Genomic DNA, 57426 nt, shown 5'->3' with positions numbered 1-57426 from the left:
TTGGTCAGGTCGACGGTGTATTTGTCCAGGGCCTGGCGCGACTCTTCGACATTCGGGTCGTTGACCGCATCGCCGCCACGCAGGTTGTTCACCGCGTTTTCCAGGGCCTTTTTGCTGACGCCCTGGCCGAGCAACAATTTGCCCAACTTGGTGGTGTCATCCAGCGCCGCCAGCAGCACCAGCTCGCTGGAAATAAATTGGTCGCCCTTTTGCTGCGACAGGCGATCAGCCTGGTTGAGCAGGCGCGCCAGGTCCTGGGAGAGGTTCACATCCCCCGTGGGGTTCTGGATCTTGCCCAGTTGGTCGAGCTCTTTGGTCAGCGCCTGACGCAGGCTGTTGACGTCGAAACCGGTCTGCATCAGCAGCGACTTGATCGAGCCGCCCTGCTGCTCGAGCAGGGCCTGCATCAGGTGAAGGGGCTCGATGGCCGCGTGGTCCATGCCCACGGCCAGGGATTGGGCGTCGGATAACGCCAATTGCAATTTGCTGGTTAAACGATCGATACGCATAGGTTTACCTTCCTTTAGAGGGCAGCCGGCGCAATGAACGCACCTAATGAAAAATGTCTGCCGAGATGCTCAAGTAAGTGAGGCCGATTGTTCGGGATTCAAGGTGTGCGGGTGCTGATCAATGTCAAACGGCCCGATACCCGGCGCGTTAGTTCACTGTAGTTGGCGGCGGGAAAAGCATCGCGGCTAAAGCCGCTCCTACGGGACCGGGATTCCTTGCCTCTTCGTAGGAGCGGCTTCAGCCGCGATGCCTTTGACTTCGTCCTTTCAGGGCGCGAGCCACACCAGAGAGGCGAAACGCCCGGTGCGGGCGGCGCGGCGATAGGAGAAAAAACGCGGGTCGGTGACGGTACACAAACCACCGCCATACACCGCCGTTACCCCACGAGCCGCCAGGCGCAGACGCGCAAGCTGGTAGATATCGGCCAGGTACTTACCCTGATTGGCACTCGGAACAAAGGCCTGAGCGGCCTCAGGTTGTACCGCCATAAAGGCCTCGCGTACTTCCGGCCCGACCTCGAACGCTTGCGGGCCGATGGCCGGCCCGAGCCAGACCAGCACATCCTCGGCCGGGACCGCCATGGCATCCAGGGTGCTTTCCAGCACGCCATTGACCAGCCCACGCCAGCCCGCATGCGCCGCCGCCACACGGGTTCCGGCGCGGTCGCAAAACAACGCGGGCAGGCAATCGGCGGTCATCACCGTGCAGGCGATACCGGCGGTTGCGGTCCAGCTGGCGTCAGCTTCGGCGACCACGCGTGGCTCGGCAGCGGCCACGGCTATGCCATGAACTTGCTGCAACCAGGCCGGTTGGCAGTTCAAGCGAGAGATCAGCGAATGGCGATTGGCGGCGACCGCTTGCGGGTCGTCGCCGACATGGTCACCGAGGTTGAAGCTATCGAAAGGGGCTTGGCTGACACCACCGGCACGGGTGGTCACGCAGGCCTTGACCCGCGCCGGGGCGGGCCAGTCTGGCGTCAGCCAGGCGTGCAGGTCATCAGCCGACAAAAGCTTCGCGGTCCTGACGCAGCAGCGACAGCAGCCAGGTGAAATCGTCCGGCAACGGCGATTCCCACTTCATGCGCTGGCCAGTGACCGGATGGGTCAACTCGAGGAAACGCGCGTGCAGGGCCTGACGCGGAAACTCTTTCAGCGCCTGCAACATGGTCGGATTGGCAGCCGGCGGAATGCGGAAGCGACCGCCGTAAGCCGGGTCGCCCACCAACGGGAAGTTGATGTGCGCCATGTGGACGCGAATCTGGTGGGTGCGGCCGGTTTCCAGCTTGACCCGTGTATGGGTGTGCGAGCGGAAGCGCTCCAGCACGCGGTAATGGCTGATGGCTTGTTTGCCACCTTCCATTACTGCCATCCGTTGCCGCTGCTGACCGTGGCGGCCAATCGGCGCGTCGATCTTGCCACCGGCGGTGATAACGCCAATCACAATGCATTCATAAATACGGCTGACCGAACGCTTTTGCAGTTGATCGACCAGTTGCGTCTGCGCCTGAATATTCTTCGCCACCACCATCAGACCGGTGGTGTCTTTGTCCAGGCGGTGAACGATGCCCGCGCGCGGCACATTGATGATGTCCGGCACATGGTGCAGCAAGGCATTGAGCAAGGTACCGCTCTGATGGCCGACCGCTGGGTGGACCACCAGACCCGCAGGTTTGTTGATCACCAGGATGTCGTCGTCTTCATAGACAATATCCAGTTCGATGTCTTCGGCCACCCATTCGCCCTGGGCTTCCTGCTCGGCATCGAGCTCCAGCACGCTGCCGCCATGGACGATATCGCGGGGACGCACCACCTCGCCGTCCACCGTCAAAAGGCCCTCTTTGATCCAGGCGGTAAGGCGCGAACGCGAGTGTTCACTGAAGAGTTGGGCGGCGACTTGGTCGAGGCGCTGGCCGCCCATTTCGGACGGAACCTCGGCGCGCATCTGGATGGCTAACTTATTAATTGGAGGAATGCTCGGAAACGGCGCGGCGTAGGCTTTGGTTTCGGCTACGTGCTTGTGGTTAAATACGGCGTCTTTGTCCCGGGGTAACCGGGGCGCTCATCATAACAGGACGGCTCTGCTCAAGACAGCCAGCCGTCACAGGGACGCAAGCCGCCATGCAAGTGAAACACCTGCTGCTGATCGCCATCCTCGCTCTCAACGTTGCTTGTTCTTCTAATGAAGTTGTAGACGAAAATCTGAGTGAGTCCGAGCTGTACCAGCAGGCACAGACCGATCTGGACAATAAAAGCTACACCAGTGCCGTTACCAAGCTGAAGGCCCTGGAGTCCCGCTATCCGTTTGGCCGCTATGCCGAACAGGCGCAGTTGGAGCTGATCTACGCCAACTACAAAAACGCCGAACCGGAAGCTGCCAAGTCTGCCGCCGAACGTTTTATCCGCCTGCACCCGCAACACGCCAACGTCGACTACGCCTACTACCTCAAAGGTCTGGCCTCGTTCGACCAGGACGTCGGTCTGCTGGCGCGCTTCCTGCCACTGGATATGACCAAGCGTGACCCGGGTGCCGCCCGCGACTCGTTCAACGAGTTCGCCCAGCTCACCAGCCGCTTCCCCAATAGCCGCTACTCCCCGGATGCCAAGCAGCGCATGATTTACCTGCGCAACCTGCTGGCGGCCTACGAAGTACACGTTGGTCACTACTACCTCAAACGCCAAGCGTATGTAGCCGCCGCCAACCGCGGTCGCTACGTGGTGGAAAACTTCCAGGAAACCCCGGCCGTCGGCGATGGCCTGGCGATCATGACCGAGGCCTACCAACGCCTGGCCCTGAACGACCTGGCTGACACCAGCCTGCAAACCCTGAAGCTCAACTACCCTGACCACCCAAGCCTGGTGGACGGCAAATTCGTGCCGCAGGAAGACGAAGCCGACAACCGCAGCTGGCTGAGCAAGGCCACCCTGGGCCTGATCGAAAGCGACGCGCCGCTGCCACCGGGCGAAACCCGCGCCAGCCAGGACGTGATCAAGCAGTACCAGGACGCTGAGCAAGAGATTCCGGAAGAGCTGCTGCCAGCTGACCAAAGCAGCGATGCCGAAGAAGAACACGAAGCGGAAGGCAACAGCGATGACCGCTCGTGGTTCAGCTACATGACCTTTGGCGTATTCGACTGAGTACGTGGCAGTTCATAGAAAGGAGGCTTCGGCCTCCTTTTTTATTGCCCGCGAACAGCGCCTGAGGACCCAACGCACAGCTTGCCATTTCCCGGCTGTGCTGGAGGCACCAGCTTGGCTAAACTGCCAGCCTTACGAAAAGAAGAGCCAATTATGGGACGCCTGTTGATTTGGATCGCTTTGATCTGTGCCGTGTACTGGCTGTGGCGCCGCGCTACCCGCCCAGCCCAGGCCAAACCCGGCATCGAGGAAGCCGCACCGATGGTGCGTTGCGCCCACTGCGGCGTGCACACCCCGCGCACCAATGCCCTCAGCCAAGGCCCAGAGTGGTTTTGCAGCCAGGCCCACCTTGAGCAGGGTGCCACCCGCAGTGACCGGTGAAGCCCTTACCCTGAGCAGCCTGCAAGGGCAGCGCATTCTCAAGATCTACCACCTCTACCGCCTGGCCATTGGCGTGATGCTGGTGGTGCTGATTTCCAGCGATCTGGACAGTCAGCTACTGGAGCTGGCCAACGATAGCCTGTTCAAATACGGCAGTTGGCTGTACCTGATCCTCAACGCCGTGATCACCCTGGTGGTGCGCCGACCGCAACACCTGGCGCAGGTTTTCAGCCTGAGCATGGTCGATGTGATCCTGCTCTCTGGCCTGTTCTACGCCGCCGGCGGTACGCCGAGCGGCATCGGCAACCTGCTGATCGTCGCCGTGGCGATTGCCAATATCTTGCTGCGCGGGCGCATCGGCCTGCTGATTGCTGCGGTCGCCGCCATCGGCCTGATTTATCTGACCTTCTACCTGAGCCTGGACCACCCTGCCGCTTCCGGTCAGTACGTACAGGCCGGAGCCCTTGGCGCGCTGTGCTTCACCGCCGCGCTGTTCGTTCAGGGCGTGACCCGGCGCCTGCAAGTCAGCGAAACCCTGGCAGAAAAACGCGCCGCCGACGTCGCCAACCTGGAAGCTCTCAACGCCCTGATTCTGCAGCGCATGCGCACTGGCATCCTGGTGCTCGACGGCCAGAACCGCGTACTGCTGGCGAACCAGGGCGCCCTCAGCCTGCTGGGCCGCGAAGAACTGGCCGGGAAGATTCTCGACCCGCACAGCCCGGAATTGGTCAAACGCCTGCAGCACTGGCAACGCAACCCGACCCTGCGCCCTTTGAGCATGCAGGCCATTGCCGACGGCCCGGTGCTACAACCAAGCTTCGTCACCCTGCAACGCGGCGAACAGCAAGACACCCTGGTGTTTCTCGACGACATCTCGCAGATCGCACAACAGGCGCAGCAGCTCAAGCTCGCCTCGCTGGGCCGCCTGACCGCCGGCATCGCCCATGAAATCCGCAACCCGCTTGGCGCCATCAGCCATGCCGCGCAATTGCTGCAGGAATCGGAAGACCTCGAGGGCCCCGACTTGCGCCTGGCGCAGATCATTCAGGACCATTCGCGACGGATGAATCTGGTGATCGAGAACGTCCTGCAGCTGTCCCGCCGGCGTCAGGCCGAGCCACAACTGCTCGACCTCAAGTACTGGATTCACCGCTTCGCCAGCGAATTTCGCACCACCACCAGCGACAACCAGTTGCTGCACCTGGACACCACCGGCAGCACCATCCAGACCCGCATGGACCCCAACCAGCTGACCCAGGTGCTGACCAATCTGGTGGAAAACGGCCTGCGCCACAGCGCTCTGCAACACAAGCAGGGCCAGGTGTGGCTGAAGCTGTTCCGCGACGCCGACAGCGACCTGCCGGTGCTTGAGGTGCTGGACAACGGTGCCGGGGTTCCGGCCGAGCACCTGCAGAATATTTTCGAGCCCTTCTACACTACCGAAAACAAAGGCACGGGCCTCGGCCTGTACATTTCCCGCGAACTCTGCGAAAGCAACCAGGCCCGTCTGGACTACAAAACCCGTGATGTCGGCGGTGGCTGCTTCCGTATTACCTTCGCCCACCCGCGCAAACTGAGCTGACCATGACCGCCCGGCAAAAAGCCCTGATCGTCGACGACGAGCCCGATATCCGCGAACTCCTGGAAATCACCCTCGGCCGCATGAAACTGGACACCCGCAGCGCGCGCAACGTCAAAGAGGCCCGCGAGTGGCTGGCGCGCGAGCCCTTCGACCTGTGCCTGACCGACATGCGCCTGCCCGACGGCACCGGCCTGGAACTGGTGCAGCACATTCTGCAGCGCCACCCCCAGGTGCCCGTGGCGATGATCACCGCCTACGGCAGCCTCGACACCGCCATCAACGCCTTGAAAGCCGGCGCCTTCGACTTCCTCACCAAACCGGTCGACCTCGGCCGCCTGCGTGAACTGGTGGCCACCGCTCTGCGTATTCGCAGCACCGATGGCGAAGAAGTCACGGTAGACAACCGCCTGCTCGGCGATTCCCCGCCCATGCGCGCACTGCGTAAACAGATCTTCAAACTTGCCCGCAGCCAGGCGCCGGTGTACATCAGCGGCGAGTCAGGCAGCGGTAAAGAGCTGGTGGCGCGGCTGATCCACGAACAAGGCCCGCGCACCGACCTGCCGTTCGTGCCGGTTAACTGCGGCGCGATTCCGTCCGAGCTGATGGAAAGCGAATTCTTCGGCCATAAAAAAGGCAGCTTCACCGGTGCCATCGAAGACAAACAGGGCCTGTTCCAGGCCGCCAATGGCGGCACCCTGTTTCTCGATGAAGTGGCCGACCTGCCGCTGGCCATGCAGGTGAAACTGCTGCGGGCGATCCAGGAAAAAGCCGTACGCACCGTGGGAGGCCAACAGGAAGTGGTGGTGGACGTGCGCATCCTCAGCGCCACCCACAAAGACCTGGCCGCTGAAGTCGCCGCCGGACGCTTCCGCCAGGACCTCTATTACCGCCTGAACGTGATCGAACTGCGTGTGCCGGCACTGCGCGAGCGCCGCGAAGACATCGCCCAACTCAGCGACGTGATGCTCAAGCGCCTGGCCGAAGGCACCGGCCTGGCCGCCGCCAGCCTCGACCCGGATGCCCTGGAAAAGCTCAAGAACTACCGCTTCCCCGGCAACGTGCGCGAACTGGAAAACATGCTTGAGCGCGCCTACACCCTGTGCGAAGACGACCGCATCCAAGCCAGCGACCTGCGCCTGGCCGACGCCGGCACCCCAGGCGAAAACGGCGAAGCCAGCCTGGCGCAGATCGACAACCTCGAGGACTACCTGGAAAACATCGAGCGCAATCTGATCATGCAAGCCCTGGAAGAAACCCGCTGGAACCGCACCGCTGCGGCCCAGCGCCTGGGCCTGACTTTCCGGTCCCTGCGCTACCGCCTGAAAAAGCTCGGTATCGACTGATCAGCGCGAACCCAATCGACCCTGCGGCGCGTAAGGCGCGGGGTCGATGATGGGCGCCTGGCCAAGCATCAGATTGCCCAGCAACTGGCAGGACGCCGGCGCCAACACCAGCCCATTGCGGTAGTGACCGCAGTTCAACCACAACCCCTCGTGCCCCGGCACCGGCCCGATAAAAGGCACACCATCCGGCGAGCCCGGCCGCAACCCGGCCCAGTGCCCAACCACCTCGGCATCGGCCAACGCGGGTAGCAACTCGATAGCGGAAGCTTTGAGACTGGCGAGTGCCTCGTCAGTTGGCGTCTTATCGAAGCCGCAATGCTCAAGCGTGCTGCCCACCAGGATATGGCCGTCCTTGCGCGGAATCGCGTAACGGCCCTTGGCCAGAACCATGCTCGGCAGAAAGTCCGCCGCGCACTTGAACAGAATCATCTGGCCTTTTACCGGCTCAACCGGCAGTTCAAGGCCCAGCGTCGCCAGCAACTCCCCGCTCCAGGCGCCAGCAGTCAGCACCACCCGCTCAGCGCGAACTTCGCCCTGCGCCGTCTGCACGCCGACCACCCGCTCACCATCACGGACGAACCCACTGACCGCCGCTTGCTCATGCACTGTCACGTTGGGCATTTGTACCAGCGCAGCGCGCAACGCTTTGACCAGACGCGGGTTGCGCACATTGGCCACACCACTCATATGCACGGCATGTTCATAACCCGAGCCCAGCACAGGAACAGCGTCATACACCGCGCTCATCGAGACCGACGCCAATGGCCGACCCTGCTGACTCGCCCAGGCCAATGCCTCAGCCTCATCATCCAGATCCAGCCAATACAGCCCGGTTACAAACACTTCGGGATCCAACCCGGTCAACGCCAGCAACCGCTCACCCAACCCCGGGTAGAAATCCTGCGACCAATGCGCCAACGCCGTAACGGCGGAGCTATAACGCCAGGGATAGAGCGGCGAAACGATACCGCCGCCAGCCCAGGAGGACTCGCCGCCAACCTGAGCTTTATCGAGCAAGGTTACCGATAGCCCCTGCTGCGCCAGCATCAAGCCAGTCAGCATGCCGATAGCGCCTGCGCCCACCACTACCACATCAGTCAAAGCATCCCCTTAGCGCACGCAGCGGTATCGAAGTGGAAAAACAGCGGCGAAGAATACGTCAACTGGCGCACAGTTTTGTAGGCAGTTTCCAAGCGATTAACCAATCATCGCCTACAAATTTCCACTCATCTTGGTATGTACGACAAATCCTACAATCGCGTGGGAATCTATACCCTCGGTATAGGAGCCAGTTATGCGCGTTAGAAAAGGATCCAGGGGTTTCACCATGATCGAGATGATGGTCGTCGTCGTCCTTCTCGCTATTTTTTCGTCCATGGCGATCCCCAGTTTTATCAACTTCATCAATAACGCCAAAGTGCAGAGCACGAGCAACGAACTGGCCAGTTTGCTGCAGTTCGCCCGAGCCACGGCGGTGACGAATAACACCACCTATACCGTTTGCCGGAGCGACACCACCTGGTCGGTGAAAAAGGGCGCGGACTGTACGACTACAGAACTGCGCACCCTTACGCCAGCATCTGATGTGGTGGTAGCTACCAGCGGCAGCGCTACGCCCATGGTGTTCGCGCCTAACGGCACCACCAGCAATAACCCCAGCATCATTCTGTGCCGCGGCGACGTCCCGACTGAGGGTTACAAAATCAAAGTTCGCAACAGCGGCAACATCCGTGTCGCTAACCGGGGCCTGGATGAAGCCGGTGCCGCCCTCACTTCTTGCACGCCATGAGCAGCTCTATGAAAAGTAACCGTGGTTTCAGCATGATCGAGGCGCTTATCACCTTGATCCTCGTCAGCATCGGTGTGCTCGGCATGGTTGCCTTGCAGACTCGCACCCTGCAAAACACTCAAGACTCCGTGCAGCGCAACGCCGCCGCGTCGCTCGCCAACGACCTGGTAGAGTCAATGCGTGCTCAACCGACCGGTTTGCCCGCCACCTCCGGCTTCTATAAAGATCCTGGCGATGAATTCCCGGATGAGCCCGCCGCAGGCTGCACCAGTACGCCGGTAGACGCCTCGCAGCAATTGGCCTGCTGGGCGAAGAAAGTCAAAGCGATTTTGCCTGGCGTAACCGACGAACTCTTATCAGAAGACTTCTACGTGTGCCGCACCACCAACCCTGGCACCTGCACGTCTGGAGCAGGTTCAGCAGTCGAAATCCAAATTGCCTGGACGGTTAAAAAGGGCGAGTGCATGGACAGTACCCAAGAAGACGACGCAGAAAGCACCACCTGTCGTTATCGGATACGCGCAGAGCTCTAGGACAAACATATGAAACTTAAACAACTCCAAACGGGCTTGTCGCTCATTGAACTGCTGGTTGGCATGGCCATCAGTTGCTTCCTTATTCTTGGCGTCACGCAGATTTATATCGACAACAAAAAGACCTATGCCTTCCAGCAGAACCTTTCGGAAAACCAGGAAGGTACCCGGTTTGCCTTGTTGTTTTTACAAAACGAACTGGGCAAGACCGGCTATCGCCGTCGCCCGGATGAACCGGTTGAAACTGCCTTCCCAGTGGCGACCGCATCAGGTTGCACATTTGCAGCGGGGCAAACCGTCAAGTACGTCAGCGCCAACTCAATCTGCATTCGCTATCAGCCCAAAGATGAAAATGATCGAGATTGCGTCGGCAACAAAGTAGCAACTGCCTCGGACTTCACAACGCCGTATACCAAGGCGACCGAAATTTTCACGGAGAAACTCTCCGTAAATGCCAGCCATGAACTGGTCTGCACACGCGGCACCAACGACGCGGTATTGATAAGTGGCGTTATGGACTTACGCTTTGAGTTTGGCGTAGGCAGCGCCACCTCACCCCAGGTAATCAGCGCCTATATCAAAACCGCGCCGAGTACCAGCCAACCAGTATTGTCGGTTCGTTACTCAACCCTATTGCGCAGCACCGGCAGCAAGTTGCGCGAATCGGTCGATGCCGACGCCGCCCTGGCCAACTGGAAAGAGCTGCTGGGTGCCTCCGACGCGGAGGTCACTGCCGTTAAAACCCTCGACAAAGGTCAGATCTATCAGGTGTCCCAGAACACTGTGATGCTGAGGAACCGAATGCCATGAAAACTTTTACACCTCATCACATCAAGCTTCCTGCCGGGCAAAAAGGTGCATCGCTTTTTATTGCCTTAATCGTGTTGCTGGTTATTACCTTGTTGGCGCTGTCGAGCACGCGCGAGGTAACCCTGGAATCGCGCATTACCGGTAACTACACCGAACAGCAGAAACTGTTCAACAGCGCTGAGACCGGCTTGAGAGACGGCGAGACCAGCATCATTGCCGGCACATTGCCGCTCGACCCAACCACCGACTGCGAAGCGGCAGCCTCCGGAGATCGCCCTGCGCCTTGCCTGCTGGCGCTCACCGATGGCGAATACACCTATGAGTTGATGTTTGGTACCGAGGGCAAATCCCGCCCTTACCACCCGGCGAACGACACGACCACCAACCCGAATACCTCGATCAACTGGTATGCCAAACCTGCGCCGTCAGGCGGCCAAGATGGCGAAGCCGAAAACCCAGAGTACGGCAGCATGCTCGGTGGCACCGCCACCTTCCGCTACGAAGTTAATAGCCAAGCGGTAAACGACAACAGCAACAACGCAACCTACCTGCGTTCGACTACTGCAAAACTATTTGATAACGGGAACTGACCATGAAAACGGCTCGTTTTTACGGTAAAACCACCGCCAGCCTATTGGCCTCATTGTTCTTTATGAGTGGAGTGCAACAGGCACAGGCCACTTTGCTGGATCCGGCGCAGAAGCCGTTGATTCTTTCGGAAAGTGTTGCCCCCAACTTGATTTTTACGCTGGATGACTCCGGCAGTATGCGATGGGCGTTTACACCAGATAGTTATAGTGCTAACAGCGCTACTCGGAGAGCTAAGTCTTCTACATCGAACCCGATGTATTACAACCCAGCAGTCACCTACCTTCTACCAGTGAAATACAACGCTGACGGGGCTCGCGCCGCCAGCCAGTACACCACTAGTTTTACTGCTGCCTATAGCAACGGAATCGATACTTCCAAAGGTTCTTTAAACCTAAGTAATGACTACAGGGTTAGTTGGACTTATGACCCTAAATCCTCCTTACCTACAGTCACCAACGCCAACTACGGCTTTAATAGCACCAACCAACGCTATGCTGAGAACCCGACCGCCGACTTCCTGGCGGTGTCAAACTCAACGACTACTGCAGGCCCTACCACGACTACCAACCTTTCGGGTCCCGGCAACTCTAACAAAACAGGCACCTTTGATCTAACGGTTAGCGGGCTTGCATATCGCGTAACGCGAACCAGTGGCGGATGCTCAGCAACTATGACGACGACAAGTTCGTCTACGTCGAATACCGTTATCCAAACTAACACTCCGACACCGACCCTCACGACTACAGCCGTAACAACCACAACGACAGCCTACTCAGGTTTTACATGCGCTCGTAGTAGCAACGACTACACCGTTGGTTCGACTAAAACAGTTACAACGAGCACGACTACTACAGTTGCTCGCGCTGACTTAACGAAAAAAGCAGTCCCAGCTTACTATTACGTATACGACACCAGCCTGAGTAGCTGTACTGCGCCTGCCACTACCAACGACAACTGCTATCGCTTGGTGTTTGTCAGCAGCAGCTCGGGTATTGCCCGTTCCGACGATGCAGCCGCAGGAACCGACGAGCGAGCGAACTTTGCTCGTTGGTATTCGTTCTACCGCAACCGTGCTCTCACAACGCTGACTGCTGCCAACATCGCATTTACAGGACTACCTCGCTCCATCCGGGTAACCTGGCAAACTCTTGGTGGTTGCAAAACGTTCGACTCGACCGACGCACTATGCGGCACTAACTACCTGAGAAAGTTCACCAGCAACCATGTTGGTAACTTCTTCAACTGGCTACCGAACGTTACCTTTACCTCCTCCACGTTCTTGCTCGAGGCAATGATTCGAGCCGGCAGCATGCTTTCCGCCACCGACAGTCCTGCTTGGGCCGCCAACCCCAACCCGCTCACCAACACCGGAGGAGTCGGCGCTACGGTACAAACCCCCAAATACTCATGCCGAGCCAACTATCAAATCATGATGACGGATGGCATGTGGAACAGTACCCCCGAAGCATTCCCTGACAGCCTCAAGACAGATGGGGCGGCATCCACATTACCGGACGGCACTGCGTACGCTCTCCAACATCCATTTTTTGATCTGACGAAGAGCGGGACGAAGGAATTAACAACACTTGCAGACCTAGCGTTTCACTACTGGGCTACCGATGCGAGCACTCTTGATGACGATGTAAAACCTGTAATCCTGGCTCCTAACGCCAGTAATGCGGCGGCGCAGTATTGGAACCCGAAAAACGATCCGGCCACTTGGCAGCATCTGACCACCTATACAATCGGCCTGGGATTGAGCTCCTCGTTGACTGTTGCAGGCATTCCGTGGACCGGTGATACCCACGGCGGAGCAGGATATGAAGCCTTGGTTTCTGGTACTAAATGGCCAGAGGCAGGGGAAAATAAGTCCAACAACGTCTACGACTTGTGGCACACCGCAATCAACTCCCGTGGTGAGTTCTTCAGTGCCGACAGCCCGGACACTGTCGTGTCTGCGTTCAACCAGATCATCAGCCGAATCAGTAACCGCACGACTTCGGCGGGCGCACCCGGTGTAACCGCTTCGGTGGTTGAAGACACCCTCACCCGCGAAGTGTACGAAACCCAACTGAATAGTGAGGACTGGAGCGGCAACCTGACCAAGTTCGGTATCGACACCAACGGCACTCGTACTGAAACCTGGAACGCGAAAACCGCTCTGCGCAGCAAAACGGCCTCCACCCGCAACATCCAGATGGTCGGCAGCACGGGTTCGCTTGCCGAATTCACCTGGGACAACCTCAGCGACGCACAGAAAGCGCTGCTGAACAAAGATAACGATCTGACCAATACGCCCACCGACACCAAAGGCGCGGCGCGCCTGGCTTACATTCGCGGCGATCAAAGTGCCGAGGGCAGCACCTCCGGTAGCTTCAGAATTCGTAGCACGGTTCTGGGCGACATCATCAACTCCTCGCCTGTCATTGTTGCCACGCCGAAATTCGTACCTTATCTGGCCGATGCCATTGAGGGCGTGAGCGGCGATAACTCCTACGCCCAGTTCAAGGCCGACAACCGCGCAGAAAAACTTTCCATGGAGCTGGCTTCCCCACGCCGTCCGATGGTTTATGTCGGCGCCAACGACGGCATGCTGCATGGTTTTGACGCCAACACCGGTGAAGAGCGCTTTGCGTTTGTTCCTTCGGCGGTGATTCAAAACCTCTACAAACTGCCTGCACAAAGTTATGCCGGTGCCAATCACCAATACTTCGTCGATGGCACACCCACCGTCAGCGATGTCTACTTCGACAACGCTTGGCACACCGTGCTGGTCGGCACCCTGCGGGCCGGTGGTCGTTCGTTGTTTGCTCTGGATGTGACGGATCCTGATGCCATCACCCTGCTGTGGGAAAAGAGCTTTTCCGACACGGGCCTGAGCAACTTGGGTTACACCTTCCCACAGCCGGTAATCGCCAGATTGCACACCGGCGACTGGGCCGTGGTGACCGGCAACGGCTATGGCAACCAAGCCAGCTCTACCGCCGACAACGCCTCGCTGATGATTTTCGACATCGCTACCGGCGAGCTGGAACGCGAACTTGTGGTGACCGGAGATGTGACTAAAGCTAACGGTCTGTCCAGCCTGCGCCTGGCCGATAACAACAGTGACGGTGTTGCCGACTATGCCTACGGCGGCGACCTGCAGGGCAACATGTGGCGCTTTGATCTCGTCACCACCAGCTCTACGCCCGCCTCACCTGATCCATTCAAACGCGGCCCGGGCTTCCTAGGCAATATCGACCCCAACCATTTTGCGGTCTCTTATGGTGGAAGCCCCCTGTACAAGGCTACTGACTCGCGGGCGACCAACACCGCAACCGCTCAGGCCATTACCGCTGCACCAAGCCTGGTTCGCCATCCGAGCACATTGGGCTATCTGGTGATTTTCGGTACCGGTAAGTACTTTGAGACAGAGGACGGCACCGTTGACTCGTCGCGCGCCATGACCCTTTACGGGATCTGGGACCGGAAAACCAAAGGGCAGTCCACTTCGACCAAATCGCCACCTGTACGCACCGACCTGCAAACTCAGACCATTGAGGAACAGCCCGCTAATCCCTTCACCGCCAACGTTGGTGTTGAGGGCATTCGCATCGTCAGCGCCAACACCGTTCAGTGGTATCGCACCGACGCAACCGGCACGACCGATGCCGATGTGGATAAATGGGGCTGGGCGCTGGACCTGAAAGTGGTTGGCAGTACCCCAACCTACAGCGGCGAAATGGTGATCAACTCAATGGCTGCTCGCGGCCAGACACTGTTGCTCAACACCCTCACCCCGAACTCTGACCCTTGTAAGGAAGGCGTCGACTCATGGCTGTACGGGCTTGATCCGAATACCGGCGGCCGCACCAAGTTCAACGTGTTCGACTTGGATAACAGCAAGACCATCGACGACAACGACAGCTACAGCAGCAATGGTGTGAGCACTGTGGTGTCGAGCTACAAGAAACCAGGCTCCGGTGGCTTCACCACCAACAACGGCGATATCTATACTGCGCCTAGCCAGGGCGGCGGCATGAAGTACAGTGCTGGCCCAACCTCTTCCGGGCGTCAAAGCTGGCGCGCTATCCCAGAGCGAGAAACATTGGAATGATCAAGAACGCACGCACTATGCAGGGCTATACCCTGGTCGAGTTGATGCTCGTGGTAACGGTAATCGGCATCCTCGCGGCCATCGTCTATCCCAACTATCAGGAGTACGTGATGCGCAGCAACCGCACCGAAGGGCAGGCACTGCTCAACGATGCGGCGGCTCGTCAGGAGCGCTACTTTGCGCAGAACAACGCCTATGCCGACACCTCGGCGAAACTGGGCCTAGCTAGCGACCAGTCGCCGAACAAGCTGTATACGCTATCAATCAGCAATGTGGCGGCTGGAACCAGCGCCTATACCTTGACGGTAACGCCAGCGCGAACCGACGCTAAATGCGGCAATCTGACCATCAACCAGGCCGGCACCAAAGGCACGTCCGTCACCACCACCCCAGCCGCCGATTGCTTCAAGTAACCAGCAGCTAAAAACAAAAAGGCCACTTCATCGAAGTGGCCTTTTTTATATCCAGTAGATTTAACGCTACCGCCTCAAATCGCCTTAACCCGCAATTCCTTAGGCATCGAAAACGTCACATTCTCCGGCCGCCCATCCAGCTCTTCAGCACCGGTAGCGCCCCACTCTCTGAGCTTCTGCACCACGCCCAGCACCAACACTTCCGGCGCCGAAGCCCCTGCTGTGATGCCGATACGCGCCGCGCCTGCAAACCATCCCTGCTGCAGGTCCTCAGCACCATCAATCAGGTAAGCCGGAGTACCCAACCGCTCGGAGAGTTCGCGCAAACGATTGGAGTTGGAGCTGTTCGGGCTACCGACCACCAACACCACATCGCTCTCGCTGGCCAGCTGTTTGACGGCGTCCTGGCGATTCTGGGTGGCGTAGCAGATGTCGTCTTTGCGTGGGCCGCCAATGCTGGGGAAACGGCTGCGCAGGGCGTCGATGACGCGGCTGGTGTCGTCCATGGACAGGGTGGTCTGGGTGACGAAGGCCAGGGATTCCGGGTTGCGTACTTGCAGGTTGGCAACGTCGGTTTCGTCTTCCACCAGGTAGATGGCGCCGCCGTTGCTGGCGTCGTATTGGCCCATGGTGCCTTCGACTTCCGGGTGGCCGGCGTGGCCGATGAGGATGCATTCGCGGCCGTCGCGGCTGTAGCGGGCGACTTCGATGTGCACTTTGGTCACCAGCGGGCAGGTGGCGTCGAAGACTTTCAGGCCACGGGCTTCGGCTTCTTTGCGCACGGCTTGGGAAACGCCGTGGGCGCTGAAGATGACGATGACGTTGTCGGGCACCTGATCCAGTTCTTCGACGAAAATGGCGCCGCGGGCGCGCAGGTCTTCGACCACGAATTTGTTGTGGACCACTTCGTGGCGCACGTAGATCGGCGGACCGAACACTTCCAGGGCGCGGTTGACGATTTCGATCGCGCGATCAACACCGGCGCAGAAACCGCGGGGGTTGGCGAGTTTGATTTGCATACGTTCGTCCTCATCCGCCCCGAAGGCAGGTGCAGGGCAACCGGCCGATCAGGCCGGTTTGACCTCGATGATGTCCACCTGAAAGCTCAGGGTTTTGCCGGCCAGCGGGTGGTTGAAGTCGATGGTGACCTGGCTGTCATCAAAGGCTTTGACCACGCCGGGCAGCTCGGTGTTGGCGGCGTCGTTGAAGATCACCAGCAGGCCTTCGGACAGCTCCATGCCTTCGAACTGCGAGCGCGGCATCACTTGCACGTTCTGCGGGTTCGGTTGGCCGAAGCCATGTTCCGGTTCCACTTGCAGGGTGCGTTTGTCGCCGGCTTTGAGGCCGAACAGGGCGGCTTCGAAACCGGGTAACAGGTTGCCGTCGCCGACTTTGAAGGTGGCCGGTTTCTTGTCGAAGGTGCTGTCCACCACGTCACCGTTTTCCAGGTTCAGGGCGAAGTGCAGGGTTACTTCCTTGTCCGGGCCAATACGTACGTCTTCAGTCATGGGCGGGCTCTCCGGATTTCTTGCTTTTGAACATGTCCAGGGCCAGCAATACCGCGCCCACGCTGATGGCGCTGTCGGCGATATTGAAGGCTGGAAAGCGCCAAACGTCTTTCCAGTGGACAAAGATAAAATCGATGACGTGGCCCAGCACAATGCGGTCGTACAGGTTACCCAGCGCGCCGCCGAGCACCAGTGCCAGGGCAATCGCCAGCCAGGTTTCGTCGGCCTTCAGGCGCTTGAGCCAGACCACCAAGGTGGCGCTGACGACAATGGCGATCAGGGCGAACAGCCAGCGCTGCCAGCCGGAGCTGTCGGCGAGGAAGCTGAAGGCGGCGCCGGTGTTGTAGGCCAGGGTCCAGCTGAACAGGTCGGGAATGACCACGATCTGCTGGTACAGGCTCAGGTTGGTTTCGAAGTAGAGCTTGGTGGCCTGATCGGCAATCAGCACCAGCAGGCTTATCCACAACAGACTCAGTCGGCCAAAGCGAGCATTAGGCATAGTGACGAACCTCGCCCGCACCGCTGATGTTGTCGACGCAGCGACCGCAGATTTCCGGGTGCTCCGGGTTCACACCAACGTCTTCACGGCAGTGCCAGCAGCGCGCGCACTTGGCGTGGGCTGATTTCACTACTTTCAGTTTCAGGCCGGCCACTTCGGTGACCACAGCATCAGCTGGCGCACTGGCGAACGGGGCAACGGCAGCTGTCGAGGTGATCAGGACGAAACGCAGCTCGTTGCTAAGCTTGTTCAGGTCGCTGACCAGCGCGTCTTCGGCGTACAGGGTGACTTCGGCTTGCAGGTTGCCACCGATGGCCTTGGCCGCGCGCTGAACTTCCATCTCTTTATTGACCGCGACTTTCACGGCCATCACGCGATCCCAGTAAGCGCGGTCCAGCTCGAAGCCTTCCGGCAAGGCGGTGAGGCCTTCGTACCAGGTGTTAAGCATTACCGATTCGTTGCGCTCGCCGGGCAGGTATTCCCACAGCTCGTCTGCGGTGAAGGCGAGGATCGGTGCGATCCAGCGCACCAGCGCTTCGGCGATGTGGAACAACGCGGTTTGGCAGGAACGACGCGCCTGGCTGTCGCTGGCGGTGGTGTACTGACGGTCTTTGATGATGTCCAGGTAGAAGCCGCCCAGCTCCTGCACGCAGAAGTTGTGCACCCTGGAGTAGACGTTCCAGAAGCGGTATTCGCCGTAGTGCTCTTGCAGTTCGTTTTGCAGCAGCAAGGCACGGTCCACCGCCCAACGGTCCAGGGCCAGCATGTCTTCGGCTGGCAGCAAGTCGGTGGCCGGGTTGAAGCCGCTGAGGTTGGAAAGCAGGAAACGCGCGGTGTTACGGATGCGGCGATAGGCATCGGCGCTGCGCTGCAGAATCTGCTCGGAAACCGCCATTTCGCCGGAGTAGTCGGTGGCCGAAACCCACAGACGCATGATGTCGGCGCCCAGGGTGTCGTTGACCTTCTGCGGGGCGATGACGTTGCCCAGCGATTTCGACATCTTGCGGCCGCTCTCGTCCACGGTGAAGCCGTGGGTCAGCAGCTCGCGGTACGGCGCGTGGTCGTCCAGCATGCAACCGGTCAGCAAGGACGAGTGGAACCAGCCGCGGTGTTGGTCGGAACCTTCCAGGTACAGGTCGGCGCGTGGGCCGGACTCGTGGCCCATCGGGTGCGAGCCACGCAGCACATGCCAGTGGGTGGTGCCGGAGTCGAACCAGACGTCGAGGGTGTCGCTGATCTTGTCGTAGTTGCCGGCTTCGTCACCGAGCAGCTCGGCGGCGTCGAGCTTGAACCAGGCTTCGATGCCTTCCTGTTCAACGCGCTTGGCCACTTCTTCCATCAGCTCGACGGTGCGCGGGTGCAGCTCACCGGTGGCTTTATCGAGGAAGAACGGAATCGGCACACCCCAGTTGCGCTGACGGGAGATGCACCAGTCCGGACGGTTGGCGATCATCGAGTGCAGACGCGCCTGGCCCCAGGCCGGGACGAACTGGGTGTCTTCGATGGCTTTCACCGCGCGCTGACGCAGGGTGTTGCCGGTGTTCGGCTGCTTGTCCATGCCGACGAACCACTGCGCAGTGGCGCGGTAGATCAGCGGCGACTTGTGGCGCCAGCAGTGCATGTAGCTGTGGCTGATGGTTTCGGTGTGCATCAGCGCGCCGACTTCGCTGAGTTTCTCGACGATGGCCGGGTTGGCTTTCCAGATGAACTGGCCGCCGAAGAACGGCAGCGATTCGACGTACACGCCGTTGCTCTGCACCGGCGTGAGGATGTCGTCGTTGACCATGCCGTAGCGCTTGCAGGTGACGAAGTCGTCCTCGCCGTAGGCAGGTGCCGAGTGCACCACGCCGGTACCGGCGCCCAGCTCGACGTACTCGGCCAGATATACCGGCGAGAGGCGGTCGTAGAACGGGTGACGGAAGTTGATCAGGTCCAGCGCCGCGCCTTGGGCGGTGGCGATGACCGAGCCTTGCAGGCCGTAACGGGTCAGGCAGGCTTCGACCAGCTCTTCAGCGAGGATCAGCAGCTTGTCGCCGACGTCGACCAGGGCATAGGTGAATTCCGGGTGAACGTTGAGCGCCTGGTTGGCCGGGATGGTCCACGGGGTGGTGGTCCAGATCACGATGGCAGCAGGTTTGCTCAGCGTCGGCAGGCCGAAAGCGGCGGCCAGTTTGGCCTCGTCGGCAATCGGGAAGGCGACGTCGATGGTCGAGGACTTCTTGTCCTGGTATTCGACTTCCGCTTCCGCCAGGGCCGAGCCGCAGTCGAAGCACCAGTTCACCGGCTTCAGGCCTTTGAACACGAAACCGCCTTTGACCATTTCGGCCAGGGCGCGGATCTCGCCGGCTTCGTTGGCAAAGTCCATGGTTTTGTAGGGGTTGGCCCAGTCGCCGAGCACGCCCAGGCGGATGAACTCAACTTTCTGCCCTTCCACCTGTTCAGCGGCATAGGCGCGGCACAGCTCGCGGGTTTTATCCGCGGGCAGGTTCTTGCCGTGGGTGACTTCGACCTTGTGCTCGATCGGCAGGCCGTGGCAGTCCCAACCCGGCACGTACGGCGCGTCGAACCCGGAGAGGGTTTTCGAGCGCACGATCATGTCTTTGAGAATCTTGTTTACCGCGTGACCGATGTGAATATTGCCGTTGGCATAGGGCGGGCCGTCGTGCAGCACGAACTTGGGCCGATCCTTACCAATCTCGCGCAGCTTCTGATACAGGCCAATGCTGTCCCAGCGCTGCAGAATCTGCGGTTCGCGCTGTGGCAGGCCGGCCTTCATTGGGAAGGCGGTATCAGGAAGGTTCAGCGTGGCTTTGTAGTCGGTCATCTCAGGCTCTTCACTTAAGCGGTTGACCCTGCCATAGGGCACGGGCGGCGGCGACATCCGCGTGTATCGCCGTCTTCAGCGCCTCCAGAGAGGCGAAACGCTGCTCATCACGCAGCTTGTGGTGGAATGCCACCGTCAAACGTCGGCCATACAGATCGCCGACAAAATCTAAAAGATGCACTTCCAGGTGTGCGCTACCGTCGCCCTGCACCGTCGGCCGCACGCCAATATTGGCGGCGCCGGGCCAGGGTTGGCCGTCGAGTTCGACGGTGACCAGGTACACCCCGGTCAACGGCACACGACGACGTTTGAGTTGTACGTTGGCCGTCGGCGTACCGAACTGGCGGGCCAGCTTCTGCCCATGCAACACCCGCCCGGAAATCTGGAAGGGCCGGCCCAACAGGCGCTCGGCCAGAGGGAAGTCGGCGGCTGCCAGCGACTCACGAACTCGCGTACTGCTTACCCGCAGGCCGTCGATTTCAACGGTGCTGGCGGCTTCCAGGGTAAATCCTTCGACTACGGCGGCTTGCTGCAGAAACGCGAAGTCACCGGCCCGGTCGCAACCGAAGCGGAAATCGTCGCCGACTTCCAGGTGTTGCACGCCGAGGCCTTGCACCAGCACGGTATGGACGAACTCGGCGGCGCTGAGCTCACGCAAACGGCGGTTGAAGGACAGGCACAACACGCGGTCCACGCCAGCGGCGGCGAACAGGGCCAGCTTGTCGCGCAACCGCGTCAGGCGCGGCGGCGCGGTGTCGGGGCCAAAAAATTCACGCGGTTGCGGCTCGAAAATCACCACACAGCTGGGCACGCCCAATTCGTCCGCACGCTCGCGCAGCCGCGCCAGGATGGCCTGGTGGCCACGGTGCACGCCGTCAAAATTGCCGATAGTGGCAACACAGCCCCGATGCTGGGGCCGCAAGTTTTGAAGCCCTCGAACCAGCTGCATAGGACGCTTCTTGCTCACAAAGTGGCCGATTATACGCACACCCGACGCCAGACAACAGGCGACAGCCGTCGTGTATGTAGCGGTTAAAAAATGATCGACTTCGCCCGCGATCAGGCCAGCGAACGGCGGGCAAAATCACGCAGGCGAAAGCCCAGCAACAGCAGCACACCAAAGTAGGCAGCAATACCGACCGCCACCAAAGCACCCAGGCGCAGCAGACGAATCAGCATGTCGCCCTGATCCCAGGCCGGCATCCAGCACATCAAGCCCACCAGCACCGCCGCCATCACCAGCACCGCTGCCACCAGCTTGGCGAGGAACACACCCCAGCCCGGTTGCGGGGTGAACAGCTGTTGCTTGCGCAATTGCCAGAACAACAGACCGGCATTCAGGCAGGCCGCCAGGCCGATGGACAGCGCCAAACCGGCGTGAGGGTACGGCAGGGTAAAGAAAAACAGCAGGTTCATCAGTTGCGTAGCGGCCAGGGTTACCAGGGCGATGCGCACCGGCGTGGCGATGTTCTGCCGCGCATAGAAGCCGGGGGCCAGCACCTTGACCAGAATGATGCCGAGCAAGCCGACCGCGTAGGCAATCAAGGCGAACTGGGTCATCTGCGCATCATGGGCGCTGAACTTGCCGTACTGGAACAGCGACACCGTCAGCGGCTCGGAAATGATCGCCAACGCCAACGCGCATGGCAGAGCCAGCAGGAAGCACAGGCGCAAGCCCCAATCCATCAGACGCGAATACTCTTCGGTGTTTTTGCTTGAGAAGCTGCGCGACAGGGCTGGCAGGAGGATCGTGCCCAAGGCCACACCCAGCACGCCGGACGGCAGCTCCATCAGACGGTCGGCGTAGTACATCCACGACACCGAACCGGCCACCAGGAACGAGGCGAAGATGGTGTTGATGATCAGCGAAATCTGGCTGACCGAAACACCGAGAATCGCCGGCCCCATTTGCTTCATGACCCGCCATACGCCGGCATCACGCAGATTCAGCCGCGGCAGCACGAGCATGCCGATCTTTTTCAGGTGCGGCAGCTGATAGAGCAACTGCAGCAGGCCGCCGACCAACACCGCCCAACCGAGCGCCATCACCGGCGGGCTGAAATACGGCGTAAGGAACAGAGCGAAGACAATCATGCTGATGTTAAGCAAGGTCGGCACAAAGGCCGGCACCGAGAAGCGGTTCCAGGTATTGAGAATCGCGCCGGCCAGTGAGGCCAGCGAGATCAGCAATATATAAGGAAAGGTCACCCGCAACAGGGACGAGGTCAGCTCGAACTTTTCCGGCGAATCGACAAAGCCCGGCGCCGTCACCCAGATAACCCAGGGTGCAGCGAGCATGCCCAGCGCGGTGACCACCGCCAATACCAGAGTCAGCAGGCCGGAAACGTAGGCAATAAAGGTGCGCGTCGCCTCCTCGCCCTGCTGGGTTTTGTATTCCGCCAGAATCGGCACAAACGCCTGGGAGAACGCGCCTTCGGCAAAGATCCGGCGCAGCAGGTTAGGCAATTTGAAGGCAACGAAAAAGGCATCGGTGGCCATGCCCGCGCCGAAAATCCGCGCCACGATGGTGTCGCGAACAAAGCCAAGCACCCGGGACAACATGGTCATCGAGCTGACCGCAGCCAGCGACTTGAGTAAATTCATAACGCTCGTTTCTACCGCATCAAGTATGCTGCGCCACCGAAATCACGGCGCTGCGCTGTAGGCCGCAAGGCAAAGGCGGCGAGTGTAGAACCGGCTGGCAAATAAATCACCCACACGAGTTGGGTACGCTGGTCGGACTGCTGGTCGATCTAACATCAGCAAGGCTGAACCGCGCTTGACAAGCCATCGTCACATCGGCATGATTCGCGGCCTTATTTGTTTAGTCATTTCCTCAAAGTTTCAAGGAGCTCGACGGTGGCCAATACACCTTCTGCCAAAAAACGCGCTAAACAGGCTGAGAAGCGTCGTAGCCATAACGCCAGCCTGCGCTCCATGGTTCGTACCTACATCAAGAACGTGGTCAAGGCTATTGACGCCAAAGACCTCGAACTTGCTCAGAAAGCGTACGTTCTGGCTGTGCCTGTAATCGACCGTATGGCCGACAAAGGCATCATCCACAAGAACAAAGCAGCTCGTCATAAGAGCCGCCTGAACGGTCACATCAAGGATCTCAGCCAAGCCGCTGCTGCCTAAGTGTGATGCGTTGAAAAGACCGGCCCAAGGGCCGGTTTTTTATTGCCTGCTAAAAAGCGGACAAACAAAAAAGGCGACCCTCACGGTTCGCCTTTTTTATTCTTACTGCTGCGCCCAGGGCAGGATCGGAATGGCGGTCACCGCATTCTGCGGACTACCCTCGATCACGCGATCGCTATAGACCAGGTACACCAGGGTATTGCGCTTCTTGTCGAAGAACCGCACCACCTGCATGGTCTTGAACACCAGCGAGGTGCGCTCTTTGAACACTTCCTCGCCATCTTTCAGATTGTCGGGAACATGGATCGGCCCGACCTGACGGCAAGCAATCGACGCCTCAGCGCGATCCTCCGCCAAACCCAAGCCACCCTTCACGCCACCGGTCTTGGCGCGCGACAGATAGCAGGTCACGCCCTCCACTTTCGGGTCATCGAAGGCCTCGACAACGATCTTGTCGTTCGGCCCCACCCATTTGAATACCGTCGACACCTGGCCGATTTCTTCGGCCGATGCCGCCATCGCCAAGGGCAGCAGCAACGCACCCAACATCCCTTTGATCATTCGCATCGCACTCTCTCCGTTACAGCGATTGGGCGCACCTAAACCAGAATCAGGTTGTCGCGATGCACCAGCTCAGGCTCGTCGACATAGCCCAGCAGACGCTCGATGGCGTCCGATGGCTGGCCGACAATTTTCTGCGCCTCGACAGCACTGTAGTTAGCCAGACCACGGGCGATCTCGCGACCCTCCGGATCAACACACACCACCATCTCGCCGCGACGGAAATTGCCCTGCACGCTTTTCACGCCAACCGGCAGCAGACTCTTGTGACTTTCAAGCAGCGCTTTCACCGCACCCGCGTCCAACTGCAGGGTGCCACGGGTTTGCAGATGGCCCGCCAGCCACTGCTTGCGCGCCGCCAGCAGACCACGCTCTGGCGCCAGCAGGGTGCCCAGACGCTCGCCCGATTTGAGGCGCGCCAGCACTTGCTCAATGGCACCACCAACAATAATGGTGTGGGCGCCCGAGCGCGCCGCCAGCCGCGCCGCACGCAGCTTGGTTTGCATGCCGCCACGACCGAGCGCGCCACCCACACCACCCGCCACAGCGTCGAGCGCCGGATCATCGGCACGCGCCTCGTAGATCAACTGCGCATCGGGATTGTGGCGCGGGTCAGCGTCAAACATGCCGTCGCGGTCGGTAAGGATCACCAACAGATCAGCCTCCACCAGGTTGGCCACCAAGGCCGCCAGGGTGTCGTTGTCGCCAAAGCGGATTTCGTCGGTGACCACGGTGTCGTTTTCGTTGATCACCGGGATAGCACCCAGATCGACCAAGGTACGCAGGGTGCTGCGCGCATTCAGGTAGCGCTTGCGGTCCGACAGGTCGTCGTGGGTCAGGAGAATTTGCGCGGTATGCCGGCCGTGCTGCGCAAAGCTCGACTCCCAGGCCTGCACCAAGCCCATCTGCCCTACCGCAGCGGCCGCCTGCAGCTCATGAATGGCACTCGGGCGCGACGTCCAACCCAGGCGACTCATGCCCGCCGCCACAGCACCAGAGGACACCAGCACCAGCTCGACGCCCGCCTCACGCAGCGCGACCATCTGCTCGACCCACACCGCCATTGCGCCACGATCCAGGCCACGCCCGTCAGCGGTCAGCAATGCACTACCGATCTTCACCACCCAGCGCTGCGCGCCAGTCACCTTGTCCCGCATCGTCATCCAACCTTGGCCAGAAGAGCGGCGCCATGCCGCTCGTGCGAATTAGTCAGCACAACGCCGCTAATTAGCGGCGTTGTGGTTTTACTCAGTCTCGGACGTAGATGATCTCTGGACCATCATCGTCGTCTTCCTCATCCCAGAAGCCGTCATCGTTATCCTCGCTGCCGGCCACCTTGACGCCAGCGCGGCGCAACGCACGCTTGTCGTCCAGTGCCTGCAGCTGGGCGCGAGCTTCGTCTTCGATACGCTGATCCAGCGCCGCCAGTTCGGCCGCGTACTGCGGCTCTTCGGCGATGCGCAGCGAGCGCTCTTCGAGGTACTTCATGATATCGAAGCAGAGCTTTTCTGTGCCTTCTTTACCAATGGCCGAGATCACATAAACCGGACCGGTCCACTCCAGGCGATCAGTGATCTCCTTGATGCGAGCCTCTTGCTCCTCTTCCAGGATCTGGTCGGACTTGTTCAGTACCAACCAGCGATCACGCTCAGCCAGCGCCGGGCTGAACTTGCCCAGCTCGGAGACGATGGTTTCAGCTGCTTCAGCAGGATCGGTCAGATCCAGCGGCGCCATGTCGACGAGGTGCAGCAGCAGACGGGTACGCGCCAAGTGCTTGAGAAAACGGATACCCAGGCCGGCGCCATCGGAGGCACCTTCGATCAACCCCGGAATATCGGCAACCACGAAGCTCTTGTAACGATCAACACTGACTACGCCCAGGTTCGGCACCAAGGTGGTGAACGGGTAGTCCGCCACTTTTGGCTTGGCCGCAGAGACCGAGCGAATGAAGGTGCTCTTGCCGGCGTTCGGCAAGCCCAGCAGACCGACGTCTGCCAACACCTTCAGTTCCAGCTTAAGGTCGCGCGAGTCACCCGGCTTACCCAGGGTGGTCTGACGCGGCGCACGATTGGTACTGGATTTGAACCGGGTGTTGCCCAGGCCATGCCAGCCGCCGTGGGCGACCATGATGCGCTGACCGTCTTTGGTCAGGTCACCAATGATGTCCTGAGTGGCCGCATCAATGATGGTAGTGCCGACCGGCACGCGCAGCACGGTGTCTTCACCCTTGCGACCGGTGCAATCGGCGCTGCCGCCGTTGGAGCCACGCTCGGCGTCGAAACGCCGGGTGTAGCGGTAGTCCACCAGGGTGTTGAGGTTTTCATCGGCGACCATGTACACATGACCACCGTCGCCGCCATCGCCACCGTTCGGTCCACCGTTCTCGATGAACTTCTCGCGACGGAAGCTCATGCAACCGTTGCCACCATCACCTGCTTTTACAAAAATCGATACTTCATCGACGAATTTCATCGGCACGCCTCCCGCCGCGATAGCGGGCTAGATAACACAAGGAACATAAGACTTTTGCAAAACCCAGCGAAACAGCTTCCGGATGACTTTGCAAAAGCCTCAAGCTTTCAGAAACAAAAAAGCCCCGTCGCGAGACAGGGCTTTTCCAGCAGCATCGCGATTAAGCCGCGATAACGCTCACGTAACGACGACCGAAGGCGCCTTTAACTTCAAACTTGATCACGCCTTCGACTTTAGCGAACAGAGTGTGATCTTTACCCATGCCAACGCCGTAACCGGCGTGGAATTGGGTACCGCGCTGACGCACGATGATGTTGCCTGCTTTGATAGCCTGGCCGCCATACATCTTCACGCCAAGGCGTTTAGCTTCTGAGTCGCGACCGTTACGGGTACTACCACCAGCTTTTTTGTGTGCCATGAGTCAATTCTCCTAAAAATGGATTTGGGCCGAAAAATTAGGCCGAAATACCAGTGATTTTGATCTCAGTGAACCACTGACGGTGGCCCTGACGCTTCATGTGGTGCTTACGACGGCGGAACTTGATGATGGTCACTTTGTCGTGGCGGCCTTGTGCAATCACTTCGGCTACAACTTTGGCGCCTTCAACAACTGGTGCGCCGATAGTTACATCGTCACCATTGCCGATCAGCAGAACGCGATCGAAAGTTACGGCTTCGCCAGTGGCGATTTCGAGCTTTTCGATCTTGAGGTATTCACCTTCGGCGACTTTGTATTGCTTGCCACCGGTAACAATTACTGCGTACATAATTTTGCTCCGTTAAATCCTGCTCACCCAGCGCTTTATAGGAATAGTCGTCGGCTGGCATGGCTGCTTGGGGCCGGAAGGACGCCCTTGCAATTGCGTAAGGCAGGTGCTGCCCAGGGAAGTTCAGGGGCCGCGATTGTACGCAAGCCTTGAGCCGCGCGCAAGCACCCGCAGTGCTTGCCTTGACAGCCTCCCACCTGCCCCCTAGCATGCCGCGCAACCTTCGAGGAGCACTTGTCACTGATGCAACCACAGGCCTTCTATAACGTGGTGGCGGATGATTTTACCGCCGTCGATGGCATTATCAGACGACAACTGGTCTCCCGCGTTCCTCTGGTAGAGAAAATAGGCGACTACATCATCTCCGCCGGTGGCAAGCGCTTGCGCCCGCTGCTGGTTCTGCTCTGCGGCAAAGCCCTGGGCGGTCACGGTGATGACCTGCGTCTGTTGGCTGCCACCATCGAATTCCTGCACACCGCCACCCTGCTGCATGACGACGTCGTCGACATGTCCGGCATGCGTCGTGGCCGCTCGACCGCCAACGCCCTGTGGGGCAATGCACCGAGCGTACTGGTGGGCGACTTCCTTTATTCCCGCTCGTTCGAAATGATGGTCGAGCTCGGCTCGCTGCCGGTGATGCAGATTCTCTCGCGCGCCACCCGCGTGATCGCCGAGGGCGAAGTGCTGCAGCTGTCGAAAGTACGCGACGCCAGCACCACCGAAGAAACCTATATGGAAGTCATCCGCGGCAAGACCGCGATGCTCTTCGAAGCCTCGACCCACAGCGCTGCGGCGTTGATTGGCGCGACCGAAGAACAATCCGCGGCCTTGCAGGCCTTCGGTGACAACCTGGGCGTGGCCTTCCAACTGGTGGACGACCTGCTCGACTACCGTGGTGATGCAGAAACCCTGGGCAAGAACGTCGGTGACGACCTGGCCGAAGGCAAACCGACCCTGCCGCTGATCTACACCATGCGCGAAGGCACAGCAGAACAGGCCAGCCTGGTCCGCACTGCCATCCAGAAAGGTGGCCTCGAAGACCTGGAAAGCATTCGCGCGGCCGTAGGAGCGTCTGGCGCGCTGGACTACACCGCCAACCAGGCCCGCGACTTTGCTGCCCGCGCCATCGCCTGCCTGAACGTGCTGCCGGCCAGTGAATATAAAGAAGCGCTGATTGAGCTAAGCGAATTCGCCGTCGCCCGTACGCACTGATAGTCACGCAACACTGAAAAGCCCGGCCCAGCGCCGGGTTTTTTATTGCCGCCGATCAAGGCGCTCCGCCGTCACGCAAATTAGCCCTTGCTATTATCTCAATAGGAATTATTCTCATCAAACCAAGAAAAGGAGATGAGCCATGACCTATTTGATTGATGCTTGGCTGGACCGCCCCCACCCTTACCTGCGCATTTTGCACCGCGATACCGGCAAGGTTTGCGCCGTACTCGAAGAAGAAGCGCTGGACGAATTACGCGAACAGGGCGACCTCGACCTCACGGGCCTGAACTCCAGCGAACCGACCGTGCTCAAGGAGTTGGTGCGCAACCTGTTCCTGTTCTGCTACTCCCGCGCACTGCGCCCGGCCTCTGAACTGCACTGATCGGGAACTCCAGCCCTTGAAGTACTCAACCGTAGAACGCAAAAGGCCGAGAGCTTTCACTCTCGGCCTTTTGTTTTCTGGGAAACATCAAACCGCTGAAACCGTAGCGAGCGAAGGTGTAGCAAGGCAAAAACAGGCGAGCAAGCGGAATTGGCTGTAGCCAATGAGCATTGCGAGCCTGTTTTTAACGCCGCTAAACCGAGCGCAGTAGGTTTCTTACAGAATTTCCAAGAGCTCTACATCAAACACCAGCACGCTGTGCGGCGGGATGCTGCCGACAGCCTGGCCGCCGTAGGCCAGTTCGCTCGGCACGTACAGGCGCCATTTGCTGCCGGTACCCATCAGTTGCAGGGCTTCGGTCCAGCCGGCGATTACGCCGCCCACCGGGAATTCAGCTGGCTCGCCACGCTCGTAGGAGCTGTCGAACACCGAACCGTCGGTCAGGGTGCCATGGTAGTGGGTACGCACGGTGCTTTCGCGGGTTGGCTTGGCGCCTTCACCGGCGGTCAGCACTTCGTATTGCAGGCCGGATTCCAGGGTCACGATGCCGGCACGCTTGGCGTTTTCGGCCAGGAAGGCACGGCCTTCGCCAGCAGCGGCTTCAGCTTTGGCAGCGGCTTCAGCCTGCATGATTTCGCGGATTACCTTGAAGCTGGCGGACATGTCTTCCTGGCTGACGCGGCTGGCGTGGCCACGGAAAGCGTCGGTCAGACCGACCAGGATCGCGTCCAGGCTAACGCCCGGTGGTGGGTTGTCGCGCAGTTGGTCGCCAAGCTGACGGCCGATGCCGTAGCTGACTCGGCTCTCATCGGTGGTGAAGGTGTCGATATTCTGTTCGGACATGGCGTTAACTCCGCTGAGGCCAAAAAAAGGGCGGCCAGCCTAGCACACAAGTCCTGGCGAGCCGATGCGTGTCAGTGCTTGGTCAGCTTGTCCAGGTAACCCATGGCAAAGGCCGAGACCACGAAGGTCATGTGAATGATCACGTACCACTTCAGGTATTCAGGCTCGATGTTCTTGGCATCCATAAACACCCGCAGCAGGTGAATGGAGGAAATCGCCACGATGGAGGCCGCCACCTTCATCTTCAACGAGCTGGAGTCCATCTTGCCCAGCCAGTTGAGCTTCTCTTTGCCTTCGTCGATATCCAACTGCGACACGAAGTTCTCGTAACCCGAGATCATCACCATCACCAGCAGGCCGCCGACCAGCGCCATGTCGATCAGCGACAGCAGCACCAGAATCAGTTCGGACTCAGCCAGGGCAAAGATATTCGGCAGGATGTGGAAGATTTCCTGGAAGAACTTCAGCGCCAGCGCCAGCAGCCCCAGCGACAGACCAAAGTAGATCGGCGCCAGCAGCCAGCGGGAGGCGTACATCGCGTTTTCAATAATGCGTTCCATGATGGCTCACAGCAGGTAAAAGTGAGCGCGAGTATACCCAGCGAACTTGACGAGACAAGCCGTCCTACCCTGCCTGCAGCCGCCAAAACCACCACATTTTGTTATGTACAGCTTCTGTGGATAACTCTGTGGACGGCCTCCGGATAGACGGCTCCAGCAAGCGCAGCGACAGGCTTTGCGGGGAATGCTCAAAAGCTGAGCAATGCTGACTTCTAAGTTTCCGGCCGGAACTGACAATCACCCAGATGGCGGCCCCGCTCGGCGTTCACCCGACGCAATTCGGCCTGCAGGTGCAGGCACCAGATAGAAGGTTCGTCGCTAGGGGTATAACCGAGTTCGGCGAGATTGTCGGCGATTGCCGACATCACATCCTGGGCCACCAGAGGCCCGTGGAATGGGCCTTGCGTCTTGATAGCGGAAGGCTGGGAAGCGGCCATGCCGGCGCCGCAGATGAGAACCCAGAGGCCATTTTCGCCTGCCAGCGGGCGGATCACACATTCGATACGGGTGATCAGGCCAAGACAATGACGGGTGAGGCAGAGGCTGCGTGGCATGACGGCGGCCCTCGCGAGGTCTGGCGTTCAGACTACGCCCGTCAAGCGGCTGATGGAAGCCTCAAGGTTATCCCCGCCAGCTGTGGATAACTCTGTGGATGGACCGTGGGCAAGCAGGTCCAGCCACCATTCCCCGTGGCCGCGAGGAAACTGCTCAATGACTGACCAGCCATCGAGCAGTCACGACCTTATTTGGCGTCGGCTTTTGACTCGGCTTTGCCGGTCAACAGTGCCGCTGCTTCCGCCTCGACGCCCTTCTCTTCTTCCTCCTCCAGACCGATCTCGGCGATTTCCTGCAACCGCTCGACCACCCGTGCATTAACGCTGCCTTCGGGGAACTCACCGTTCTCGTCCGCCTCGCCTACCGCCTCACCGACCAACAGCCCCAACGCCTCGTCCACCTGGCGCACGGCATAGACGTTGAACAGCCCGGCACGCACTGCCTGCAGCACCCGCTCATCAAGCATCAAGGTGGCGACGTTGGCGTGGGGAATGATCGCCCCCTGTTCGCCGGTCAGACCGCGCGCTTCGCAGAGTCGGAAGAAGCCCTCGATCTTTTCATTCACACCGCCGACTGCCTGCACTTCACCGAACTGGTTGATCGAGCCGGTGATCGCATAGCACTGTTTCAGCGGCGTGCGCGACAAGGCGGAGATCAGCGTGCACACCTCGCCCAGGGAGGCGCTGTCTCCGTCCACGTAGCCGTAGGACTGCTCCAGGGCGATGCTGGCGGAAATCGCCAGGGGGAATTCCTGGGCATAACGGCTGCCGAGGTAGCCGGTCAGAATCATCACGCCTTTGGAGTGAATCGGCTGACCGAGGTTGACCTCACGTTCGATGTCGACGATGCCGCTATTGCCCGGGTAAACCGTGGCGGAAATCCGCGCCGGCACGCCAAAGGCGGAGTCGCCCACTTCCAGCACCGTCAGGCCGTTGCACTTACCCACAGCCGCGCCGGCGGTGTCGATCAGAATGATGCCGGCCAGCATGTCGTCGAGAATCCGCGCCGACACACGCCCGGTGCGGGTGGCCTTGGCCTTCAGGGCACGTTCGATATGGCCGGCGTCGGTGACCGTGTCGTTGGCCAGTTGGCGAATGAAGTCTGCCTCGCTGACCAGTTGGAACAAGTCGCCGATGCGCGCCGACAAGCGCCCCTGGTGTTCGGCCAGGCGTGCGCTGTACGTCGCCAGGCGCGCCACCGCATCGGCGGTCAGCGGCGCCATGCCCTCTTCCGAGGTACGGGTTTTCAGCAACTGGGCGAACTGCTCCAGACTGTCGTCGTGCAGGGGAATGTCTTCATCGAAGTCGACCAGTACGCGGAACATCTCCTGGAAGTCCGGATCGTTGTCCTGCAGCGCGTAATACAGCTGGCGCGAACCGATGATGATGATCTTGATGCTGAGCGGGATGACCTGCGGCGTGAGGGTAACGGTCGCCAAACGGCCCAACTCACCCAACGGCGATTCCATCTTCAGCTTGCGCTGTTGCAGGGCGCGCTTGAGCGCTTCCCACACGAACGGCTCACCAAGCATCTTCTCCGCTTCCAGCACCAAAAAGCCGCCGTTGGCGCGGTGCAACGCACCGGGGCGTAGTTGCCGGTAGCTGGTGTAGAGCGCGCCCTGGTCGGTGCTGTATTCGATACGGCCGAACAGGTTGTCATAAGTCGGGTGCGACTCGAACACCACCGGCGCGCCGCCGCTGGCGTGGTGGCCGACCACCAGGCTCGGGCAGTACTGCTCCTGCAGAAACTTGCGCGCCTCGGCATCCACCTTATCCACATCCACCAACTGCTCGACCACGGTCTTCAGCAGATTGACCTGCACCGCCTGCAGGTACGCGCAAACGCCGGCGTTCTCCGCGTACTTTTCCGAGAGCGGGCCGAGCAGCGGCTGCAGACCGAGGGTGATGGTTTCTTCATTCAGGTAGCGCAACTGGTTGCTCGACTCACGCTTCCACTGCGGCAAGCTGGCCAGTTCTTCATTCAGGCGCTCTTCCAGCGACGAGATATCAGCGTGATAGCGCTCGCGCTCGGCTTCCGGCAGTTGGCCGAATTCGGCTTCGTCCAGCGCCTTACCGTCTTTCATCGGAGTGAAGGCGATATTGGTGTTGTCGCGGTAAAGGGCAATTTCCTTTTCCAGCGACAGACGCTCGATTACGTCCAGGGCGCGGTCGTAACGCTGGTTGAACGCGCGGTCGATGGCGCTTTTTTTCTGCTGATAGGTCGGGTGCTCGAACACCGCCGGAAAGGTGGCCATCAGGTTGTCGATGAGCACTTCGATAGCGGCGATAAACGCCGTCGCGGTGCCGGGCGGCAATTCCAGGGCACGGGGTTCGCGGGTTTCGTCGAAGTGGTTGACGTACACCCAGTCCGACGGCGTATCCAGGCGTTTGCCTTCGGCCTTGAGGTAGCGTTTTACGAAGGAGAAGCGGCCGGTGCCCGGCTCGCCCATGACAAACACGTTGTAGCCAGGGCGCGGCATGGCCACGCCAAACTGCAGGGCCTCCACCGCACGCTCCTGGCCGAGCACACCACGGAAGGGTTCCAGATCATCGGTGATGGTGAACTTGAACTGACTAGGATCGAAGGGACGGGTTAGCGCGTCGGGCGCCAAGCGAAGGCCATTGGCAACGGGATCAGGCATCGAAAATCCTTAGTTCAGATGGGCAGTCATCGTTCGCGGCCATTCTGGCGCCGGCCGATTCTGTCTGGCAAGGCGTTCTTCCTTGACACCATCGCCCTCCCCTACAAAGCTCCGTGCACCGCTATAGAAGAAGAACAACCACCTTGAAACGGACTTTATTCGCTCTGGCCTTAAGCGTTGGCGGTCTGGCCCAGGCCGCGCCCACAGTCCTTCAAGAACGCCTGCAGGCGCTGGCCTTTGATCCGTACTGGATCGCCCTCAATCATTACGAAACCGGCAAGTTCGGCGGCTGGCGAAGTTATGTAGATGACCCACGCTTTTTCCTCTCCCCGAATGGCGAAAACCACCCTGACGCCGAGTTGGCCGCCACCCTCAAGGCCCTCTACGCCCCTGCCACCAGCGGCGACAAACATGCCCAATGCGTGTACCCGGCGCGCACCCGCTGGCTGCGTGAACAGCTGCAACTCAGTGACCTGCCCACGCCCGACTGCGCCGAGTTCAACGCCTGGTTCAAGGACATCGCCCCGCACAGCGCCGTGCTGATTTTCCCAGCGGCCTACCTCAACAGCCCCTCGTCGATGTTCGGCCACACCTTGCTGCGCATCGACCAGGCCGACATCGACAGCGACAACACCGCCCTGCTCAGTTACGCGCTGAACTTCGGCGCCTTTATCGAAGGCATGGACAACAGCATTCTGTACGCCTGGAAAGGCCTGATGGGCGGCTACCCCGGGTTGTTCGCCCTGGTGCCCTACCGGGAAAAACTCGCCGAATACCGCAGCCTGGAAAACCGCGACCTGTGGGAGTACCGCCTGAACCTCACGCAAGCAGAAACCGCACGGATGGTCGAGCACGTGTGGGAGCTCAAGCAGATCCGCTTCGACTATTTCTTCTTCGACGAAAACTGCTCGTTCCGACTGCTGGAGTTGCTGGAAATCGCCCGCCCCGGCCTCGAACTGACCGAGCAATTTCCCATCACCGCGATCCCCACCGACACCGTGCGCGCGGTGAAAGAGGCGGGCCTGGTCAGCAGTATCGATTACCGCCCTTCGCGTGAACGGGAACTGCTGGCACGTGCCCAGCCACTAACCGGCGAGGAACAACACTGGGCCCTGCAATTGGCCGACGATCCCGCGCAGGCGCAAAGCCCTGACTTTCAGCAACAGCCGCGCGAGCGTCAGGCCCTGATTCAGGACGCCGCCTTTCGCCTGCAACGCTACCGCAGCGCCGCCGGCGAACGAGACAGCGCCAGCGCCCAGCGCAGTTACGCCCTGCTGAAAAGCATCAACCGTAACCCGCCGCCCGCGCTGGAGGTGGAACGCCCCGGTCTGCCGGAACAAGGCCACGAGTCGCGCACCTGGCAACTGGGCGCCGGTAGCCGTGATGATCGTGCCTTCGCCGAGTACGGCCTGCGCATGGCCTATCACGACCTCAACGACAACCTCTACGGTTTCCCCTTGGGCGCGCAGATCGAAATCCTGCAGCTGAAACTGCGCCAATACGAAGGCAACCATTGGCAATTGCAGAACCTCGATCTGGCCAACATCCGCTCGCTGACGCCGCGCAACGAACTGCTGCAGCCGTGGTCCTGGCAGGTGGCGAGTGGGCTGGAGCGGGTCTTGGGAAAAGATGGTGACGAACGTCTGATCACTCATTTGAATGGCGGCGTGGGCGGCACCTGGGCGCTGACGGATGACCTGCTGGGCTTCACCCTCGGCACCGTGCGCATCGAACACAACAGTGATTTTGCCGCATTCATTACACCGGCGGCCGGCTTCAACAGCGGCCTGCTCTGGCGTAACCCACTGGGCAACCTGAGCCTGGAAGCGCGTGGCGACTACTTCACCAGCGGCGAAGTACGGCGCAGCCTGAGCCTGAACCAGCAATGGGAAATCTCGCGAAACCTGGGGCTGCGTTTGTCAGCAAAGCGCGACTTCAGCCAGCTGGCATCGCCTGAGAACGAGGTGAGCCTGGAGCTGAAGTGGTACCACTATTGAGCCGTGCTTTGTTGCCCAACACCGGCGTTACACCAATTTGACGTTTTTCTCACAACAGCCCGCGCACACTTTCTCCATCCGCCACCCGGAGATAACCCGTGCGCCCCTTTCTGTTGTTAATCCCCATCCTCGCCCTGCTTGCTGCCTGCCAAGGCAGTTACGACTACCTGGTCGCCCAGGGCTACCCGGAACCCTTCGCCGCCGGTTACACCGATGGCTGCGGCAGCGGTCGCCAGGCGGCGGGCGCCATGACCGGCGGTTTCAAGAAAGACGTACCGCGCTACCTGAAAGACGCCCAATACGCCGAAGGCTGGAGCGACGGTTTCCGCCAATGCCAGGCCGAGATGGAAAGTGCGCAGCTGCGCGCCTACGAAGAACAGCGCAACAGCGACCGCGATGAGAAGTGGGAGCACGACACCGACCAGGCCATGGCCAAGGCCCTGCGCTCCCGCTAGTTCGCCTTACAGGCGCATGCCGACGTCGATAGCACGACGCGCCAGATTGATCACCGTAGTGCTTAACAACTCCAGCACCCAGCGCAGGAAGGCGACCGTCAGGTTGGCCGCGCTGGGCAGTGGGCGACCGAGAAAGCGGAATATCTGCACAATCAGGCTGTGCAACGAATCCCCCAGCGCCTTGCAAGCATTCGCGCCGCTGACCAACAAACCGGCAATCTGGTCCAGTACCGTCATCCCCACTGTTACCACCGTCCCCGCCGCCACGCCCAGGGCTTTGCCCAACAGGTACTGCATGGCCTTGGAGATCATCTGCAACGAGGTCGCCGAGAGCATCAATACACTGCCGTTGGCGTTTTTCAGCCAGGCCTGTACATCGCGCTCCAGCGAGGTCTGCTGCACCCGGCGCAACCCCGTCCAGCTGGCGTCGCCGATGGATTGCCGGTAGTTGGCCATCTTGTGGGCGTCGAAGGAGAACGAGCTGCCCCAGGGCAACTGGCAGACCGGGCCATCGTCCGGCGCGTGGGCAAAGGGGAAGATAGGCACCATGCTGACCGGGTCGGCCAGGTGGTACACACGGTGGATGTTCTCCACCCCCAGCTTGCTGGTCAGGTTGCGGGCGAACCCGGCGACGCCGACGCGCGGCGAGCCAAAGGTGTAGAGCTTGACGCCACCGACCCCGGCCTGACTGAGATGGTCCGCCGCCAAGGTCGCCAGCGCACCGCCCAGGCTATGGCCGACGCAGTGGATGATGCTGGGCTTGCGCCCGCGCATATAGCGGTCAAGGTCTTCGCGGAACGACTTGAAGGTTTCATTGAAACCGGCATGCACCAGCCAGGCGCTCGGGCCCTGCTGCACACCGCAGTTACCATCGGTGAGCCAGTCCTGAAGGATGTCGGTGCCGCGAAACGCCAGCACCACCTCACCCTGGCGAGTGCCCATGCCTTCGGCCCCATAGGTGAAGCCGGTGGTTTTGCGGGCGATGGCACCGCTGGTGCCGGTGGCAAGTTGTGCGGTTTTGAAATCGAACACACCGTTGAGGCCCATACCATCTGCACTCAATTGCAGAACGTCGGGGGCGACCATGTCGCGGGCGGTGTAGACGTGGGTGGCAATGGCTGCCGCTTGTTTAGGCGATAAAGAACTCAAACCTGATTCCCTTCTGGCTCTGAAACTCTGTGGGTAAAAACAGCGCGATTACTTTTGCAGCACACAGATACCGGAACTGCCTATTTCCGGGTGCGGCGCGGGCTCATCATTCAGATCGCACACCAGGTTCATCGGCCGGCCATTCAACTCGCCGAGATCGTCGTAGTTGTGCTTGGACTGATACCAACCCTGGTATTCCTTGCCCTGGTAATACAGGCGCATACGCTGCTCGACGACAGGCTCGTGCGGGAGCGCAGCGGTGAGGGATTTGCCGGTGATCGGCGGAAAATGGAAGCGCCCTTGGGCGTCGGTGGTGGTGACTCGTCTGGCCTTCTCATCCTTCCAATGCCAGTGGTACTCCTGATCAACTTCGACCCCTTGCACGGGTTTACCATCGAGCAGAACGATGCCGTTCACCTCTGAAAACAGATACAGCGTTTTGGAAAATGCCATTGCGTGTCCCTGTACCAATAGTCCCAATAGAAGCAGTGCCAACGGAGTTGCCATGCGACTCATGTGTAGATCCCTCTCGACCGTGCCGGCGGCGGCACGCAAACGCCTCTGACCACACACACGGCAAAACGATCCGGCGCGCAGGCAGGCCCGGAGTATATCCAAGGGCTGAAGCAGGTTCGTGCCGGGGCGATGAACAGATCGCCAGAGTTGGACCTGTGTCATGTTTCAACCCTGCATACGTTGATCGCGTATGTCGTTTCCAGGGTTCGCGACCAAGGTCGCTCCTACGCAATAAAAAACGGAGCCCTGAGGCTCCGTTTTTTTTTGCTTCACACCAGCGCTTACTGCGCCAGCTTCTTGTGCCGTACGCGGTGCGGCTGGGCAGCGGCATCGCCGAGGCGTTTTTTGCGGTCGGCTTCGTACTCGGTGTAGTTGCCTTCGAAGAAGACCGCTTGCGAGTCGTCTTCGTACGCCAGGATGTGGGTCGCCACGCGGTCCAGGAACCACCGATCGTGGGAGATCACAATGGCGGCACCAGGGAAGTCCAGCAGGGCTTCTTCGAGTGAACGCAGGGTTTCCACGTCAAGGTCGTTGGACGGTTCGTCGAGCAGCAGCACGTTGGCGCCCTCTTTCAGGGTCAACGCCAGGTGCAAGCGGCCACGCTCACCACCGGAGAGGTCCTTGACGAATTTCTGCTGGTCGCCGCCTTTGAAGTTGAAGCGGCCTACGTAGGTACGCGATGGCACCTCGTAGTTGCCGATCTTGATCATGTCGGAGCCGTCGGAAACCATTTCCCATACGGTCTTGTTGCCGTCGAGGTCGTCACGGCTCTGGTCCACGCAGGCCAGCTTGACGGTTTCACCGATTTCGATGCTGCCCGAGTCCGGGGTTTCCTTGCCCATCAACATGCGGAACAGGGTCGATTTACCGGCACCGTTACCGCCGATCACGCCGACGATGGCGCCTTTGGGCATGCTGAACGACAGGTTGTCGATCAGCGCGCGGTCGCCGTAGCCCTTGCTGACGTTGACGAAGTCGATGACTTTGTCGCCCAGACGCGGGCCAGCCGGGATGTAGATTTCGTTGGTTTCGCTGCGTTTCTGGAATTCCTGCGATTGCATTTCTTCGAAGCGTTGCAGACGGGCCTTGGATTTCGACTGGCGGGCTTTGGCGCCTTTGCGCACCCACTCCAGTTCTTCTTTCATGGCCTTCTCGTGCGCCGACTGCTGCTTGGACTCTTGCGCCAAGCGGTCGGACTTGGCTTCCAGCCAGCCCGAGTAGTTGCCTTCGTACGGGATACCGGCGCCGCGGTCGAGTTCCAGAATCCAGCCGGCAACGTTGTCGAGGAAGTAGCGGTCGTGCGTGATCGCGACCACAGTGCCCGGGAAGTCGTGCAGGAAGTGCTCCAGCCAGGCCACCGAGTCGGCGTCCAGGTGGTTGGTGGGTTCGTCGAGCAGCAGCATGTCCGGCGCGGACAGCAGCAGACGGCAGAGGGCCACGCGGCGTTTTTCACCACCGGAGAGGTGCACCACCTTGGCATCCCAGGCCGGCAGGCGCAGCGCATCGGCGGCGACTTCCAGTTGGCGCTCAAGGTTGTGGCCGTCGGAGGCTTGCAGAATGGCTTCCAGCTTGCCTTGCTCGGCGGCCAGGGCGTCGAAGTCGGCGTCCGGTTCGGCGTAGGCGGCGTATACCTCGTCCAGGCGGGCCTGGGCGTTCTTGATCACGCTAACGGCCTCTTCGACCACTTCACGCACGGTCTTTTCCGGGTCGAGCTGCGGCTCTTGCGGCAGGTAGCCGATGTTCAGGTCGGGCATGGCGCGGGCTTCACCGTTGAACTCGGTGTCCACGCCAGCCATGATTTTCAGCAAGGTGGATTTACCCGAGCCGTTGAGGCCGAGCACGCCGATCTTGGCGCCAGGGAAAAAAGACAGCGAAATGTTTTTCAGGATTTCCCGCTTCGGCGGCACTACTTTGCCCAGCCGATGCATGGTGTAGACGTATTGAGCCATGAGGAACCCAGCTTCTATAGAAAGATGACTTGATAAGGGAGGCCTACGCCGATGGACGTAGGCGCAACAGTGAGTAGGTCAGCTTAGCCACTGAACATCGTCACTGCTTGGGCGGGCGCCAAGCCTGCGCAGAATGCATTGAGGCTATGGGCGCCACGCGCGTGCGGCAAAGCTACCGGAATGTGCCGGCCGGGGCAAACCCGCGCACGCCCTGACGGCGGCTTACGGCTCCAGGCCGATGCCGCGCAGCACTACGGCGGTAATGGTTTGCACCGCCTGCTCGAACTGCTGGTCGCTCAGCGGTTGGTGGCCGTTGAGCGCGGTCACCTGATAGTCGAAGTCGGCGTAGTGCTGCGTCGAGGCCCAGATCAGGTAAAGCAGCGCGAACGGCTCCACCGGGCGAATCTTCTTTTCTTCAACCCACTGGCGAATCTTGTTCTCTTTGAACTTGGCGCCAGCAAACAGGTGCTCGTCGAGGATGTCGCGGAACAGCGGCGCGCCATGCATGATTTCGTTGGCCCACAGCTTGGAGCCGTGCGGGCGAGTGCGCGAGTGGGTCATCTTCTCGCGCACGTAACTGGTCAGCACCACACGCGGATCGTCGAAGTGCACAAAGCAGGCGCCTTCCAGCTCCCAGACGCTGAGCAGATTGACCAGCACCTCGCGGTACAGCTCGTCTTTGGTGGTGAAGTAGTAGTGCAGATTGGAGCGCGGCAGGTCGGCGCGTTTGGCGATATCGGACATGGAGGTGCCGGCATGGCCTTGTTCGGCAAATACCTGCTCGGCGGCCAGAAGGATTTTCTCGACGTTTTTGCGCCGGATCTTGATCTTGTGGTTAGTCATTCCATTCTCAACCTGGCCCCAGTGGCGGCAAGATTACTCGAAAATTGGCTAGGATTCGCCAGCCTCTGACGCGCTCTGACAGCCTTTACGCCACAGCCTTTCAAGATAATTGCAGTGAGGTTCGCGCCGATCGCATCAAGGCCCTGCCCTTCCGGGCGGCGGGGTTGGAAGATGGCGCCGATTTGCGCGGCGAATTCGGCGTACTGGCGGGTGCTCGACCACAGCAGAAAGGTCAGTGGCAGCGGGTCGACCTCAGCCATTTTCCCTGCTGCCGTCCAGGCACTGAATACCGCAGCGCGCCCGGCAAACCAGTCCGCAAAGCCGTCGTTGAGCATCGCTTGGAGGCAGGCACCGCCACTGATCACTTCCATGGCGAACACCTTGGAAGCAATGGGGTTGCGCCAGGCGAAGTCGAGCTCGTCACGGATATAACGCGCCAGCGCTTCTCCCGGCTCGTCCGTACTGCTGAAGCTGTCCAGGCTGTTTTTCCACAGCACCAGAATCTGCCCCAGTACCGTCTTGTAAAGCGCCAGCTTGCTGCCGAAGTAGTAATGCAGATTGGCTTTGGGCAGCCCGGCGCGCTGGGCGATGAGGCCCATGCTCGCGCCTTTGTAGCCGTATTCGGCGAAGGTTTCTTCAGCGGCAGCCAGAATCAGCGCCTCGTTGTTCTGACGCACTCGCCCGCCACCGCGCGGCGTCAGGCTGCTCATGGCGTTGGCGCCAGCCGTACTTGCCAGGCCTGGGCCGTGGCCAGCAACTGAGCCTCGTCCTGGCGCAGCAGGCGGCGCTCGTCGAGCAGCTGTTCACCGGCCACCCACACATGGCGCACGCAATCGCGGTTGCTGGCGTAGATCAGTTGCGACACCGGGTCATACAACGGTTGCTGGGCTAGGCCGGACAGGTCGAAAGCGACCAGGTCGGCCGCCTTGCCCACTTCCAGTGAGCCCACCTCCTCGCCCAACCCCAGCGCTCGTGCGCCATTAAGGGTGGCCATGCGTAGCGCATTGTGTGCGCTCAAGGCGGTGGCCGAGCCGCTGACGGCTTTGGCCAGCAACGCGGCCGTGCGGGTTTCGCCAAGCAGGTCGAGGTCGTTGTTGCTGGCGGCGCCGTCGGTGCCGATGGCGACGTTGATGCCCGCCTGCCACAGCTGCTCCACCGGGCAAAAACCGCTGGCCAGTTTCAGGTTGGACTCGGGGCAATGCAGCACATGGGCGCCGCTTGCTTGCAGCAGGGCAATGTCGCTGGCATCGATCTGGGTCATATGCACCGCTTGAAAGTGCGGGCCCAGCAAGCCCAGCCGGGCGATCCGCGCCAATGGTCGCTCGCCCGTCTCCTGCACGGCGGCACTGACTTCCGCCGCCGTTTCGTGCACGTGCATCTGAATGCCGGCGCCGAACTCCCTGGCCAGGTCACGCACCCGCAGCATATTGGCGTCGCCCACGGTGTAGGGCGCGTGCGGGCCGAAGGCCATGCGGATGCGCGGGTGGTGGCGCAGCTGTTCGAACAGCGGCAGGCCTTCGCACAAGGCGGCCTCGATATCGACGGCGCCGGGCACAGGGAAGTCCAGCACCGGGATGGTGATCTGCGCGCGCATGCCGGTGGCTTCCACCAGCTCGGCGACCACTTCCGGGTAGAAGTACATGTCGGAGAAACAGGTAATGCCGCCCTTCACCTGCTCGGCAATTGCCAGCGCAGTGCCGTCGCGCACGAAGTCGGCGTCGACCCAGGTTTTCTCCGCTGGCCAGATATGGTCGTGCAGCCAGGTATCCAGCGGCAGGTCGTCGGCCAGGCCACGGAACAGGCTCATGGCCGCATGGCCGTGGGTGTTGATCAGCCCGGGTGCCAGCAACATGCCCGGCAACTCACGCACTTCGCTGGCCGCCAAGGCGAGCAGTTCGGCGCGCGGGGCGATGCGGGCGATACGCCCGTCGCGGATGGCCAGGCCATGGTCAAGCAGCACCACGCCGGCGGGTTCGACCGGCACCAGCCAGGTCGGCAGCAGAATGAGCTGGTAAAGGTCGTCGCTCATGGCGTTCTCCTAGGGGTGGCTAAGGTGGATTTCCGCGTACAGCGGCCAGTGGTCGGACACGCCCTCGGCGAACTTGCCGTCTTCAAAGCGCGCCGGCGAGCCCCACTTGTTCACCTGGTAGCGGCTCTGTTTGGCCAGATGGATGCTTGCTGGGTCGACTTTCCAGCCATTGAAGCCACCGTCGGTCATCTCTTGCGGGAACAGCAGAATGTCGAAAAACGACCACTGGCGAAGCTGGTGGTAGTAGTAACTGCCCTTGCAGTCGGCGCAGCCGATCAGGTGCGAAACGCTCCAGTCGCTGGCGAGAATGTTGGCGATATAGCCGTGCTCTTTTTCTTCGCCGGCATTGATATTGAAATCACCGCCGACAATCGGCAGCACATCGCTGGGCAACTCGGCCTTGAGCACGGCGAGGTATTCCGCCGCCTGCCGGCGCAGGTAGCCGGGGCCGCCGCCGGAGGGCAGGTGCACGGCGAAAATCGAGGCTTTCTGGCCACCTGGCAGCAGCAGGCGCACTTCGAGAATGCCGCGGGTTTTGCCGGTCTTGTCGGAGCTGTCGCCGTTTTCGTTCTGGTACGGCACCTTGTGCAGAATCGGTTTGTCCCACTGCGGCAGACGGCTCAGCACGGCGGTGTCGATGCCGCGCTCGTCAAAGCCTTCAAGCAGCACGCGGGTCTGGTAGTCGGCCTTGGGCAGGCGGGTGTTGAGCATCTCGATGACGTGGCGGTTCTCCACTTCATCGAGCAGCAGAATGTCCGGGCCGCGGCCGTTGTCGATCTGGCCGATCACGTCCGCCAGGCGGGTGAGTTTTTCGCTCAGCTTGGCGTCGGTCCAGTCGGTTTTCTCGCACTCGTCACGCCAGGCCGGCACGCTGATTTTCGCGCAGGTGGCGAGGTATTCCGGGTGGGCCTTCTTTTCGCTCAGCGGCAGGTAGGCGAAGTCGTCCTTGCCCTGGTCATGCACGGTGTCGAACAGGTTTTCGACGTTGTAGGTCAGCAGTGACACCCGTTGCTCGGTGACGATGGGTGTCGGGGTAGACATGCAGCCGGCCAGCCCGAGGGCAACCAGCAACGACAGGGGACGCAGGCACGATGGCTTCATGGCGGCTCACTTTCAGCGGGCAAAAAGGGGGTAAGCCGGCCGAAAAAACCGGCCGGAGGTTAGTCGTGGTGTAGGTGTTACGGCGCCGGGCGACCGGCGACCAGCGCGGCGTTAAGCAGGTTCGCCAGGCGCACCGAGGCCAGTTCGATCTGCTGTTCAGCCACCGGCACAAAGGTCTTTATGTACTCGGCGTCGATGCCACCGCTGCCGTTGCCTTTGCTGGTTTTCTGGCCATCGTCGACCAGCTTGTCGCCACGGCTGTAGTCCTTGCCGGTGCGGTTGTACTCAAGGTTCTTCGCCTGGTAGTCGACGCCGCCGTCGTCATCGTCGTCGCCGAGTGACTTCTTGTTCGGCAGCTTGCGTTTGGCGGCGGCCTTTTCCGGGTAGATGCCGCCGTCGCGCACGATCAGGCAGGCTTGCTGCGACCACTGCGCAGGCTTGTCGGAATCCAGCTTCGGCAGGTCGCCTTGCAGCTTGTCGGCGTAGGCTTTGACGTTCAACTTGGCGTCGCCGAGAAGGAAGTCGTCCCACACCTGGCGCAGGTTGTAGGTTTTGCCGCCAGCCTTGACGGCAAAGTCGTAGCCGCCTTTGTCGTCCTTGAAGCTGTTGTTCAGCGGCGAGCTGGCATCGGCGGCGTGATGAATCAGGAACAGCAGCGCCATCAGACGCGCCTGATTCGGCGCCTTGGGATCGGCCAGTGCCGCGCGGTTGCGTTCGATGGCGGCCACTGTGCAAACGCCATCCGGGCAATCGCGCGGCGGCTGGTAGGCGCAGTCGTCGGCCTTGTAGATCACCAGGCGCTCGTTCTTGGTTTTCTCCCACAGCGGTTGGGTCTGCGGGCTCTGGTCGAGGTTGCCGGCCCAGTTGGCGACTACCGAGAAATCACTTTGTTTGATCAAGCCCAGCAGGCGCCCGGCTTCGGCCTTGGCCTCCGGGGTGAGTTGACGCTGCGCCAACTCGCCCACCAGCGCCGTGCCTTGCTGGCCCCAGGCCAATACCTGGCCAGCCCACAGGCCGGCCACCAACAGCAGGCCGTTACGTAAGGTCTTGCTTGCACTCATGTTCACAGTCTCCTTGTGGCGGCGGCGCATCAGCGCCTCCGCAGCGAAATCAGTTGGCGCACAGCGCGTTGAGGATCAACTGCAACATGGCGTGGAAGTCTTGTTGGCGCGCTTCGGCGCTGAGCTTTTCACCGCTGAGGATGTGGTCGCTGACGGTCAGCACGGTGAGCGCCTGCTTACCCAGCTCGGCGGCCACGCCATACAAGCCGGCCGCTTCCATTTCCACAGCGAGGATGCCCATCTTGGTCATCCGCTCGAACAGCGCCGGGTCTGGCTCGTAGAACAGGTCGGCGGAAAACACATTGCCCACGTGTACCGACTGGCCACTGGCATCGGCGCGTTGCACCACACGTTCGAGCAGGCGGTAATCGGCAATGGCGGCGAAGTCGAAGCCGCTCAGGCGCTTGCGGTTCACCGCCGAATCGGTGCTGGCGCCCATGCCGATCACCAGGTCATGCAGCTTGACGTGGGGCTGGGTAGCACCGCAGCTGCCGACGCGGATGATGCGTTCGACGCCGTACTGGCTGAACAACTCATGGGCGTAGATCGACACCGACGGAATGCCCATGCCGGAGCCCATCACCGAGATGCGCTGGCCCTGGTACAGGCCGGTGTAGCCGAGCATGTTGCGCACCCCGTTTACCTGCACCACTTCGCTCAGGTAGGTGTCGGCGAGCATCTTGGCGCGCAGCGGGTCGCCGGGCATCAGTACGGTTTCAGCGAAATCGCCCGGCTGGGCGGCGATATGGGGAGTAGGCATCTCAGGTACGTCCACTGAAAGAAGGGGAAAGAAAAGACCGTCCGTGGGAGCACGACGGCAGCCCGAAAAACTCGGCCAGGGTCTGGCCGATATCGGCAAAGGTTTCGCGCTCGCCGAGGCTGCCGGCGCTTACGCCATGGCCCCAGGCAAGCACGGGAATATGTTCGCGGGTGTGATCACTGCCCGGCGTGCTGGGGTCGCAGCCGTGGTCGGCGGCCAGCATCAGCAGGTCGCCCGGCTGCATCTGCGCCAGCAGTTCGGGCAGGCGCACATCGAAGGCTTCCAGCGCAGCGGCATAACCGGCGATATCGCGGCGGTGGCCGTAGAGCATGTCGAAGTCGACGAAGTTGCTGAACACCAGGGTGTTGGCCGGCGCCTCGTGCAGGGCCTGCAAGGTGGCGTCGAACAACGCATGGTTGCCGTCGGCCTTGTAGAGCTTGCTGATGCCCTGGTGGGCGAAGATGTCGCCGATCTTGCCCACCGCAAACACCTGACCGCCGGCCGCGCACAGGCGGTCGAGTACGGTGGCGGCTGGCGGCGGCACGGCGTAGTCGCGGCGGTTGCCGGTACGCGTGTAAGTGCTCGGGCTGTCGCCGCGAAACGGTCGGGCAATCACCCGACCGATGTTGTACGGGTCGCACAGTTCACGGGCGATTTCGCACAGCGCCAGTAAACGCTCCAGGCCGAAGTGCTCTTCGTGGGCCGCAATCTGCAACACGCTGTCGGCCGAGGTGTAGAGAATCGGTTTGCCGCTCGCTACATGCTCGTCACCGAGCTGTTCGAGAATGGTGGTGCCCGAGGCATGGCAGTTGCCGAGAATGCCCGGCAGCTCACCCTGCTCGATCAACGCCGCGAGCAGTTCAGGCGGAAAGCTGTTGCTGCGCTCGGCGAAATAACCCCACTCGAACAACACCGGCACACCGGCCATTTCCCAGTGCCCGGATGGCGTGTCCTTGCCGCTGGAGAGTTCGCGGGCATAGCCATACGCGCCGTCGATGGGCGTGTCGGCACTAAAGCCCGGCGGCAACGTACCGGCGCTGAGCAGTGCGGCCTGGCCAAGACCAAGACGGGCCAGGTTCGGCAGGTGCAACGGACCATGGCGCAGACCGTTATCGGCCTCACCGCGGGCACAGGCCTCGGCGATATGCAGCAAGGTGTTGGCCCCGGCATCGCCGAAGCGCTCGGCATCGGCGCTGGCGCCGATGCCGAAGGAGTCGAGTACCAGCAGCAAGGCGCGTTTCATGCGGGCTCCAGGCACAGACCAGAGAACAGTGTCTCGGCAACGTGCGGTTCGCTGGCAATCACATAAGCGGCTTGTACCGCTGCCGCCGCTTGTTCGGCTTGGGCCAGGTCACGGGCATGCACCAGCGCCAGCGGCCGATTCGGCCCAACGGTTTCACCGACAAAGGTCAGCTGGCTAAGGCCCACGGCCGGGTCGATGCTGTCTTGGGGGCCTCGGCGGCCACCGCCGAGGCTGACCACCGCCAGGCCCACGGCGCGGGTGTCGATGCTTTGCACAATGCCGTCGAACGGCGCATACACCGGCATCACCACGGGCGCGGCCGGCAGGTAGTTGTCCGGACGCTCGACCAGATCGGCCGGGCCGCCGAGGGCTTTGACCATCTCGGCAAAGCGCTGCAACGCGGCGCCGCTTTGCCAGGCCGCGAGTACTTGCTCACGGGCCAGTTCGGCACTGCTGGCCAGGCCTGCACACAACAGGGTTTGCTCGGCCAGGGCCAGGGTCACGTCCCACAGACGCTGGCTGCGCACTTCGCCTTGCAGCAGGGCGATGGCTTCTTCCACTTCCAGGGCATTGCCTGCCGAGCGGGCCAGCGGTTGGCTCATGTCGGTGATCAGCGCGCGGGTGCGCACCCCGGCACCGTTGGCCACGGCCACAATGCTTTCGGCCAACGCGGCGGCGTCGCTGGGCTGGGCCATAAAGGCACCGTTACCGACCTTTACATCGATCAGCAGCACATCGAGGCCGGCGGCGAGTTTCTTGCTGAGGATCGAGGCCACGATCAGGTCGATGGATTCCACCGTGGCCGTCACATCGCGAATGGCGTACAGACGCTTGTCCGCCGGGGCCAGGTCTTTGGTCTGGCCGATAATGGCGCAGCCGACACTGGCCACCACTTCATGCAGCCGCGCCATGCTCGGCTGGCTGTCGTAACCGGGAATGCTGTCGAGCTTGTCCAGGGTGCCACCGGTATGCCCCAGGCCGCGCCCGGAAATCATCGGCACGTAGCAGCCACAGGCGGCCAGCAACGGCGCCAGCGGCAGGCTGACCAGGTCGCCGATGCCGCCGGTGGAGTGTTTATCCACCACCGGCCCCGGCAGGTTCCAACTGAGCACACGGCCGGAGTCGCGCATGGCGGTGGCCAGGGCAATGCGTTCTTCCACAGTCATGCCCTTGAGCAACACCGCCATGGCAAATGCCGCCGCCTGCCCTTCGCTGACGCTGAAGTCGGTGATGCCGGTAACGAAACGCTGAATATCCGCCTCGCTGAGCACCTTGCCGTCGCGTTTACGCCGAATCACTTCCTGCGGTAACCAGCCCATCAGTACGCTCCTTCCATGGTTGCAGCAGGCGCTGCGCCAAGCCGGCGCAGCAAATCATTCAACAAGCTCGACGCGCCAAAACGCAGATGCCTTGGCGACACCCAGTCGGCGCCATTGATACGTTCAGCCAACCACAAAAACACCAGCGCCTCGGGCAGGGTTTTCATCCCGCCGGCGGGTTTAAAACCGACGTCCGTGCCGGCCACGGCAATGCAGTTGAGCATGATCTCGGCCGCCTCGGCCGTGGCGTTGACCTTGACCTTGCCGGTGCTGGTCTTGATGAAGTCGGCACCTGCGGCAATCGCGTCCTGGCTGGCGCGGCGGATCAGTAGCGGGTCCACCAGTTCGCCGGTTTCCAGAATCACTTTGAGCAGCGCACGGCCGGCACACAGCGCCTTGCAGGACTTGACCAGCGCCACACCGCTGGCGGCATCACCGGCCAGCAGCGCGCGATACGGGTACACCACGTCGATTTCGTCGGCGCCGTCATCCAGGGCCTGGCGGGTTTGCAGCAATACGTTCTCCAGCGGCTCGGCGCCGGAGGGGAAGTTGGTCACGGTGGCAACCTGTACCTGTTGCCCACCGAGCGCGTCGAGGGTGTTGCGGGCCAGGGCAACGAAACGCGGGTAAACACAGACGGCCGCAACGGGGCCAACCGGGGTCATGGCTTTATGGCAAAGCTCAACAATACGAGCGTCGTCGTCATCGTCGTTGAGAGACGTGAGGTCCAGCAGCGCAACCGCTCTGCGCGCGTAACTTTCATCGTTATCAGTCATTTCTTATTCACACTAATCAACTAGTACGGTTCAAATCGAGATGAAGAAGCCGGCAATCGCCGCACTCATCAGGTTAGCCAGAGTGCCGGCGATCACCGCCTTGAAGCCCAGGCGCGCCAGGTCTTTGCGCCGGTTCGGCGCCATTACGCCCATGCCGCCCAGCACGATGCCGATGGACGACAGGTTGGCGAACCCGCACAGGGCGAAGGTGATGATCACCTGGGTCTGCTGCGACAGTACCGCCACGCCACGGGCGGCGGCCTGCACCGGGTCAATCAGCGGCGCCATATCCACATAAGCGACGAATTCGTTGAGTACCAGCTTCTCGCCAATCAGGGTGCCGGCGACTATGGCCTCGCTCCACGGTACGCCGAGTACGAAGGCCAGCGGGGCAAATACGTAGCCGAGGATCATCTGCAGGCTCAGGGTCGGAAAGCCCACCAGGCCACCGCACCAGCCAAGAATGCCGTTGAGCAGGGCGATCAGCGCAATGAACACCAGCAACATGGCGCCCACATTCAGCGCCAGCTGCAGGCCATTGGCGGTGCCGATGGCGGCGGCGTCGATGATGTTGACCGGCTTTTCGTGGTCTTCGAATTCAGGGTGTTCGGCTGGATCGTCATGGGGCTTTTCAGTTTCCGGAATCATCAGTTTGGCCATCAGCAGGCCACCGGGTGCCGACATGAAACTGGCGGCGATCAGGTAGCGCATGTCGATGCCGAGCATGGCGTACCCGATGAGCACCGAGCCGGCCACCGAGGCCAGCCCGCAGACGATCACCGAGAACAGCTCGGACTCGGTCATGCGCGCCAGAAACGGGCGAATCACCAGCGGCGCTTCGGTGGTGCCGACAAAGATATTGGCCACCGCCGACATGGTTTCGGTGCGGCTGGTGCCCAGCACACGGCCGAGGCTGCCGCCGAAGACGCGGATGATCACGCCCATCACCCCGATGTAATACAGCACCGCCATCAGGCCGCTGAAGAACACGATCAGCGGCAGCACTTTGAGGGCGAAAATGAAGCTGTGATTGCCGAACAGCTGCTGCATCAGCGCGCTGTCGTTCAGCCCGCCGAACAGAAAGCTGATGCCCTGGTTGCCGTACACCTCGAGGTTGGCGACCGCGTCCGACACGGTGGCCATCACGCTCTGCCCCCACGGCACATAGAGCGCAAACGCGGCGAAGAAAACTTGAAAAGCGAACGCGCCGATTATCGTGCGCCACTTGATCGCGCGGCGCGCTGAAGACAGCGCATAAGCGATCAGAAACAGCACAACTATGCCGATAAGGCTCATGTTCCGGTGACTCCCCACAAAAAGTTACGAACGGCAGATTTCTAATTTTTTTATTGCGCTGTTCAGAAGGCGTCGAATGCGCCCGGTAACAGCTGTTCCACCGTCCAGTCACGGGTTGCCGATGCGTCATGCCCCACGCAGAACACCGGACAATCCTTGGCCAACAGTTCGACCATCACCTGGCGGCACGCGCCGCACGGCGAGATCAGCGCCACCTTGGGCGCGTACACCACCATCGCCTGGAAGCTCTTCGGCTTCTCCCCCTGGCAGATGGCAGTGAACAGCGCGGTGCGCTCGGCGCAGTTGGTCAATCCATACGACACGTTCTCGACGTTGCAGCCCTGAATCACCTCACCCTCGGCGGTCAGCAGAGCGGCGCCGACGGGAAAGTCCGAGTGCGGGCACCAGGCCTTCTGTGAGGCCGCGATGGCCTCGGGCAGCAGGCGTTCGAACAGCGCCTGCAATTCGTTACTGCGGCTCATTGGTCACTCCCGGCCAGGCTGGCACCGACTTTCTGGATGCGTTGCTCGGCCTCGGCCAGGCCCACCGGTTGCCCGGCCTGGTCACGCACTTGCAGGTAGTTGATCAAGGCTTCGAGGTCGTTGAGGCCGGTGTCCAGGCGGTTGCCGGCCTGCTTCAACACCGTGAAGTTGTCGCCACCTTCGGCCAGGAACGAGTTGACCGTGATGCGGTAGTCCTGCTCCGGCTGCACCAGTTGGCCATCGACCATCAGGCTCTCGGCGAGAATGCGTTGCCCCTGTGGGCGCGCGGCATCCCAGCGGTAGCTCAGCGAGGCCGAGGGTTGCAGCGGATAGAAGCCCATGCTGCCCTCCTGCCATTGCTGTTCGAGCAACTGGCGCAACTGGGTGCCGGTCAGGGTCATGATGTTCAGGGTGTTATTGAACGGTTGCACGCCGGCAACCTGCCCGTAGTTGACTTGCTCCTGGCCCTCCTCCAAGGCGATGTCCATGCGCATGCCGCCAAGGTTCATCAGGGCCACCTGGGCACCCAGCGAACGGGTGGCGGACAGCTGCGAATCGGCAATCAGATCGCCCATCGCCGACTCACCGGCAGCATTGGTTTCGCGCCCCACCTGGCGCGACGCCAAGCGGGCCAGCGGGTGGCTCAGTTGCGCCTGGCTGCGGCTTTCCACCTCAGCCTGGAGCGCGGCAATCTCTGCCGTGGCGTGGTAGCGCTGCGGGTCGACCACCAGGTTCTGCGCTTTCACATCGAGCAGCTGGTGTTTGTCGGTGTCGACGGTCAGGGTCAGCTGGGTCAGCAGACGGCCAAACGAGGCGCCCTGGGTGACCAGGGTGTCGCCGACACGGCACAGGTAGCCCTGGTGCGTGTGCGCAGTGATCACCACTTTGATCTGCGGGTCGAGGCGCTTGACCACATCCACCACGTCGCCACTCAACTGGCTGCAGTTCGGCTGGTCGAAACGCTCCGGGGTTTCGCCGCCCTGGTGAATCACCACCACTACGGCATCGACATTCTGCTGCTTGAGTTCGGGCAGCAAGGCATTGATGGCGTCGGCCTCATCGACAGTCGACAGACCGTCCATGCTCTTGGCGCTGACATAGGCCGCGACGTTTTTCAGGGTAGCGCCGACAAAGGCGATTTTCGCCCCGTGGGCCTGCTCGATACGGTACGGCTGAAACAGCGGTTTGCCGGTCTGGGTATCGATCAGGTTGGCCGAGATATAGGGAAAGCTTGCGCCCTTGTAGGCCTTGTCGAACTGGCAGGCTTTGTCCGGCCGGGACGACTCGCAGCCGCCCTGGATCTGGCGCAGCAGTTCGGCTTTGCCCTGGTCCAGTTCATGGTTGCCGACCACGGAGAATTTCAGGCCCAACAGGTCCAGCGCATCCACGCTCGGCTCATCGGCCCACATCGAGGAAATAGGCGGACTGCCGCCGACCATGTCGCCCGCGCCGATCAACAGCAGTTCGGCATCCTTCTGGCGCAACTCGGCCAGCACGCCGCTCAGGGCCGCAATGCCGCCGGCCTTGAGTTTGACCTCGCCACCGGCCGCAGCCGCATCGGGGTACTTGAACGGGCTGCTCAGCAGGTTGCCGTGAAAGTCGTTGATGGCGGCCACAGTCACTTCAACCGGCGCCTTGGCTTTATCGCAACCGCTGGCCAGCAGCAGGGCCGCGAGCAGTAAAGACACAGGGCGTATAGCGGAACTCGGGTACGACATGGAAATCCCCAGACGCTTAAGCGTGTTGCAGGTTGGCGGCTTGCGCGGCAACCGGTTTGGCAACGAAAGCAGTACCCATGCCAGCACGCAGCAGGAGCATTTTCAGGTGGTCGTTGATCAGTTCGAGGCGGTCTTGCAGGTGGCTGTTGCACACCAGACCCACCAGCGCGATGGAGATACCCAGGGCGGTGGCGTAGAGCGCCGTGCCGATGCCGCGAGAGACTTCGCCCGGATCGGAAACGCCGGCTTCAGCGAGGGCCTTGAAGGTGTCGATGATGCCGAGAATGGTGCCCAGCAGACCGAGCAGCGGCGCACCGGCGACCACGGCTTCGAGAATCCACAGGCTGTGGTTGAGCTTGCCGCGCATGGAGATATAAATCGCCTGGCCGAGGTCTTCCAGCTCGTTGTGCGAATGCAGGCCGACGCGGCCTTCGAACAGTTCACGCACCAGCTGCAAAGGCAGGCTGTCGCGCTTGCGCAGCTCTTCCGGCAACTCTTCGTAGCTGCGCACTTTCTTGTGCAGGGCGGCTTCCAGCTTGCGCGCCTTGTTCAGGTTGTAGGCGAAGAAAATACCGCGCTCCACCACCACGAACGCAGCCAGGGCTGCCGCGCCGTACATGATGTAGAAGGTAATGTCGTGGAGTAGATCCATGTTCATGTTGAGATACCTCGGGCTGAAATGCCGGGGCGCTTGCGCGCCCCGGACTTGGGGGACGCGTTAGAACGAACCTTCGAAGGAAACCGAAACCGTGCGCTCTTCACCGATGGTGTAGTACGGGTCGGACTTCGTGGAGTTGGTGCTTCGTGGGTCGTAGTCGACAGCCGAGAACTGGGTCGACTTCACGCCGCTCAGGTAGTCCTTGTCGAACAGGTTGGTAACCGACAGGCGAATGGTCGCGGCCTTCATCAGGTTCTTGTTCACCGGCAGGTGAACACCCAGGTTCAGGTCGGCCACGGCGAAGTCGGTGATGCTCTCGTCGTTGGTCATGTCGCCGTATTGCTTGCCGACGTACTTGCCCACGATGTTCGAGTAGTACCGACCGTTATCCCAACCCAGGCTGGCGTTGAACATGTCGCGCGGCACGCCGGCAACCGTCTTGCCTTCGGTGGGCAGGTTGACGCCGCGGTACAGCAGGTCGTCCTGTTGCTCGCTTTCGGTGTAGGTGTACGAGGCGTAGTAGTTGAAGTCGTGCGGCAACAGACCGCTCAGCTCCAGCTCCACACCCTTGTTGATCACGGTGCCGACGTTGAGCATCTCGTAGTCGCCTTCGGTCACGTTGTAGCTGGACACCTGGCGATCTTTGAACTGCAGGTAGAACAGGGTCGCGCTCAGGGCCACGTCTTCAGTCGCGAAGCGCCAGCCCAGTTCCTGGTTCCAGCTCAGCTCGGGTTTCAGGCTGAGGGAGTCGCCCTTGTTGTAGAGCACATAGTTCGGCGGGGTACGCATGTTGCGGGTCAGGTTGTAGAACGCCTGGTTCTCTGCGTTCACCTGGTACGCCGCACTGAAGCTTGGCAGGAACTCGTGGTAGGTCTGGTTACGCTTTTCCTTTTTCGCGGTCAGGCTGCCCTTGTTGTTGCCCTGGCGCTCGGAGTAGTCGTAGGCAATACCGGCAGTCAGACTCAGGTCCGGGGTCACACTCCACACGTCCTGGGCAAACAGCTTTTGCGCCGGGGTGACGGTGAACTGGTTACGGCCCTGAATCACGTTGCCATTGGCATCGACCACCGCGTTGCCGTCGTCATAGCCTGGCGAGATATCCACCGGTTTGCCCGATTCGGTCAGGCGAATGTACGGCTGGCTCTGACGCTGACGCGCACGCTCATACCAGTAACCGGTGCTGAAGGTGTGCTCGTCGTTGATGTCCCATTTGATGCTGGTGTTGATACCCGGGCGCCAGGTTTCGGTGATCGAAGGGCGGTAGTACAGGCCGCCGTTGGCAGTGCCATCGGCGTTGTACTGGGCCGACGTGGCGAGGTTGCTCAGGTCGTAGTTGCCGCCCGCGTTACCGGTGGTGCGGTTCAACGAATACGGACCGGTGAAGTTGCTGAAACTGCCACCGTTGGCCCAGTAGTAGTAAGGCGCTACGGTCAGCAACACGTCATCGCGCAGCTGAAAGCGGCCGGTCAGGGACGCGGTCACGTTCTCGAACGGGTTACGCATCAGCACCGAGTAACCGGTACCGCGAGTCACGCCGTTGACAGTGGTTCCGGTGCCGGTGCGGATCTTGCCGTTGCTGTTGTAGCTCGGGCTGTCCAGGTAGTCGAAGTCGCGGCCGTAGGTTTTGTACTGCGCCTTGCTCGGGTTGGAGTAGTTGTAGTTGTCCTGCTGGTGGTAGTTGATGATGGCGTTGAGCGTATTGCCTTCGTGGTCATCGAACAGGCTGTTCAAGGTCACCTTGTCAGCCCGCAGCACACCCTCACCGCGCCACTTGTCACCCTCGGTATGGGATGCCGAGATGTAGTTGCTCAGGCCCATGTATTCGCCGGTGTTCAGGCGCACGAAGGTTTTGCGCAGGTTGTTGCTGCCGATGGTCTGTTTGCCGAACACACCGAAGTCTTTTTCCGGACGCAGGGTAACCAGACCGATGTTGCCGCCAGAGGAACCGATGTGCGGCGCGTCGATTTCGGAAGAGCCCTGGGTGGCGAATACTTCGCCGAGGTTTTCCGGGTCGCCCAGCAGGTTCGGGTACAGGTTGTAGTTGCCCGAGTCGTTGACCGGGATACCGTCGAGCGATACACCCACCTGGTCGGAGCTCATGCCACGCATGGTGAAGTTGAAACCGCTCAAACCGGTGGAGTCGTCACTGGAGACGTTCACGCCCGGGGTGTACTTCAGCTTGTCGATGGCGTTACCAGTCGGTGCCATCTTTTCCAGTGCTTCTTTGGTCACGGTGGAGCGCGCTTTCGGCGCCTCTTCCTTGACCATCTGGCCGTTGCCCAGGGTTTGCCCCGTCACGTTTACATCACCGACGTCCACCGAGTCTTCGGCCAATGCAGCCACCGTCCAGCCCCCAAGGCCGGCTGCAAGGAACATCGCGAAAATTGGATTAAGTTTCACGTATTAACTCCTGAAATTTCTTTGGCAGGTGTCTGTTTTAGTTATGGTTTCTAGTTTTCTACGTTGTAAACAAAGGTTGCCGTGAAGCGGTATCTGTCCTTGCCCCCAAAGGCCTCCTGAGGAAACGGAGTGACCTTCTCCAAACGCCGCAAACTGGTTTGCGCTGCTTTGTTGAGCAGCATGTTTTTGGCTTTGGTTTCGATACCGGAGTCCACAACGTTGCCGCTGCGGTCCACCAACAACCACACCACCACATCGCCCTCAGGGTGCTGAAGCGAGGCTTCGCGACCCGTGGGGTATTTCTTGTAACGTTCCAGATCCGCGCGTAACGCCGCGGTGTAACGACCTTCAATGGCGGCTGCATCGACCCGCGGTGCCGCTGGCGGTGCGGGTGCAGCAACTGGCGCAGCTACCGGAGCCGCCTTCGCCACTACCGCTTGTGGCGGTGGAGTGGGCGTTGGCGCTGGTGCGGGCTTGGCCACCTGAGGTTTTGGCTTAGGTGGCTGCGGCTTGGGCTCCGGCGGTTTTGGCTTGGGCTTGGGCGGCGGCTCGGGCAATTCCACCACCGGCTCCGGATCGGGCTCAGGTGGCGGCTCGGGCAGCGGCTCCGGCTCAGGCGGCGGTGGCGGCGGCGCGGGAATCGGTTCCGGCTGCAACTCGGCCGGATCGATCAGCGCCACTTCCACAGTGCTGTCGTCGTACTTCGGGGTGATTTTCAGGTCCGCCTTCAAGGCGCTCTGAACGGCCACCGCGAGCAGACAGATAGCGGGCAGGCAGGCGAGTGCTTTGCGGGATTTGAAGAAGAGCGACATGGCTTACAGCTTTCTCGTCGCGATGGAGACGCTGGAGAAGCCATTGCTTTTCAGCAGGTCCATGACCGTTACCAGCCGACCGACTTCCACGCCTTCATCACTGTTGAGGATGATCACCAGCTTCTGGTCAACGTTTTCCAACGTCTTCAGTTGCGCGACGATCGCGTCCTCTGCCATGTCCTGGCCGTCCAATTGCAGACGGTCGTTGAGACCGAGGGTAATCACCGCCTTGTTCTGCGGTTTCAGTTGCTGGGCATGGGCCGCACCCGGCAGTTGGGTTTTGATGCCCAGGGCCGGAATCACGTTCAGGCTGATCAGCACGAAGAACACCAGCAGGAACATCATCACGTCGATCATCGGGATGATCTCGATATGCAGGCGCTTCTTTTTCGGTTCTTCCCAACTACGCATTGCTTGCACTCCACCTTTTCTTCGCCAGCCCCACTGCACCCGCAGCGGGACTACCTCGACTTCGTTGCGAGAGCTTGAGCACATTGCATGCCAAAACTGTCACAGGCGTCAGGAATACAGTAGAAGGATGAGGTTACAGTTTGATTAAGTGGGTTTTCGGCAAGGCAATGGAGGGAAAACGAACAGGCTGGTTACTTTTGTCACATTGTCTAACAGCGCGTTTTAGCCCCATAAGCGCTCATTAAATGATCATTCGTGCACTTATTTTGAACTTTTAGTCGCGCTCAGGGCGAAACCTGTCGCTATCGAAACCTAATTGACACATGTGACAGGTATTAACGGACGGCCTCGCTGGATTTTGTCGCCACTGCCAGCATTCCCGGCATGCCGCTTGCTGACGGCAATGGCTCACATTCCAGACTTTGAGGTTTTCGTGCGTATTTCCCACCTATCCCTGGCAGCTGTTCTTTCCCTGCTGTTGCTTGGTTGTGCCAGCCAAGCACCGCAATCGACCATTCACTGGATCACCCTCGAGCGGCTGGCCGAGAGCATCCAGAAGGACGCGCCGATGGCGGTCGGTTTCGATATAGATGACACCGTGCTGTTCTCCAGCCCGTGCTTCTATGCCGGGCAGCAGAAGTACTCGCCAGGCAGCAACGATTATTTGAAGAACACCGAGTTCTGGAAGGAAACCAATGGCGGTTGCGACCGCTATTCCCTGCCCAAGGAAGTGGCGCGTTCGCTGATTGCCCTGCACCAGGGCCGCGGCGACACGATCTACTTTATTACCGGCCGCCCGCACACTGAGGGCGAACAAGTGACAACCATCCTGCAGCAGACCTTTGCCATCAAGAACATGCAGCCGGTGGTGTTCACTTCCGGGCCGGAGAAGACCCGCTTTATTCACGACCGCGGCCTGCACCTGTACTACGGCGACTCGGACGCCGACATCACCTCGGCCCAGGCCGCCGGCGCACGCGCCATCAGGGTGATGCGCGCGGCCAACTCCACTTACCAGCCGCTGCCGGTCAATGGCGCTCTGGGCGAAGAAGTGCTGGTGGATTCCACCCGTTAAGCGGGTTTAGCGCGGACGGATACCGTCCAGAATCAGCGCCTGCAGGCTGCTCAGCACTTGCTCGAAAAAGGCCGGATCATCCAGGGTGCGGCCGGTGATGGATTCGACCTGCACACGGAAGTCGGCGTAGTGCTGGGTGGTGGCCCACAGGGAAAAGATCAGGTGGTACGGGTCTACCGGCGCCAGCCGGCCGGCCTCGCTCCACGTGCGGATCACCTCGGTTTTG

At 60.8% G+C, this 57426-nt stretch carries 55 protein-coding genes (2 of these 55 only partly in view); 16 read left to right on the top strand and 39 right to left on the bottom strand.

Features of this window, described 5'->3' with window-relative positions; translation table 11 throughout:
* From clpB to rluD, 3 genes are all read right to left on the bottom strand, one after another.
* Positions 1–509, bottom strand: partial view of an ATP-dependent chaperone ClpB gene (clpB, locus tag C8K61_RS23100; protein ID WP_108098655.1) — the 5' end (the start) only. 2056 nt of this gene lie to the left of the window's left edge; the window shows 509 of its 2565 coding nt (coding positions 1–509); it begins with the start codon at positions 507–509; the stop codon falls past the left edge of the window.
* 267 nt (positions 510–776) lie between these two features.
* Positions 777–1502, bottom strand: coding sequence for a peptidoglycan editing factor PgeF (pgeF, locus tag C8K61_RS23095; protein ID WP_108098696.1), 726 nt, complete (start codon positions 1500–1502; stop codon positions 777–779).
* Between the two features lie 4 nt (positions 1503–1506).
* On the bottom strand, positions 1507–2451 hold the full coding sequence (rluD, locus tag C8K61_RS23090; protein ID WP_108098654.1) for a 23S rRNA pseudouridine(1911/1915/1917) synthase RluD: 945 nt from the start codon (positions 2449–2451) through the stop codon (positions 1507–1509).
* A gap of 176 nt (positions 2452–2627) precedes the next feature.
* On the opposite strand from rluD, the gene C8K61_RS23085 reads away from it, so the two are divergent.
* The 4 genes from C8K61_RS23085 to C8K61_RS23070 all read left to right on the top strand — a co-directional run bounded on the left by C8K61_RS23085 (position 2628) and on the right by C8K61_RS23070 (position 6950).
* A complete protein-coding gene (locus C8K61_RS23085; RefSeq protein ID WP_108098653.1) occupies positions 2628–3644 on the top strand; it encodes an outer membrane protein assembly factor BamD in 1017 nt (338 codons plus the stop codon).
* Positions 3645–3797: 153 nt separating this feature from the next.
* Complete coding sequence (locus C8K61_RS23080) at positions 3798–4025, top strand: PP0621 family protein (protein WP_108098652.1); 228 nt, start codon at positions 3798–3800, stop codon at positions 4023–4025.
* On the top strand, positions 4015–5607 hold the full coding sequence (locus tag C8K61_RS23075; RefSeq protein ID WP_218277838.1) for a PAS domain-containing sensor histidine kinase: 1593 nt from the start codon (positions 4015–4017) through the stop codon (positions 5605–5607). The genes C8K61_RS23080 and C8K61_RS23075 overlap by 11 nt, the downstream gene beginning before the upstream one ends.
* Before the next feature lie 2 nt (positions 5608–5609).
* Positions 5610–6950 (top strand): sigma-54 dependent transcriptional regulator, encoded by a 1341-nt coding sequence (locus tag C8K61_RS23070; RefSeq protein ID WP_108098650.1) that lies wholly within the window; start codon positions 5610–5612, stop codon positions 6948–6950.
* Here C8K61_RS23070 and thiO read toward each other — a convergent pair whose 3' ends face one another.
* Positions 6951–8051, bottom strand: a complete 1101-nt coding sequence (thiO, locus tag C8K61_RS23065; RefSeq protein ID WP_256589532.1) for a glycine oxidase ThiO — start codon at positions 8049–8051, stop codon at positions 6951–6953.
* A gap of 193 nt (positions 8052–8244) precedes the next feature.
* Between thiO and C8K61_RS23060 the strand changes: the two genes are divergently transcribed.
* The 6 genes from C8K61_RS23060 to C8K61_RS23035 are packed head-to-tail and all read left to right on the top strand — an operon-like array spanning position 8245 to position 15185.
* Positions 8245–8739: a GspH/FimT family pseudopilin gene (locus tag C8K61_RS23060; protein WP_108098648.1), complete on the top strand. Its 495-nt coding sequence runs from the start codon at positions 8245–8247 to the stop codon at positions 8737–8739.
* A gap of 8 nt (positions 8740–8747) precedes the next feature.
* Complete coding sequence (gene pilV / locus C8K61_RS23055; protein WP_108098647.1) at positions 8748–9272, top strand: type IV pilus modification protein PilV; 525 nt, start codon at positions 8748–8750, stop codon at positions 9270–9272.
* Between the two features lie 9 nt (positions 9273–9281).
* Positions 9282–10082: a PilW family protein gene (locus C8K61_RS23050; RefSeq protein WP_108098646.1), complete on the top strand. Its 801-nt coding sequence runs from the start codon at positions 9282–9284 to the stop codon at positions 10080–10082.
* Positions 10079–10672, top strand: a complete 594-nt coding sequence (locus C8K61_RS23045; protein WP_108098645.1) for a PilX N-terminal domain-containing pilus assembly protein — start codon at positions 10079–10081, stop codon at positions 10670–10672. Before C8K61_RS23050 ends, C8K61_RS23045 begins: the two co-directional genes overlap by 4 nt.
* 2 nt (positions 10673–10674) lie before the next feature.
* Positions 10675–14772, top strand: a complete 4098-nt coding sequence (locus C8K61_RS23040; RefSeq protein WP_108098644.1) for a pilus assembly protein — start codon at positions 10675–10677, stop codon at positions 14770–14772.
* A complete protein-coding gene (locus tag C8K61_RS23035; RefSeq protein WP_108098643.1) occupies positions 14769–15185 on the top strand; it encodes a type IV pilin protein in 417 nt (138 codons plus the stop codon). The genes C8K61_RS23040 and C8K61_RS23035 overlap by 4 nt, the downstream gene beginning before the upstream one ends.
* Before the next feature lie 74 nt (positions 15186–15259).
* Here C8K61_RS23035 and ispH read toward each other — a convergent pair whose 3' ends face one another.
* The 6 genes from ispH to murJ form a co-directional block, all read right to left on the bottom strand.
* Positions 15260–16204 carry a 4-hydroxy-3-methylbut-2-enyl diphosphate reductase gene (gene ispH / locus C8K61_RS23030; RefSeq protein ID WP_108098642.1) on the bottom strand — a complete coding sequence of 315 codons (945 nt, stop codon included), beginning with the start codon at positions 16202–16204 and terminating at the stop codon, positions 15260–15262.
* Between the two features lie 48 nt (positions 16205–16252).
* Positions 16253–16693: a peptidylprolyl isomerase gene (locus C8K61_RS23025; protein WP_108098641.1), complete on the bottom strand. Its 441-nt coding sequence runs from the start codon at positions 16691–16693 to the stop codon at positions 16253–16255.
* Positions 16686–17192, bottom strand: coding sequence for a signal peptidase II (gene lspA / locus C8K61_RS23020; RefSeq protein WP_108098640.1), 507 nt, complete (start codon positions 17190–17192; stop codon positions 16686–16688). The genes C8K61_RS23025 and lspA overlap by 8 nt, the downstream gene beginning before the upstream one ends.
* A complete protein-coding gene (gene ileS / locus C8K61_RS23015; RefSeq protein ID WP_108098639.1) occupies positions 17185–20016 on the bottom strand; it encodes an isoleucine--tRNA ligase in 2832 nt (943 codons plus the stop codon). Before ileS ends, lspA begins: the two co-directional genes overlap by 8 nt.
* A gap of 10 nt (positions 20017–20026) precedes the next feature.
* Entirely contained in the window at positions 20027–20965 is a 939-nt protein-coding gene (ribF, locus tag C8K61_RS23010) for a bifunctional riboflavin kinase/FAD synthetase (protein WP_108098638.1), read from the bottom strand.
* 110 nt (positions 20966–21075) lie between these two features.
* Positions 21076–22620, bottom strand: a complete 1545-nt coding sequence (gene murJ / locus C8K61_RS23005) for a murein biosynthesis integral membrane protein MurJ (RefSeq protein ID WP_108098637.1) — start codon at positions 22618–22620, stop codon at positions 21076–21078.
* Positions 22621–22875: 255 nt separating this feature from the next.
* On the opposite strand from murJ, the gene rpsT reads away from it, so the two are divergent.
* Entirely contained in the window at positions 22876–23154 is a 279-nt protein-coding gene (gene rpsT, locus C8K61_RS23000; RefSeq protein WP_108098636.1) for a 30S ribosomal protein S20, read from the top strand.
* Between the two features lie 102 nt (positions 23155–23256).
* On the opposite strand, the gene C8K61_RS22995 is transcribed toward rpsT, so the two are convergent.
* The 5 genes from C8K61_RS22995 to rplU all read right to left on the bottom strand — a co-directional run bounded on the left by C8K61_RS22995 (position 23257) and on the right by rplU (position 26954).
* Positions 23257–23721, bottom strand: coding sequence for a CreA family protein (locus tag C8K61_RS22995; RefSeq protein ID WP_108098635.1), 465 nt, complete (start codon positions 23719–23721; stop codon positions 23257–23259).
* A gap of 32 nt (positions 23722–23753) precedes the next feature.
* The gene (gene proB / locus C8K61_RS22990) at positions 23754–24872 is read right to left on the bottom strand and encodes a glutamate 5-kinase (protein ID WP_108098634.1); all 1119 of its coding nucleotides are present in this window, start codon (positions 24870–24872) and stop codon (positions 23754–23756) included.
* 91 nt (positions 24873–24963) lie between these two features.
* Positions 24964–26187 carry an Obg family GTPase CgtA gene (cgtA, locus tag C8K61_RS22985; RefSeq protein WP_108098633.1) on the bottom strand — a complete coding sequence of 408 codons (1224 nt, stop codon included), beginning with the start codon at positions 26185–26187 and terminating at the stop codon, positions 24964–24966.
* A 160-nt stretch (positions 26188–26347) separates the two neighbouring features.
* A complete protein-coding gene (rpmA, locus tag C8K61_RS22980) occupies positions 26348–26605 on the bottom strand; it encodes a 50S ribosomal protein L27 (RefSeq protein ID WP_003205738.1) in 258 nt (85 codons plus the stop codon).
* A gap of 37 nt (positions 26606–26642) precedes the next feature.
* Positions 26643–26954: a 50S ribosomal protein L21 gene (gene rplU / locus C8K61_RS22975; protein WP_108098632.1), complete on the bottom strand. Its 312-nt coding sequence runs from the start codon at positions 26952–26954 to the stop codon at positions 26643–26645.
* Between the two features lie 243 nt (positions 26955–27197).
* On the opposite strand from rplU, the gene C8K61_RS22970 reads away from it, so the two are divergent.
* Both C8K61_RS22970 and C8K61_RS22965 read left to right on the top strand, forming a co-directional pair.
* Positions 27198–28166 carry a polyprenyl synthetase family protein gene (locus tag C8K61_RS22970; RefSeq protein ID WP_108098631.1) on the top strand — a complete coding sequence of 323 codons (969 nt, stop codon included), beginning with the start codon at positions 27198–27200 and terminating at the stop codon, positions 28164–28166.
* Between the two features lie 142 nt (positions 28167–28308).
* A complete protein-coding gene (locus C8K61_RS22965; RefSeq protein ID WP_108098630.1) occupies positions 28309–28551 on the top strand; it encodes a hypothetical protein in 243 nt (80 codons plus the stop codon).
* A 216-nt stretch (positions 28552–28767) separates the two neighbouring features.
* Here the strand turns inward: C8K61_RS22965 and C8K61_RS22960 are convergent, their stop codons facing one another.
* The 4 genes from C8K61_RS22960 to C8K61_RS22945 all read right to left on the bottom strand — a co-directional run bounded on the left by C8K61_RS22960 (position 28768) and on the right by C8K61_RS22945 (position 33150).
* On the bottom strand, positions 28768–29394 hold the full coding sequence (locus C8K61_RS22960; RefSeq protein WP_108098629.1) for an FKBP-type peptidyl-prolyl cis-trans isomerase: 627 nt from the start codon (positions 29392–29394) through the stop codon (positions 28768–28770).
* 71 nt (positions 29395–29465) lie between these two features.
* On the bottom strand, positions 29466–29954 hold the full coding sequence (locus C8K61_RS22955; protein ID WP_108098628.1) for a TIGR00645 family protein: 489 nt from the start codon (positions 29952–29954) through the stop codon (positions 29466–29468).
* Positions 29955–30166: 212 nt separating this feature from the next.
* Positions 30167–30508 (bottom strand): hypothetical protein, encoded by a 342-nt coding sequence (locus tag C8K61_RS22950; protein ID WP_108098627.1) that lies wholly within the window; start codon positions 30506–30508, stop codon positions 30167–30169.
* Between the two features lie 188 nt (positions 30509–30696).
* Positions 30697–33150, bottom strand: a complete 2454-nt coding sequence (locus tag C8K61_RS22945) for a Lon protease family protein (RefSeq protein WP_108098626.1) — start codon at positions 33148–33150, stop codon at positions 30697–30699.
* A 143-nt stretch (positions 33151–33293) separates the two neighbouring features.
* On the opposite strand from C8K61_RS22945, the gene C8K61_RS22940 reads away from it, so the two are divergent.
* Together C8K61_RS22940 and C8K61_RS22935 are read left to right on the top strand one after the other, a co-directional pair.
* On the top strand, positions 33294–35147 hold the full coding sequence (locus tag C8K61_RS22940) for a DUF4105 domain-containing protein (RefSeq protein WP_108098625.1): 1854 nt from the start codon (positions 33294–33296) through the stop codon (positions 35145–35147).
* Between the two features lie 98 nt (positions 35148–35245).
* Positions 35246–35602, top strand: coding sequence for a hypothetical protein (locus tag C8K61_RS22935; protein WP_108098624.1), 357 nt, complete (start codon positions 35246–35248; stop codon positions 35600–35602).
* A 6-nt stretch (positions 35603–35608) separates the two neighbouring features.
* Here the strand turns inward: C8K61_RS22935 and C8K61_RS22930 are convergent, their stop codons facing one another.
* The 19 genes from C8K61_RS22930 to C8K61_RS22840 all read right to left on the bottom strand — a co-directional run bounded on the left by C8K61_RS22930 (position 35609) and on the right by C8K61_RS22840 (position 56125).
* Positions 35609–36751, bottom strand: a complete 1143-nt coding sequence (locus tag C8K61_RS22930) for a lipase family protein (RefSeq protein ID WP_108098623.1) — start codon at positions 36749–36751, stop codon at positions 35609–35611.
* 48 nt (positions 36752–36799) lie between these two features.
* Positions 36800–37204 (bottom strand): DUF4198 domain-containing protein, encoded by a 405-nt coding sequence (locus C8K61_RS22925; RefSeq protein WP_256589530.1) that lies wholly within the window; start codon positions 37202–37204, stop codon positions 36800–36802.
* Between the two features lie 344 nt (positions 37205–37548).
* On the bottom strand, positions 37549–39216 hold the full coding sequence (gene ettA / locus C8K61_RS22920; RefSeq protein WP_108098621.1) for an energy-dependent translational throttle protein EttA: 1668 nt from the start codon (positions 39214–39216) through the stop codon (positions 37549–37551).
* 222 nt (positions 39217–39438) lie between these two features.
* On the bottom strand, positions 39439–40059 hold the full coding sequence (locus C8K61_RS22915) for a TetR/AcrR family transcriptional regulator (RefSeq protein WP_108098620.1): 621 nt from the start codon (positions 40057–40059) through the stop codon (positions 39439–39441).
* Positions 40056–40769 (bottom strand): TetR/AcrR family transcriptional regulator, encoded by a 714-nt coding sequence (locus C8K61_RS22910; RefSeq protein ID WP_108098619.1) that lies wholly within the window; start codon positions 40767–40769, stop codon positions 40056–40058. Before C8K61_RS22910 ends, C8K61_RS22915 begins: the two co-directional genes overlap by 4 nt.
* Positions 40766–42088, bottom strand: a complete 1323-nt coding sequence (locus C8K61_RS22905) for a TRZ/ATZ family hydrolase (protein ID WP_108098618.1) — start codon at positions 42086–42088, stop codon at positions 40766–40768. The genes C8K61_RS22910 and C8K61_RS22905 overlap by 4 nt, the downstream gene beginning before the upstream one ends.
* A 9-nt stretch (positions 42089–42097) precedes the next feature.
* Entirely contained in the window at positions 42098–43189 is a 1092-nt protein-coding gene (locus C8K61_RS22900; protein WP_256589529.1) for an endonuclease/exonuclease/phosphatase family protein, read from the bottom strand.
* 77 nt (positions 43190–43266) lie between these two features.
* A complete protein-coding gene (locus C8K61_RS22895) occupies positions 43267–44250 on the bottom strand; it encodes a S1/P1 nuclease (RefSeq protein WP_158272535.1) in 984 nt (327 codons plus the stop codon).
* 49 nt (positions 44251–44299) lie between these two features.
* Entirely contained in the window at positions 44300–45010 is a 711-nt protein-coding gene (deoD, locus tag C8K61_RS22890; protein ID WP_108098616.1) for a purine-nucleoside phosphorylase, read from the bottom strand.
* A gap of 1 nt (position 45011) precedes the next feature.
* Complete coding sequence (locus C8K61_RS22885) at positions 45012–46253, bottom strand: phosphopentomutase (protein WP_108098615.1); 1242 nt, start codon at positions 46251–46253, stop codon at positions 45012–45014.
* Positions 46250–47572 (bottom strand): thymidine phosphorylase, encoded by a 1323-nt coding sequence (gene deoA / locus C8K61_RS22880; RefSeq protein WP_108098614.1) that lies wholly within the window; start codon positions 47570–47572, stop codon positions 46250–46252. Before deoA ends, C8K61_RS22885 begins: the two co-directional genes overlap by 4 nt.
* On the bottom strand, positions 47572–48348 hold the full coding sequence (gene deoC / locus C8K61_RS22875) for a deoxyribose-phosphate aldolase (protein ID WP_108098613.1): 777 nt from the start codon (positions 48346–48348) through the stop codon (positions 47572–47574). The genes deoA and deoC overlap by 1 nt, the downstream gene beginning before the upstream one ends.
* 30 nt (positions 48349–48378) lie before the next feature.
* Positions 48379–49644, bottom strand: a complete 1266-nt coding sequence (locus C8K61_RS22870; RefSeq protein ID WP_108098612.1) for a NupC/NupG family nucleoside CNT transporter — start codon at positions 49642–49644, stop codon at positions 48379–48381.
* Between the two features lie 62 nt (positions 49645–49706).
* Entirely contained in the window at positions 49707–50126 is a 420-nt protein-coding gene (locus C8K61_RS22865; RefSeq protein ID WP_108098611.1) for a cytidine deaminase, read from the bottom strand.
* A complete protein-coding gene (locus tag C8K61_RS22860; RefSeq protein WP_256589528.1) occupies positions 50123–51814 on the bottom strand; it encodes a bifunctional UDP-sugar hydrolase/5'-nucleotidase in 1692 nt (563 codons plus the stop codon). The genes C8K61_RS22865 and C8K61_RS22860 overlap by 4 nt, the downstream gene beginning before the upstream one ends.
* Positions 51815–51860: 46 nt before the next feature.
* Positions 51861–52502 (bottom strand): MotA/TolQ/ExbB proton channel family protein, encoded by a 642-nt coding sequence (locus C8K61_RS22855; RefSeq protein WP_108098609.1) that lies wholly within the window; start codon positions 52500–52502, stop codon positions 51861–51863.
* A gap of 60 nt (positions 52503–52562) precedes the next feature.
* Positions 52563–54902, bottom strand: coding sequence for a TonB-dependent receptor (locus tag C8K61_RS22850; RefSeq protein WP_178086498.1), 2340 nt, complete (start codon positions 54900–54902; stop codon positions 52563–52565).
* Positions 54903–54952: 50 nt separating this feature from the next.
* The gene (locus tag C8K61_RS22845; RefSeq protein WP_108098607.1) at positions 54953–55714 is read right to left on the bottom strand and encodes an energy transducer TonB; all 762 of its coding nucleotides are present in this window, start codon (positions 55712–55714) and stop codon (positions 54953–54955) included.
* A gap of 3 nt (positions 55715–55717) precedes the next feature.
* Positions 55718–56125 (bottom strand): biopolymer transporter ExbD, encoded by a 408-nt coding sequence (locus C8K61_RS22840; RefSeq protein WP_108098606.1) that lies wholly within the window; start codon positions 56123–56125, stop codon positions 55718–55720.
* 433 nt (positions 56126–56558) lie between these two features.
* On the opposite strand from C8K61_RS22840, the gene aphA reads away from it, so the two are divergent.
* Positions 56559–57200 (top strand): acid phosphatase AphA, encoded by a 642-nt coding sequence (gene aphA, locus C8K61_RS22835; protein ID WP_218277837.1) that lies wholly within the window; start codon positions 56559–56561, stop codon positions 57198–57200.
* A gap of 6 nt (positions 57201–57206) precedes the next feature.
* Here the strand turns inward: aphA and rutR are convergent, their stop codons facing one another.
* Positions 57207–57426 carry the end of an HTH-type transcriptional regulator RutR gene (gene rutR, locus C8K61_RS22830; protein ID WP_108098604.1) on the bottom strand. Its footprint extends 455 nt past the window's final position, so only the last 220 of its 675 coding nucleotides appear in the window; its start codon lies beyond the right edge, outside the window; it ends in the stop codon at positions 57207–57209.

Source organism: Pseudomonas sp. GV071, from assembly GCF_003050835.1.
Taxonomy (GTDB): domain Bacteria; phylum Pseudomonadota; class Gammaproteobacteria; order Pseudomonadales; family Pseudomonadaceae; genus Aquipseudomonas.
The sequence above is the reverse complement of the archived record's forward strand: the minus strand, read 5'-3'. Positions and strand labels throughout refer to the sequence as shown.

Coding starts and splice junctions, on each gene's coding strand:
- C8K61_RS23050 (WP_108098646.1), top strand. CDS start 9,282: ATGAAACTTAAACAACTCCAAACGGGCTTGTCGCTCATTGAACTGCTG.
- C8K61_RS22900 (WP_256589529.1), bottom strand. CDS start 43,189: ATGAAGCCATCGTGCCTGCGTCCCCTGTCGTTGCTGGTTGCCCTCGGG.
- ispH (WP_108098642.1), bottom strand. CDS start 16,204: ATGCAAATCAAACTCGCCAACCCCCGCGGTTTCTGCGCCGGTGTTGAT.
- proB (WP_108098634.1), bottom strand. CDS start 24,872: ATGCGGGACAAGGTGACTGGCGCGCAGCGCTGGGTGGTGAAGATCGGT.
- C8K61_RS22925 (WP_256589530.1), bottom strand. CDS start 37,204: ATGGCATTTTCCAAAACGCTGTATCTGTTTTCAGAGGTGAACGGCATC.
- lspA (WP_108098640.1), bottom strand. CDS start 17,192: ATGCCTAATGCTCGCTTTGGCCGACTGAGTCTGTTGTGGATAAGCCTG.
- C8K61_RS22915 (WP_108098620.1), bottom strand. CDS start 40,059: ATGACTAACCACAAGATCAAGATCCGGCGCAAAAACGTCGAGAAAATC.
- C8K61_RS23040 (WP_108098644.1), top strand. CDS start 10,675: ATGAAAACGGCTCGTTTTTACGGTAAAACCACCGCCAGCCTATTGGCC.
- C8K61_RS23045 (WP_108098645.1), top strand. CDS start 10,079: ATGAAAACTTTTACACCTCATCACATCAAGCTTCCTGCCGGGCAAAAA.
- C8K61_RS22895 (WP_158272535.1), bottom strand. CDS start 44,250: ATGAGTGCAAGCAAGACCTTACGTAACGGCCTGCTGTTGGTGGCCGGC.
- C8K61_RS23035 (WP_108098643.1), top strand. CDS start 14,769: ATGATCAAGAACGCACGCACTATGCAGGGCTATACCCTGGTCGAGTTG.
- C8K61_RS23085 (WP_108098653.1), top strand. CDS start 2,628: ATGCAAGTGAAACACCTGCTGCTGATCGCCATCCTCGCTCTCAACGTT.
- C8K61_RS22995 (WP_108098635.1), bottom strand. CDS start 23,721: ATGCGAATGATCAAAGGGATGTTGGGTGCGTTGCTGCTGCCCTTGGCG.
- ribF (WP_108098638.1), bottom strand. CDS start 20,965: ATGCAGCTGGTTCGAGGGCTTCAAAACTTGCGGCCCCAGCATCGGGGC.
- C8K61_RS22955 (WP_108098628.1), bottom strand. CDS start 29,954: ATGGAACGCATTATTGAAAACGCGATGTACGCCTCCCGCTGGCTGCTG.
- C8K61_RS22965 (WP_108098630.1), top strand. CDS start 28,309: ATGACCTATTTGATTGATGCTTGGCTGGACCGCCCCCACCCTTACCTG.
- rplU (WP_108098632.1), bottom strand. CDS start 26,954: ATGTACGCAGTAATTGTTACCGGTGGCAAGCAATACAAAGTCGCCGAA.
- C8K61_RS22885 (WP_108098615.1), bottom strand. CDS start 46,253: ATGAAACGCGCCTTGCTGCTGGTACTCGACTCCTTCGGCATCGGCGCC.
- rpmA (WP_003205738.1), bottom strand. CDS start 26,605: ATGGCACACAAAAAAGCTGGTGGTAGTACCCGTAACGGTCGCGACTCA.
- C8K61_RS23025 (WP_108098641.1), bottom strand. CDS start 16,693: ATGACTGAAGACGTACGTATTGGCCCGGACAAGGAAGTAACCCTGCAC.
- C8K61_RS22855 (WP_108098609.1), bottom strand. CDS start 52,502: ATGAACATGGATCTACTCCACGACATTACCTTCTACATCATGTACGGC.
- murJ (WP_108098637.1), bottom strand. CDS start 22,620: ATGAATTTACTCAAGTCGCTGGCTGCGGTCAGCTCGATGACCATGTTG.
- cgtA (WP_108098633.1), bottom strand. CDS start 26,187: ATGAAATTCGTCGATGAAGTATCGATTTTTGTAAAAGCAGGTGATGGT.
- C8K61_RS22945 (WP_108098626.1), bottom strand. CDS start 33,150: ATGCCTGATCCCGTTGCCAATGGCCTTCGCTTGGCGCCCGACGCGCTA.
- C8K61_RS23070 (WP_108098650.1), top strand. CDS start 5,610: ATGACCGCCCGGCAAAAAGCCCTGATCGTCGACGACGAGCCCGATATC.
- deoA (WP_108098614.1), bottom strand. CDS start 47,572: ATGGGCTGGTTACCGCAGGAAGTGATTCGGCGTAAACGCGACGGCAAG.
- C8K61_RS22950 (WP_108098627.1), bottom strand. CDS start 30,508: ATGCCACGCAGCCTCTGCCTCACCCGTCATTGTCTTGGCCTGATCACC.
- C8K61_RS22960 (WP_108098629.1), bottom strand. CDS start 29,394: ATGTCCGAACAGAATATCGACACCTTCACCACCGATGAGAGCCGAGTC.
- C8K61_RS22910 (WP_108098619.1), bottom strand. CDS start 40,769: ATGAGCAGCCTGACGCCGCGCGGTGGCGGGCGAGTGCGTCAGAACAAC.
- C8K61_RS22870 (WP_108098612.1), bottom strand. CDS start 49,644: ATGAGCCTTATCGGCATAGTTGTGCTGTTTCTGATCGCTTATGCGCTG.
- C8K61_RS23080 (WP_108098652.1), top strand. CDS start 3,798: ATGGGACGCCTGTTGATTTGGATCGCTTTGATCTGTGCCGTGTACTGG.
- deoC (WP_108098613.1), bottom strand. CDS start 48,348: ATGACTGATAACGATGAAAGTTACGCGCGCAGAGCGGTTGCGCTGCTG.
- pilV (WP_108098647.1), top strand. CDS start 8,748: ATGAAAAGTAACCGTGGTTTCAGCATGATCGAGGCGCTTATCACCTTG.
- C8K61_RS22970 (WP_108098631.1), top strand. CDS start 27,198: ATGCAACCACAGGCCTTCTATAACGTGGTGGCGGATGATTTTACCGCC.
- C8K61_RS22845 (WP_108098607.1), bottom strand. CDS start 55,714: ATGTCGCTCTTCTTCAAATCCCGCAAAGCACTCGCCTGCCTGCCCGCT.
- deoD (WP_108098616.1), bottom strand. CDS start 45,010: ATGCCTACTCCCCATATCGCCGCCCAGCCGGGCGATTTCGCTGAAACC.
- C8K61_RS22905 (WP_108098618.1), bottom strand. CDS start 42,088: ATGAGCGACGACCTTTACCAGCTCATTCTGCTGCCGACCTGGCTGGTG.
- ileS (WP_108098639.1), bottom strand. CDS start 20,016: ATGACCGACTACAAAGCCACGCTGAACCTTCCTGATACCGCCTTCCCA.
- C8K61_RS22840 (WP_108098606.1), bottom strand. CDS start 56,125: ATGCGTAGTTGGGAAGAACCGAAAAAGAAGCGCCTGCATATCGAGATC.
- ettA (WP_108098621.1), bottom strand. CDS start 39,216: ATGGCTCAATACGTCTACACCATGCATCGGCTGGGCAAAGTAGTGCCG.
- C8K61_RS23060 (WP_108098648.1), top strand. CDS start 8,245: ATGCGCGTTAGAAAAGGATCCAGGGGTTTCACCATGATCGAGATGATG.
- C8K61_RS22865 (WP_108098611.1), bottom strand. CDS start 50,126: ATGAGCCGCAGTAACGAATTGCAGGCGCTGTTCGAACGCCTGCTGCCC.
- rluD (WP_108098654.1), bottom strand. CDS start 2,451: ATGCGCGCCGAGGTTCCGTCCGAAATGGGCGGCCAGCGCCTCGACCAA.